Below are 54,945 nucleotides of genomic sequence, written 5' to 3'. Positions count from 1 at the left end.
GAGCGCAGGCATGCCTGCCAATCTGCGCCGCTGGGCAGGTCGTCCGGCAGTTGCGCGTAGGCGGCCTCCAGGACCAGTTCCAGCAGGACGTCTTTGTTAGGCAGGTAGCGGTACAGCGCCATGGGCGCCACGTCCAACCGGGCACCCAGGGCCCGCATCGAGAGCGCGGCCAGGCCACCTTCGTCGGCCAGTTCCAGCGCAGCAGTTCCGATCAACGTGGCAGACAGGCTGCGTTTGGGGCCGCGCCGCGCGCTCTCGGGGGCGGGGGTGGCGCCCCACAAGAGATTGAGGGTGGTTTCCGGGTCGGCCTGGCCGGGAAACGATACGGGGGATGGGCTGCCGGTTTTCTTGTTCATTTGTTGACAGTGTACGCTGTTCAGCGAATGATATGCGTACATCGTACACACAAAGGAGTCAGATTGCGGACCTTGACCATGCCTTCCATTGACACCAGCTCCATTGAGCGGCTGGGCGAAACCTCGGCCGCGTGGCTGGCTTGTGCCTGGCAGCCCACCCAAAACGCCCACGAAGCCCGGCTGCAGCACGCCTTTGCGCGGGCTGGCGAGCGAGCGTATGGCCTGTACCTGCGGCTTTTGTTCAGCCCGCTGGCGCGGGCAATGCGCGCGGCCGGGCTGGCCGTGTACCCGCCCCTGCCGGGTGGCCTGGCCGATTCGCGCGAGTGGGGCCTGGCGGACGACAGCGAGCGGCAGCGCTGGTTTTGGAGCTGCGTGGTGCGAGAGGACGACGAGGCGCCGCTGGGCACGCTGGTGACGGTGCTGCACCACGACCACACGCGCTTTCGGCTGCCGCAGCCGGTGCAGCTGTTTGCATTGCCCGTCGCGCGTACGGCGGTGGTGGAGCAAGAGCTGGGGCGCATGAACGGGGCCTTCGCCGCTGCAGCGCCCTTGCGGTTGCACGCAGCGTACGGCGCAAAGGCGCAGCCATGAACGCCGCGCTGTCCGCACAGATCGACCGTCTGGTGGCGCTGGGCATTCACCACACGCTGGGGCTGCCTGTGGAGGACTTTCGCCAAGCGCTGGCGCCGCTGCTTGACCACCTGCCGCACGCCCCCGGTGATGCGGGCGTTGGTACGCTAGGCGCTGCAGACATTGATGCCGGCACGGCCGACGCCGTGATCGTGATCAACACCCCCGCCCTGCCCGCCCGGCAACTGCTAACCCTGGTCAGCCGCAACGGCAAGGCGGCCATGGAGCGCCTGCACCCCAGGCAGCCAGAGGACTTTTGCCCCACGCGCGACATTGCGATGCCCGCGGGCGAGGCGTACCTGTTGCTGGGCGTGGACCGTGGCAACGCCACCTTGAATGCCGTGCCCAGCGATGCGCAAAAGCGTCTGGCGGCGCAGCAGCGCTCGCCGATCACTGTGGAGGAAGGCATTTGCCTGCTGCTGCAGTGGCCACAGTTTCTGCAACCCAACCACTGCTTCATGATGCTGGGCTCGCGCTGCGGGGACCGGCGCGTGCCCGCGCTGTGGTTGAGCAACCAGCACCCACGGCTGGGCTGGTGTTGGGAAGGCAACCCGCACACGTGGCTAGGCTTTGCATCCTGCCGGGGCCGCAGCCCGGGGGTAGCGCTGCAGCCTGTTTTTGCTACCTAGCAGCGCGTGGCCGGGCTGCGGAATGCCCCAGGGGGCGACTTGATCAGATCACGCGCGCGCCACCCAACCCCTGAACGCAAACCCCATGTAAAACATCTGCACATCGCTGAACCCGGCCTCGCGCAGAATTGCCTCATCCTCCTCTGGCGTCAGCACCGCCAGCTCTGCAGCAATCTTGTCTCGCGCCCTGGCCGCATGCTCCGGCGGCACACCGGACGCCACCTGAAACGCGGCATAGCGCGACAGCCACAGGTCGCGCTCCCCTGCCCCGCCCTCGCCAGCGGGGCCTGAACCATCCGCCACGCTCAGATGCGCCACGACTAGCGGCGCGCCGGGCTTTAACCGCCGCCGGATTTCCACGGCCATCGGCACCCGATCCTCGCGTGCCACAAAGTGCAAAGTCAGCAAACACGTCGCGCCATCGAACGGCCAGGCCGGTGCGCCCTGCACATAGCCGTGGTGCAGCGCCACGCGGTCGTTTGACACACCTGCGCTCTGCAGCTGCTGCGCGGCCAGGTCCAGCATGGGCTGGCTCGGGTCCACACCATCGAACCGCCAGCCGGGGTGCGCGCGCGCCATGTCCTCCAGCTCCAGTCCGCCGCCTGCGCCCACCACCAGCACGCGGCCGTCGGCGGGCACGCGCTCGGCCAGAAGGATGCGGACCATGGGCAGCAGGCTGTCGTAGCCGGGCACGTTGCGGCGCGGGCCTTCGGCGTAGCGGGCGACGGCGGCGGGGTCGGTGAAGGGGGAGGCGGTGGTGGGATGGGTCATGGTGTGGTGTGCGGTGGGTACGGCGTTTTGCGGTGGTAGTAGCGGAGGGCTTGCCGGGCTGCGCAGGGTTTCGACAGGCTCAACCCGAACGGATGGGGGTGTGCGACTGTGGCGAAGGAATCAAGCCGAATTGGCACGTTACGCTTATCCATCAAGCGCTAGCAGCTATCAATTCAGTAGTAACTCATACGTTGCGCTGCGCTGCTTCAGGTCCCATGCTAACATCACGCAACTTTGAATGTTGCATGAAACGAGATAGCCGCCTTTCCAACGTCCTACACGCGCTGCTGCACATGGCAGAGATGGATGGCCCCGCCACGTCCGAGTCGCTGGCGCAGGCCATGCAGACCAATCCCGTCGTGGTCCGCCGCCTGATGGCGGGGCTGCGGTACGCGGGTTTTGTCTCGTCGGCCAAGGGGCATGGCGGGGGGTGGGTGCTGTCGTGCCCGCTGTCCGAAGTGACCCTGCGCGACATCCACGAAGCGCTGGGCGCGCCCACGCTGCTGGCGGTGGGCAACAGGGTCGAGAGCCCGGGCTGCATCGTCGAGCAGGCGGTGAACCGCGCGCTGACTGACGCGTACCAGGCCGCCGAAGAGGTGCTGCTGGCTCGCCTGGGCGAGGTGACGCTGGCGCAGCTCTCGGCCGAGTTTCATGAACGCATGGTGGCCGGGTGCCACGGTCACAAGGAGATTTCTCATGGCGACAGCAGCAATGACAACCACCCAAGCGTATGAGGTGATCGTGATAGGCGGCAGCTTTGCCGGCCTGTCGGCCGCAATGCAGCTGGCGCGTGCACGGCGGCGGGTGTGTGTGGTGGATGCAGGCCAGCCGCGCAACCGCTTTGCGGCGGCGTCGCACGGCTTCTTCGGGCAAGACGGCGAGCCGCCGCTGGCGATGATCGAGCAGGCGCGGAGCAAGCTGCTGGCCTACCCCACGGTGGCGCTGCGCCAGGGCACTGCCGTGTCTGCGACGGCGCAGCAAAGCGCGGGGTCGCCGGAGAGCGGCTTTGCCGTGGTGCTGGACGATGGCACGCACATGGAGGCTCACAAGCTGGTGCTGGCCTTTGGCGTGCAAGATGGCCTGCCCGACATTGTGGGCCTGCGCGAGCGCTGGGGCACCAGCGTGCTGCACTGCCCCTATTGCCACGGCTACGAGTTTGCGGGCCAGCGCCTGGGCGTGCTGTACCACTCGCCGCAGTCGGGCATGCACGCGCAGCTGATCGCCGACTGGGGCCCGACCACCCTCTTCCTGAACGGCGAAACCACGCTGGAACCGGCCGAGCACGAGCGGCTGCTGGCGCTGGGCATTGCGGTGGAGCCTGCGCGCATTGCCGCGCTGGAGGGGCCTGATCGGGCATTGACCGGCGTGCGCCTGGCGGCCAATGACGGCGCCGCTGGCCGTCTGGTGCCGATTGACGCCTTGTATGTTGCTGCGACGACGAGCCCCGCCAGCCCGCTGGCCGAGCAACTGGGCTGCGAAATGGACGAGGGCCCCATGGGCCCGTACATCCGCACCGATGCGAACAAGATGACCACCGTGCCCAGCGTGTATGCCGCTGGCGACCTGACGCTGATGCGGCACAACGCCACGCTGGCGTCGGCCGAAGGGGTGCTGGCGGGCGTGGGGGCGCACCAGGCGCTGGTGTTTGGGCAATAAGAGCAGCTAACAAAACTCTTCTGGCGTTGTTGCCGCGTCTTGTCGTACTGCTCGTACTGCCTGCGACGCAGCGCCTAGCCAGAACCGCTTCGCTGATTTTTGTTAGCCGCTCCAAGTAGCGCAACGCTGCCGCGGCACCAGGCCACAAAGTAGCAAGATCGGCTAAGTACGGCGCGCAAGCTGCGGCACACTCTGCGGCCATGAGCCTGGACCAGAGCGCCGATCAGCACTACCGCAACCGCGTGGCCCGCGTGATCGCCCACATCGTGGCGCACCCGCTGGCAGCGCATCGGCTGGAGGACCTGGCCGCCATTGCCCATTTTTCCCCTTTTCACTTCCACCGCGTCTACAGCAGCATTGCGGGCGAAACCGTGGCCGCCACGGTGCGCCGCGTGCGCCTGGCCTTGGCCACGCAGCTGCTCGAACAAGGCGGGCAGAGCATCACCCAGGTGGCGATGGAGGTGGGGTACGACAGCCCGCAGGCCTTCACCCGCGCGTTCAGCCAGTTCACCGGGCAGTCGCCACGGGCGTTCCAGCGGGATATGCACCGCCTCATCCTTGATCCAGGCGCCGCAAACGCGCATGCAAAGGCCGAGCAAACGCTGGCCGTTCAGATCGTCGAGCGCCCGGCGCAGCGCCTGCATGCGCTGCGCCACCAGGGGCCACCATCCACCATTCCCCACACGCAGCGGCGGCTGTACCTGCAGTGCGGGCAGCGCGCAGCCCACCGGCTGGGCGCATCGTGCGGAGACCCGCAGGATACGGGCGGCGGCTTTCGCTACTACGCGGCGGTGGTGCTGCCAGAGCCGCTCCCGGCGGCAGATGGCGGGCTGGAACGGCTGGAAATCCCGGCAGGCCTGTATGCACGCCACACGCTGACAGGCCCCTACACGCGCATCAACGCGGCACTGGCGGCCATCCACACACGCTGGCTCCCCGCCAGCGGCTATGAGCCGGACGACCGCCCCACGCTGGAGCACTACCTCAACTCCCCCCGCAACGCCGCGCAGGCGGACCTGCGCACCGACCTGCTGATTCCCATCCGACCCACCACCTCCCCATGACCCGTTTTCGCTGGCTCTTTCGTTCCCTTTTGCCCGCAGCGCTGTGCTGCGCCGCCACCCTGGCCCACGCTGCAGGCTTTGCCTTCATCGAGGTGCCTGCAGACAAGGACGGGCCCGCGCTGCGCGGCGCCGTGTGGTCGCCCTGCAGCGCGCCGCCGGGCCGCATCGACCTGTCGCCGCTGGTGCTGCAAGGCACGCGGGACTGCCCCGTCACCAGCCAAGGCCTGCCGTTGATCGTCATGTCGCACGGCGCGGGCGGTTCGGCCCTGGGGCACCACGACACGGCGGCCACGCTGGCCGAGGCGGGCTATGTGGTGGCCGCTATCAATCACCCGGGCGACAACTTTCAGGACCTGAGCCGCCAGGGTCACCTGTCGGCCTTTGCCACGCGGCCCGTGGACATGAAGCGGCTGACGGACTACATGCTGGGCGCGTGGCCCCAGCGCGCGCAGCTGGACGCGGGCAAGGTCGGTTTCTTCGGCTTTTCACGCGGCGGCTACACGGGCCTGGTGGCCATCGGCGCCGTGCCGGACTGGACGTCACGGCAGGACCTGTGCTCGCCACTATCCACCCGGCCCTTGTGCGGCGAGATCCGGCGCAAAGAGATCCCCACCACGCCCGCGCCGGACCCGCGCATTCGGGCGGCAGTCATCGTCGACCCCTTGAGCGTGTTCGATGCCAAAGGCCTGGGGCAAGTCAAAACCCCCGTCCAGCTGTGGGCCTCGGCACTGGGCGGCGATGGCGTCACGCTGCAAAGCGTGGCGACCGTGCGCCAGGGCCTGCCCAGCGCGCCCGAGTGGCATCTGGCCGCCAACGCGGGGCACTTAGCCTTTCTGGCGCCCTGCTCGCCAGCGCTGGCCGAGGCAGTGCCGGGCATCTGCCGCGATGGCGCGGGGTTTGACCGCGTGGCCTTTCACCAGGTTTTCAATGCGCAGGTGCTGGCGTTCTTTCAGCGGCACATCGCGGCAGCCAAAGCGCCCTGACGGCAGGCTGGAATTCGTCGCACCCACACGGCCCGTGGGTTGACGCAGCCAGCGCCAGCCACCTACACTGCAAACCTCGCATCTGATCTTTGGAATCGGAGCGAACCGCAAAGCCCTCCACCACCGTCGAGGGCTTTTTTTCGTCCGCCCGATGGAAAGCTCTCCCTGCTTGCAGAGAGGGCTTTTTGCATTTCTGGAGCCTTTCTCATCATGCACACCGCTTCGACACACGCCGCTCCCGCAGCCGTTGCAGGCACCGTCCCCCGCATTCACCTGGTCATTGGGCCGGTGGGCGCGGGCAAGTCCACCTTCGTCCGCCAATTGGTGCAGCAGCACCGCGCCGTGCCGCTGAACCTGGACGACTGGATGGCCACGCTGTTTTCGCCGGACCGGCCCGATACCGCCGATGTGATGGCCTGGTACGTGCCCCGCACCCTGCGCTGCCTGGAGCAGATCTGGAAAACCGCAGAAGCCGTGCTGGCCGCGGGCAACGATGTGGTGCTGGAGGCGGGCCTGATCCAGCAGCACCAGCGCGACGCCTTTTATGCGCGCATGGGGCCGTGGGCTGACGCGATGACGGTGTACGTGCTGGACGCACCGCGCGAGGTGCGGCGCGAGCGCGTGTTGCGGCGCAATGCGGAGCAGGGAGAGACGTTCTCGATGGTGGTGCCCCCGCACATCTTTGAGCTGGCCAGCGACCTGTGGCAGCCGCCCAGTGACGCGGAGTGCGCCGAGCGGTCGGTGGTTTTTGTGCCGATGACAGAGCGGCTGCGCTGAGCTTTCGGGCCATCAGCCCGATTGGGCAACAGCAGCCCGGCCCGGCCGCCGAATCGTCCACAGCGCCGCCGCCATCAGCCCCACGCCCGCCAGTTGCACGGGACTGAGCGTGCGGCCATACACCACCCAGTCCACCAGCACCGCCGTGAGCGGGTACACGAACTGCAGCACCGCGATGCGCCCCAGCACCAGGCGCGCCATGCCGGCAAACAGCACCACGTAGGCCAGGCCGGTGTGCAGCACCCCCAGGCCCAGCAGCCAGCCCCAGGCTGCACCCTGCTGCGGCCAGCCCAGCACGAAGGGGGCCCAGGCCAGCGCCACCGCGCCCACCAGGCACTGCCACAGCGCCATGGCAAAGGGGCTGATGGTTTTTTGCGTGTTGGCAAGCAGCGTGACGCCGGCGTAGCACAGCGAGCCGCCCAGGCACATCAGTACCCCGGCCATGTAGCCGCCACTGCTGCTGGCCGCAGCAGCCGCTGTGGTGCCGTCCAGCAGGCCGGTGGTCAGCACCAGGCCCCCCAGCGCGGCCAGGGTGGCCAGCCACTGCATGGGCGAGACGGCTTCGCGCAGGAACAGCGCGCCGAACACGATGACCCAGATGGGCTGGATGTGAAAGATCACCGTGGCCACGGCGATGGAGGTGCGCGGGATGGCCGCGAAGAACAGCGCCCAGTTCATCACCATGAGCACGCCCGTGGCGCAGGCCACCCAGCGCGCGCGGCCGTTCAGCAGCAATTCGCGCCCCCGGCCCGTGGCGAGGCACCAGGCCAGCAGCGCCAGCGCGCCGAACGCGCAGCGGAACCACACGGTGACCAGCGGGTGCTGGCCCGCCTCTTCCACGAACACGCCGATGGTGCCCAGCAGCACGCCACCGGCGATGAGCAGCCACTGACCGTCCCGCTCGCGCGCGTTGCCGGGCGTGGGGGCGTTGGCAACAGTGGACGGCGCGGCGATGCTGGCTTTGTGGTTCATGCGGTCGATGCTCGAAGATTGCCGCTTTGGTGTAAAGCGCATAGTTCGAAGAGCTACCATTCGATAAACGAATTACCGCAAAGCCATGGTCTGGCTTGGCGGCATGCCCCACCCACAAGGACACGCCCCATGAACCACCCGGATTTCCAGATCGACTGGCTGCGCGCCTTCGTGGCGGTGGTCGATGCAGGCTCGCTCTCGGGCGCGGCGCCGCTGGTGCACCGGTCGCAGTCGGCGGTCAGCATGCAGATCAAGAAGCTGGAGGCCGCGCTGGGCCGCCCGGTGCTGCTGCGCGGGCCGCGCCACCTGGAGGTGACCCCCGCCGGGGCCGAGCTGCTGTCGTACGCGCGCCGCGTGCTCGACCTGCAGGCCGAGGCGCACACGGCGCTGTTCGGCCCCCAGCTGGCCGGGCGGGTGCGGCTGGGGGTGCCCGACGACTATGCATCGACCTACCTCACGCCGGTGCTGCGCAGCTTTGCGCACCGCTACCACGGGGTGGAGATCGAGCTGACGTGCGAGCAGTCCACCTCGCTGATCCCGCGCCTGGGGCGGGGCGAGCTGGACCTGGCCCTGGTCTCGCGCGACAAGCCGCAGCGCGGGCGCTTCTTGTTCCACGAGCCGCTGGTGTGGGTGGGCTCGCCGCAGCTGGAAGTGTGGCGGCGCGACCCCTTGCCGATTGCGGTGTATGAATCGGCCAGCCTGGCCCGCATGGCGACGATGAAGGCCCTGGCCGCGCGGCGGCGGGCGCACCGCATCGTGTACCACAGCTCCAGCCTGGCGGGGCAGCTGGCCGCCGTGGAAAGCGGCCTGGCCGTGGCGGTGCTCACGCGCTGCAGCGTGCCCGCGCATCTGCAGATACTGCAGGACCTGCCGGCGGAGTTCGACCTGCCGCCGCTCGATTCGATGGACGTGGCGGTGCTGCGCAGCAAGGTGTCGCTGCGCTCGCCGGCGGTGGATGCGATGTACGAGCAGATGGTGCGCACGCTGGGGGGTTGACGGCGCGTGGAGGGACGCGGCCTGCGTGCCGGACTGCACGGCGGTACCCAGAGCAACCCTGCCGCCGCAAGGCACTTGCGCGACCGTGGCTGCGGCGCAATCCAGTTCTAATGTTTGGCACCGAGGCGCGCAATTGAACCAACGGCGCGCCCTTCTTCCTACCGAAAGCCAAGCATGACTACCACCACCGACATTCCCACCACCGCACTGCAACTGCGCTCGCTCGTCCAGCCCGACGGCACCTTGCAGATCAGCCTGGAGCCCACGCCCGTGCCCACGCCGGGGCCCGACGAGGTGCTGATCCAGGTGCAGGCCACGCCCATCAACCCGTCGGACATCGGCCTGCTGCTGGGCCCGGCCGATTTGTCCACGGTGCAGGTCACCGGCACGGCCGAGCGCCCGGTGGCCACGGCCCGCATCCCCGAGCGCGCCATGCCCGGCATGGCCGCGCGCCTGGGCCAGAGCATGCCCGTGGGCAACGAGGGCGCGGGCCTGGTGGTGGCTGCGGGCGCGTCGCCCGCAGCGCAGGCACTGCTGGGCCGCACGGTGGCCGTCATTGGCGGCGCCATGTACGCGCAGTACCGCGCCATGCCGGCGGCGCAGTGCCTGCCGCTGCCCGAAGGCACCACGGCGGCCGAGGGCGCATCGTGCTTCGTCAACCCGCTGACCGCGCTGAGCATGGTGGAGGCCATGAAGCGCGAAGGCCACACCGCGCTGGTGCACACCGCCGCGGCCAGCAACCTGGGCCAGATGCTGAACAAGATCTGCCAGAAGGACGGCATCGGCCTGGTCAACATCGTGCGCAAGCCCGAGCAGGCAGCACTGCTGCGCGGCATCGGCGCGCAGTATGTGTGCGACACCAGCGCGCCCACTTTCGTGGCCGACCTGACGGAGGCGCTGGTGGCCACGGGCGCGACCATCGCGTTCGACGCCACCGGCGGCGGCACGCTGGCCGGGCAGATCCTGCAGTGCATGGAAGCGGCCATCAACCGCAAGGCGCAGGAGTACAGCCGGTATGGATCGGCGGTGCACAAGCAGGTGTATTTGTACGGCCACCTGGACACGCGGCCGACCGAGATTCACCGCACATTCGGCATGGCCTGGGGCATTGGCGGGTGGCTGCTGTTTCCGTTCCTGGCCAAGATCGGTGATGCCGCAGCACAGGCGCTGCGCGCGCGCGTGGCGGCGGAGTTGAAGACCACGTTTGCCAGCCACTACGCGCGCACGGTGTCGCTGGCCGGGGCTGTGAGCGCCGATGCGATCGCGTTTTATGGTGCGCGGAATACGGGTGCGAAGGTGTTGATCGATCCGTCGATGGAGTGAGCGGGGGTCGGTGCAGGTCACAGTCTGTCGGAGCGTTGTGCCGTGCTTCGACGAGCCTGTCCTGAGTCTGTCAAAGGGCTCAGCGTGAACGGGTAGTTGTGGCTACATCTTCACTCACCCCACACCGTTCGGGCTGAGCCCCTCAAAAACCCGTTCGGGCTGAGCCTGTCGAAGCCTTGCGCGGCGCTTCGACAAGCCTGTCCTGAGCCTGCCGAAGGGCTCAGCGTGAACGGATTTTGGGGGTTACATCTTCACTCGCCCCACACCGTTCGGGCTGAGCCCCTCAAAAACCGTTCGGGCTGAGTCTGTCGAAGCCTTTCACCGCGCTTCGGCGAGCTGCGCGTGAACGGTGATTGTTTTTTCGTTGACCGCGAGTGGCTGTCCGTCAGGCCGCCGCCCGCACCAGCGCCACCAACTGCTCGCGCGGCCCCAGCAGCGCATCGCCCCCCAACAGCCGCAGCGCGCCGCCCTGCCCTGTCACCACCAGTTGCGGCACACCCCGTGCACCCACGGCGCGCAGTGTGGACTGGGCGTAGGCCACACGTTCAGCCAGCAGCGTGCGCAGGGCTGCATCGGGCGCCAGCGTGAGCGCCGCGGCGTCGACCAGGCCCAGGGCATTGAGCACATCGGCCAGCACGGCAGGCTCTGCAGTGTCGCGCCCGTCCACATAGCGGGCATGCTGCAGCGCATGCAGGGCCTCCAACTCGCGCTCGGGCGCGGTGTGGGCCACGGCGGTCAGCGCCAGCGTGGCAGGGCCTGAGTCGAAGCGGCCAGACGGCGCACCCAGAATCTGGTCGCGGTAGGCCTGCGTGAAGGGCTGGCCCGTGAGCTGCTGGATGCGCTGGTCGTTACTCCACGCATAGGCGGCAAATTCCGCATCCATGGGCCGCGCGCCTGCGCCTGCAAACAGGCCGGTGGGCGCCAGCGAGACATGGATGCCATCCACGCCCTGCAGGTGCTTCAGCGCAGGCGCGGCGGCGTAGCACCAGCCGCACAGGGGGTCAAACAGATAGGTGACGGAGATGGAGGACATGGTGGGTCAGGGGCTTTCAGGATCAGGGGATGCTGAGGGGGATGCGGTGGGGGATGCGGCAGGGGGTGCTGATGCAGCAAGTGCGGCTTCGAAAAGTGCGAGCTCTTCTACCAGCGTGCCCCGGCTGCGGAAGTGGCGGCCGGCGCGGTCGTACCAGTTTTCGGCGTCCTCGAGGTCGCCTTCCTGCACATGCAAGATGCCGTGCAGCCAGGCCGCGAGCATGGAGCCGTCGTGCTGCACCAGGTCGTGCGCCGCGTTCCAGCGTCCGGCGTGCAGGTGCTGCAGGACTTGCTGGAGTGGGTGCGTGGACATGGTGGACTCCTTGTGAAAAACGGATGGCGGGCGTTGATGCTGCAGCGCGAAGTCTTGTCGCTATCCGCGTGTATGTCTATCTGCGCTCCAGCTCCCACCACCCGTTCACGCTGAGCCCTTCGACAAGCTCAGCCCGAACGGGTGTGGGAGCCGAACGGTCGTGAGAGCCCGTACGGTTGTGGGAGCCTGAACGGCGGTACCAGCGCCAACGGAAGCGATGGATGGAACGCAGGTTCGTCGCCGGCCTTTCCAGAATTCAGCGATTTACCACTTCATCTCGCCCTTGTTGACCTTGGCGCCGATGTCCAGCGACAGGCCCATGGGCGCTGCGGGGTAGGCCTTCTTCATCGCGTCGATGAGTTCTGCGCTGGTCTTGGTGGCGGCGGCATTCTTCTCGAACGCTTGCAGGTAGCCCTTGGTGTAGGTGATGTTGGCAGCATCGAGCGTGCCGCCGGCAGGCATGTGGCCGGGCACGACGACGGCGGGCTGCAGTGCGGCCATCTCGTCGAGCTGGGCCACCCAGGCGCTGCGCTCGGCCACGGTTTGCGTATCGGCCGTCCACACGTGGGTGTTGGTGCCCGACACCGCGATGTTGCCGACGATGGCCTTGATGGACGGGATCCACGCATACGGGCGGTGCGCCAGCACGCCGGTGGTGCCGCGGATCTCGACCACCTGGCCGTCCACGCTCAGCGTGTTGCCGCTGATGGCTTTGGGCAGCACGGGCGTGCGCGGTGCGTTGGCGCCCATCTTGGGGCCCCAGAACGAGAGCTTGGTCGCCAGCTTGGCGTTGATCTTCTCCAGCACGGCGGGGGTGGTCACCACGTCGGCCTTGGGGAAGATTTCCTTGAGCGTTTCCACGCCGAAGTAGTAGTCGGGGTCGGCCTGGCTCACGTAGATGGTTTTGAGTTCCTTGCCGGTGTCGAGCACGTTGGCGGCAATGCGCAGTGCGTCGGCACGGGTGAAGCCGGCGTCGATGACCATGGCTTCCTTCTCGCCGTAGACCACGGTGGAGTTGACGTTGAAGCTGTTGCCGTCGGCGTTGTAGACCTTGACTTGCAGGGGCTGGGCAGCCTGGGCACCGGTGAAGGCGACGGCGAGGGTGGCGGCGATGAGGGTGGTGCGGAACATGGTGGTTTCTCCAGAAAGTTGAAGGGGTTGTCAGGGTTGGCGTTGATGTCGAAGCGAAGTTTATTTGCGCCAATCGATCCAATAAACCCCATAAAATGCGCATATTTGTTGCACCAATAGAGCAAATATGGACCGCCTGACCGCCATGCGGGTGTTTGTGGAAGTGGCCACCAGCGGCAGCTTCAGCGCCACCGCCGAGCGGCTGGAGATGTCGCGCGCCATGGTCACGCGCTATGTGGGCGAGATGGAGCAGTGGCTGCAGGCGCGGCTGCTGCAGCGCACCACCCGCAGCGTGACGCTGACGGATGCCGGCGAGCACTGCCTGCGCCGCTGCCAGCAGATGCTGGCGCTGTCGCAAGACCTGGAGGAAGAAACCGCCAGCACCACCGAGGGCGAGCTGCGCGGCCAGTTGCGGCTGACCTGCAGCGTGTCGTTCGCGTTCGCGCAGATGGGCGCGGCGATTGCGGACTTTCTGGCGCAACACCCGCAGCTCAAGATCGACCTGGACGCGAGCGAGGGGTCGCTGAACCTGGTGGAGCGCCGCATCGACCTGGCCATCCGCATCAGCGCCGAGCCCGACCCGCTGCTCATCGGCCGGCCGCTGGCGCGGTGTGACTCGGTGCTGGTGGCATCACCCGCCTACCTGACCACGCACGGCACGCCCCAGGTGCCGGCCGATCTGGCGCAGCACCGCTGCCTGAGCTATGCCAACTTTGGCAAGAGCGTGTGGACGCTGACCCGGGACGCAGAGACCGAGCGCGTGGGCGTGTCGGGCCACTTCAGCGCCAACGAGGCCACCACGCTGATGCGCGCGGCGTTGGCCGGGGGCGGCATTGCGATGCAGCCGACGTACCTGGCCAACCCGTTGCTGCGCAGTGGCGAGCTGCAGGCCGTGCTGCCCGCGTGGGATTTGCCGGTGATGACGATCTACGCGCTGTACCCGTCACGCCGGCATTTGTCGCCGGCAGTGCGGGCGCTGCTGGATTTTTTGGTGCAGCGGTTTGAAGGGGTGCCTTGGTAGTTGGCGCGGGTAGGCGTGGCGGATGAGTGAAACGCTATCTTTTTGATAGCTGGTAGCGCTTTCTGATCCAGCGGTAGAGGCTGTTTTTTGCTTGATGTTGGAAAGGCGATCAACAGCACCCCGGCGCCCTGGCCCCTCGCCCCTTGCGGGAGAGGGGTTGGGGAGAGGGAGCTGTGGGCAAGGATGCATGAATGCTTGATCCACCACCCCCTCTCCCCCGCCCTCTCCCGCGAGGGGAGAGGGTGTGAATGCAGGAGCGTCGGCGAAGGGGACTGCGACCCGCCCTGCATGTGGCGCCGTCTGCTTAAGCCCCTAACGCCATGCGCCCGCGCGGACCTTAGCCCCTCGCCCCTTGCGGGAGAGGGGTTGGGGAGAGGGGGGCCACCGCCAAGAAGCACAACGGCACCAAAACCTCAGCCCCACCCCAAATACCCAGTCACCTCACGGCAACACCGCCGCCGCCTTGGCCCGCGCAATCTGCAGGTCCGCGTCGCGCTGCAGCAGCAGGCGCTGCGCCACCAGTGCGTTGGCGGCCTCGGTCACGGCCGCCACGTAGCCGTCTTGCGTGCCGTACAGCTCTTCCAGCGACGGCCGCGCATCGCCCGCCGCCAGCCGTGCGGCGCGCGTCTTGTGGAAGGGGATGAAGCTGCCGGTGAGGTTGGCCAGGTCGGTGATGCCGGGCGTGGCGACGTAGTTGAACTCGATGCTGGTGCCCAGAGGCGCGCGCGCTTCCACGCTGCGGATGCCGGCGCGGGTGAGGCCGGTGGACGCATCGACCTGCGGCACCATGATCGCGTAGTCGCGGCCCAGGTTGCGCGGGGGCAGGATGGTGGCGATGCCCGATTCGTCCTGCGGGATGTACTGCGGGCCAAAGTCGAACAGCGGGAAGTTGTTGTACAGGCCCCGGTAGCTGAACTCAGGGATGGCCGTCTGCACGCCGCCCACCGCCCAGGTCAGCCCCTTCATGACCGGAAAGGCCAGCGCCTCGGGCCGCACCAGCGTGCCGTTGTCGATGCGTGGCACCTGGCTGGCGGGCGGCAGCGTGCCGCGCACCACCCAGTCTTCCAGGTTCAGGAACAGCGCGCGGAAGGTGTCGTTGAAGTGCACCACCGTGCCCGTGGGGTAGGTAGCGCGCGTGGGCGCGTACGCGATGCTGGCCGTGCCCCCTGCCCCGCCGTGCTGGGTGCTGGCGTAGTAATAAATGCGCGCGTTGTCGGGCTGGGCCAGGTCCTTGGTGCCGCGGGCATCGGTCAGCACGGGCGAGCCCTGCAGTTGCCAGAACTCGGTGCCCGACAGGCCCAGAAAGAACTTGGGGCAGGTGCTGGTGGCGGCGCAGCGTTTCATCACGCCGCCCTGGCGGCCGCTGATGTCGTCGTTGTAGTCCTTGTCCAGCCCGCGCGGCGCCGTCTGGCCGAAGGCCGTGTGGTCGGTGCGCAGGCCCCCGCCGCCGCCGGGCACGGCAAAGCGGGTGTTGATGTGGGTCTGGCGCGCGGCCACGTGGGCGAACATGCCGTCGAACACCTTGCCGCCGTCGAGCGCCTGGTTGAAGCCCAGGTGCAGGAACGTCTTCATCGCGTTGCCCGACTGCGAGGTGCCCTGCCCCAGCGTGTACTGGATGCGGCCCGCCAGCGGGTTGGGCGTGCCCGACGAGTCGGCCGCCTTGCTGCGAAAGAAGCTCACCGTGTCGCGCAGCGCGGCCAGGCCCACGCCCATGACCTTGGGGTCCTTGGCGACGTAGACCAGCTCGTACAGGTAGGCCGGGTCGAACCCGCCTTTGAGGCACACGCTGGTGGGGCTGGCGGTGCCGGGGAAGGCATTGGTGCCCGCATCGCAGGTGGCGAACTTCCAGTCGGCTGCGGGCACCGGCACGCGTGCATCCGTTTCGTTGGCGCGGCGGGTGAGCGAGTAGCCGGGCTGGGTGTTGTCCAGGCTAGCGGGCTCGTACGGGATCATGGTGCCGTTGAAGACGCCGCCGGGCAGCGTCATTGATGCGCTGGCCACAGTGGGCACCAGCTCGGCACGGTAGGGGCCGGTGATGCTGCTGCCGTCCTTGTTCTTCGCCACGGGCACGGTCACCGTGAGGCGCGCCGGGGTGGTCTTGGGCACGTCGCCCTGCCAGGCGGAGTACAGCATCACGTAGCCGCGCTCCAGGTACACCGCGTCGCTGGGCGTGGCCGTGGGGTTGAGCATCGTGAGGATGTTGCCGCGGTTGGGTGCGTCGTAGCGCAGCACGCCGCTGGCCTTGGCCATGTTCTTCGGTTTGAGCATGACGAAGTCGGCCTGGTACTCGACCATGCCGTTGGCGTTGGTGGGTGCAAGCGCCAGGTCCTGGATGGTGGCGTTCTTGGGGTCCTTGGGGTCGACCTCGCCGCTGATGGTGCCTGTGAGGCGCTCGTACTCGCCCACGTCGCCATAGCTGCCCGGGAAGGCCTCGGTGGCGGTGATCTGGAGCTTGAGGGCCGGGCCTTTGCGGGCGTCGTCGCCATTGCTGCTGCCGCTGCCGCCACAAGCGGCCAGGGCTGCCGCGGCGGCGGCCGTGAGGGCGAGTTTTCCGAATGCACGAAGGGGTTGCATGGTGTCTCCTGGGATGGATGGTGGGTGGTGGCCGCTCTAGCGGCTCTGAGAGAAAAACGGCAGCGTCTGGTGCGCTGCGCGCGGCAAGGCTCCGCCCGCGCCTGCCGGGGACGGCGGGCGGACTGGCGGAACGGGAAACGGGTTTGGAAAAAGCCGCGGCCCGGTGCGGGGCTGCGGCTTGTGGGCTGGCTTGGGTGGCCTGCTGGCTTACTCGGCCTCGATCCCGGCGGCCTTGATCACCTTGCCCCACTTCTGGGTTTCGGCGGCCTGGAACTTGGCGAGTTCATCGGGCGTGGTCGTCCATGCCTCGGAGCCCGCGTTGTCGTAGAAGCTCTTGGCCGCAGCGCTCTTGGTGGCCGCCGTGAGCAGCTCGTTCAGGCGCGCCACCACCGGTGCGGGGGTGCCGGCCGGCACGTAGGCCGCAAACCAGTAGCCCATGTCGTAGCCCTTCACGCCGGCTTCGTCCAGCGTGGGCACGTCGGGCAGTTGGGCGCTGCGCTTTTGGGTGGAGTAGCCCAGGGCACGCAACTTGCCCGCCTTGACCTGGGGCACGCCGGTGGAGGTGTCGGTGATCATCAGGTCGATCTGCCCGCCCAGCAGGTCGGTGATGGCCAGCGGGTTGCTCTTGTAGGGCACGTGCAGGATATCCACGCTGGCCAATTGCTTGAGCATCTCGCCGGCCATGCGGCTCGACGAGCTGCCGCTGCCAAAACTGAGCTTGCCGGGGTTCTTCTTGGCAAAGGCCAGCAGCTCGCCCACGTTCTTGTACGGCGCGGTGGCGTTGACCACCAGCACCTGCCCGCCCTTGCCCAGGCCGGTCACCGGCACAAAGTCCTTCACCGGGTCGTACGAGAGCTTCTTGTACAGATGCTCGTTGGCCGCATGCGTGGTGTTGGTGGTGATGAGCACGCTGTAGCCGTCGGCCGCGGACTTGGCCACGGCCGACGCCGCGATCATGCCGCTGGCACCGGCCTTGTTGTCGATGACCACGGCCTGCTTGGTGTCGGTGGTGATGGACTGCCCCAGCGCGCGCGCCAGCTGGTCGGTGGCGCTGCCGGCCGCGAACGGCACGACGAAGGTGATGGGCTTGGCGGGGTAGGCACCGGCCGCCTGGGCCAGCGCAGCAGGGGCGTGCAATGCGCACAGCGCCATTACGGCGGCAGTGGCGAGCAGAGCGCGGCGGGGGGATGAATGGGTCATGTTGTCTCCTGGGGTTGGTATGGATGGAAAAGCGAAAGGGGAGGTCTAGGGCCTGTTCACACTATTTTTGCCATTGCGAAGGCAGCCCCAGCCACGCCAATCTAGGCGCGTGACGACGCCAAGGCCGGGGCCTTGGCTAGGAACGCAACGACGAGTGGCGTGGCTGGGGTTGCCTTCCCTTCGGGTTGCGAAGCAAACAGGCCATCCGCTGTGTTGCCAATCCTCGCTGGGGCCGCACCCCAGCTTCGTTTGGCGCCTAGCGCCTGGCCTGTTTGCTTCGCAACGCATCTGGCAAAAATAGTGTGAACAGGCCCTAGGCCGTGGGACCGCCAAAGTGCGGCGCGAGGTGCGCGGGCACGGTGACGGGCATATCGAGCAGCAGGTAGCTCAGCGCCTTGCCGTGGCTGTCGAGGTTGAGCGCGTCGTTCACGCCACCGTCGAGCACGTCGTCCAGAACGATGTTCATGGCCTGCAACTGGGGCAGCAGGTAACGCGTGACCTGGCGTGGGCGGCGCTGCGCGAATTGCTGCGCTACCGCCGCTTCGGTGACCTGATCGACCAGCACGGCCCACAGCGCGGGGTGCCAGGCGATGACGCTGATGTTGGAGCGGTTGCCCTTGTCGCCGGTGCGGCTATGAGCAACTCGATAAAGCGGAACGGTGATGGTGGTTGTCATGGTGTGGGTACTCCTCAATCCACCATCTCAAAACGCACGGCCACCGCGTCGCGCGGCACCAGGCACGACACCGTGCCCAGGCGCGGGCGCATGGCAGTGCGCACGCCACCACCGCCCGCAGGCCCGCAGGTGTAAAGCGCGGTCACCTCGCGCACCAGGCGCTGGGCGCTGGCGTGGTCGCGGTGCTGCAGGGCCACGCGCAGGCGCACATCAAGCACGTCGTCCCGGCCGTCGCCGCTGTCGCTGGCGGGCGCATCCAGCCACCGGCTGGTGTCGTCGCCGAAGATGCTGGTCACGCCGATCAGGTCGATGCGCAGCGGGCCCAGGCCGCTCAATCGCTCGCGCAGCACCTCGCCCGCCAGGCGCGCGCGGGCTTCGGCGCGCGGGCCGGCGTAGGAGATTTCCCCCTCGGCAAACCAGCCGGATTCAAAGCACACGTTGACCTTGAGCGTGGCGGGCCGGGCATGGCCCTGCACGCCTTCCAGCCGCACGGCGTCGGTGCCCACGGCCTGCACGCGGGCCTGGGTGATATCGGCCACCACGTCGGGCGTGAGATACGCCGCAGGGTCGTGCAGCTCGTACAGCAGTTGCTCCTTGACGGTGCGCTCGTCGATGCGCCCGCCGGTGCCGGGCGGCTTGGTGATGGTGCAGTGGCCGTCGGCGTCGATCTCGGCGATGGGGTAGCCCAGTTGCGCCAGGCCCGGCACGTCCTTGTAGCCAGGGTCGGCAAAGTAGCCGCCCGTGACCTGCGCGCCGCATTCGAGCAGGTGCCCGGCCATGGTGGCGCGGGCCAGGCGGTCCCAGTCGTCCGGGGCCCAGCCGTAGTGCGCCAACGCCGGGCCCAGCACGAGCGACGGGTCGGCCACGCGGCCGCAAACCACAATGTCGGCCCCGGCGCGCAGGGCATCGGCAATGGCCTGTGCGCCGATGTAGGCGTTGGCGCTGACGATGGGCTCCGTGGGCATGGCGTCACCCAAGGCGCCTTGCAGCAGCGCGCGGTGCTCGGGTCCGCTCAGGTCGTCGCCCTGCAGTACGGCAATGCGCGGGGAGGCCAGGCCCAGCTCGGCCGCCAGGGCGTGGATGCGGCGCGCGGCGCCGTGCGGGTTGGCGGCGCCAAAGTTGCTGACGATGCGCACGCCGTGCGCCAGGCACTGCGCCAGCACGGGGCGCAGCAGGTCCACCAGCAGGGGTTCATAACCCGCATCAGGGTCTGTGCGGCGCGCGAGCTGCGCCAGGGCCAGTGTGCGCTCGGCCAGGGTCTCGAAGATGAGCACCGCAGGCTGGCCGCTGGCGATGAGCGCCTGCACCACGGGCAAGGCCGCGTCGGTGCGGTCACCCGAGAAGCCGGCGGCGCAGCCCACCAGCAGTTTGGTTTTTTGGTCGTTCGGCATGAATCCGTTGTCTCCTGACCATGAATGTAGGAACATGGCTGTATTCTGTGAAATCGATTGTTCTGATGAATCCATCTGATATGCAGATGAATCATTCAGCCCCACCATGAGCGCCCCTCACCTCTCCAGCCGCCAGTTAGACGCCTTCCTTGCGCTGGCCGAGCAGCGCAGCTTCACCCGCGCCGCCACGTTGTGCCACTTGTCGCAGCCCGCGTTCAGCGCCCTCATCCGCGCACTGGAGGACGACCTGGGCCTGCGCCTGTTCGACCGCAGCACACGGCATGTGGACCTCACGCCCGAGGGGCAGAACTTCCTGGAGTCGGCCCGCCGCATCCGCGCCGAAATCACCAGCGCCCTGGCCGCCGTGCGCGACACGGCCACGCTGCAGCGCGGGCGCGTGGCCGTGGCGCTGCTGCCATCACTGGCCGCGGGTTGGCTGCCGGGCGTGCTGGCGCAGTACCGCGCGGCGCACCCGGGCATCGAGATCGACATTGCCGACGTACTGTCCGAACCCTGCATCGAGCGCGTGGCCAGCGGCCATGCCGACTTTGCACTGGCCGCCATCCGCGCCGACACCCCCGCGCTGCAGGCCGAGCCGTTCTGCAGCGATGACTTCTACCTGGTGTGCCCCGCCGACCACCCGCTGGCGCGCAGGCGCAAGGCCATCACCGCGCAGGACCTGGCCGCCTGGCCCTTCATCCACCTGGCGCGCACCAGCAGCGTGCGCCAGTACCTGGAGGCGGCCCTGCACCCGCAGGCCATGCACACGCTGATGGAGGTGGAGCAACTGGCCACCGTGATGGGCATGGTGCGCGCGGGGCTGGGCATCAGCGTGGTGCCGGCGCTCACGCTGTTCCACTTCGAGCAGCCGGGGCTGGTCACGCGGCCGTTGTCGCTGCCCGGGCTGACACGGCAGATCTACCTGGTGCGGCGGCGCGACGAGAGCCTGTCGGTGGCGGCGCAGGCGCTGTATGCGCTGGTGATGGCGCAGCGGCCTTGAATCAGAGGCGGCAATTACTATTAATTTGATAGCTATCAGCGCTTATCCCTTAATAGCTGGTGGCCAATTTGCCTTGAAAATAGATGCCTCAAGCCGCCGCAGCACGCGCATAGCTCAAGGTCAGCATCTCCCACTGGTGCCCATCAGGCTCGTTCCAGTAGACGATGCGGCCGCCGTGGGCCGTGTCCACCTGCCCGTCCACGGGGCCGTGCACGGCGCTGCGGTACGGAATGCCCCCAGCCTGAATGCGTGCGAGGATGGCATCGAACTCTGCATCACCCACGCGAAAGCAGTAGTGGATGGGCGGTATGGGCTCGGGCCATTCGTCGAAATCGATGGTGAAGCCATCGTTCACGAACACGGGCGCAAACGGCCCCACGCCGGTGTCGGACCAGGGCACGCCCAGCAGGTCGGCCAGCAGCCGGGCGGCCGCGATCCTGTCGCGCGCGGGGACCATCAGGTGATCGAGGTGGATGGGCACGGGATATACCTCCGCGGAAATGCGGCGCACAGGCCGCTGTATCCGCATTTTCTGCCTGATGGAGACTTTCTGGCAGGGCATGGGCCTATGTTCCCCCCGCGTTCGCCTCGCCACGCGCCAGCACGGCCAGCTCCTGGCGCAGCAACAGCTCCACCTCCGTGGGCTCGAACTGGTCTTTCAGCAGCGGGATGGCAAAGCGGTACGCGGCATCCTGCTTGCGCAGCACATAGGCCAGCTGCAGGCGTGCCAGCGACTGGCGCAGCGCCTGCGCGTCGGCCGTGATGCCGTGGCCTTGCAGCAGCTGGGCCAGGGCCACCAGGCTGGTCTGCCCGGCCTGGGCCGTGTGGTAGACCACCACGCGGTCCAGGCGGCAGGCGGCCTCGTCCTGGCTCAGGCGCCCCCAGCCGGCCAGCGCGTCCTGCACGGGCTGCGAGGCAAGGGCCTGCGCGAGGTGGCGCGCCTCGATGGCGCGCTCGCCGGGTTGCAGGGCCTCCAGGCATTCCTGGCACAGGATGGCCACGAGGTTGGCGCGCTGGCCGCTGGCGTCCACGAGCTTTTCCACCAGCGTGTCGCTGCCAAAACCCAGGCGCAGGCGGCGCAGCGGCTCGGTGGCCAGCTCGCGGCAGGCGGCGCGCTCCAGCCCGCCGATGGCCAGCACCTCGCCAAAGTTGCGCAGGGGGCTTTGGTAGTCGAGCACGGCGGTGGCGTACAGGTCCCAGAAGCCCGCCAGCATGAACCAGCAGCGCCCCTCCTCGCTGAGCGCGCGCAGCGTGGACAACTGGGCGTAGCCGCTGTTCGACTCGTCGCGGAAAAAGAGGTCGGCTTCGTCGATCAGCAAATACAGGCGCTTGCCCGCGTACTGCGCCTGCAGGTGGTCCACGATGGCTTCGAGCGGCGTGTCGGCCGGCAGGCCGAACTGCAGCGCCATGCGCGGCGCCAGGCGGTGGTCGCGCAGCGAGACGTAGTGGCACACGGTGTGCGGGTGGCCCTGCAGGCGGCGCTGCACGGCCTTGAGCAGGCTGCTCTTGCCCAGCTGGCGCCCGCCCACCACCAGGTAGTTGGCGGGTTCGCGGTTGACCACGCGGGCCAGCAGCTGGGCGCGGCCGAAGAAGGAGCCCTCCCGCGTCACGCCACCGCGCGTCTGGTACGGCGAGATGCGGGTGATGCGCAGCTGCGCGGCCAGCAGGCGCAGCAGCACCTGCAGGGCCTCGCCGCCCACCAGCCATTCGGTCTGGCTGGCGCTGTCCACCATCACGTGCAGGTTGGCGCGGTCATCGGCATGGGCCTGCAGCAGGGGCATCGGCGCGTCCACGCTGTGCCCGCTCAGGATCAGCAGCACGTCGCTGCCGGTCTGCGCGACGCGCAGCTGGCGCAGCACGGCGGCCTCGTCCACGCCGGGCGTGGGCACGAAGACCAGGCAGCGGTCCAGCGACACGGGCAGGTCCGGCGGGAACTGCCACTCGAACACCAGCCCCGGCAGCGCCCAGTCGGTGCTGGGCTGGCTGCGGGCGGAAACCCGCTCGGCCATCGCGCGCGCGAGGCCCCCCGCACCCTCTGCCGCGCCGGGCTGCGCGCACAGCACCGCGCGGCGCCAGTCCACCGGGCGGATGTCGGCCGCGAGCAGCGTGGACTCCCGCCGCCCCGTCCAGCCCAGCAGCCGGTCCAGACGGGGCAGCCGCGCGAGCGGGGTGCGGCGAAGGCGTGCGGGCTGCAGCTGCGAAGGCCCGAGCAGGGGGTGGCGCGCGACCCAGACCACCGCGCCCACGGCGAAGATGGCAGCGCACCAGTAGATGAGCTTGCGCAGGCCTTCGAACGGGTCGCGCTCCGACGGCGGCACGGGCGTGAAGTCGTCGGCCTGCCCCTCCAGGCAGTTGATGGGCAGATAGCCCAGGGGAATGGGCGGGCGCCCGGGGCGGCAGCTCCAGGTGGTCGTGCCGGGCTTGAGCTCCACCACCACCTGGGTGCCCGCGAGCTTGCCCAGTTCGGGGTTGTGGGCGATGTCGGCCTGCAGCACGTAGGGCCGGGGCGACGTGACGCGCAGCTGCGGGTTGCCGATGCGCGGCGCATGTGTGCGGATGTCCTCGGGCCAGGCGTCCAGCTCGTTGTGCGCCTGCATCATCGCCACGCGCCACTGCACCAGCTCGCCCCAGACGATGCCCGCGTTCTCGGCCCCCAGCACGGAGCCGCGCGTGGCCGGGTTGAGCTTGGGCGTGAGCAGCGCGCTGCCCACGAACAGCGTGATGGCCGCGATCACCACCGCGCGGACCACGGACCTGGACAGCAGCGGGCTCATGCGGCCGACGAACACGAGTCCAGCACCATGAGGCCCGCGTCGCGGATGGTGGGGCTGCGCCAGTGCAGCCGCGCGGCCTCGCCCGTGCCGCGCACATGGATGAGGTTGCCCCAGAACAGGCGGCGCAGCTCGTCGTCCTGCAGGTAGGGGCGCGCGCGGCCCAGCTCATCGGCCTGCAGCAGCTGCGCCAGCCGTTGCCGGGTGGCCGGTGCCTGCGCGAGGGGCAGCAGGGTCTGCCACAGGCGCGGGCTGCTGGCCAGGTGGGTGCGCAGCGCGGCGCGGTCTGCCTGCGCGCCCTGCAGGCCGCCGCCCGCTCCCTGGTCCACCAGCCACTGCAGGCCTTCCTCGAACAGCGCGGGGTGTCCACCGCTGATCTCCTGCAGGGCCGCCAGCACCGGCTGGGGCCAGGCCTGCTCGGGCCAGCGGTGGCGCGCCAGCTGGGTGAGGTCTTCCAGCGACGGATCGGGCCAGTGGTTGACCTGCGCGATGTTGAGCAGCGACAGGTCGCCGCTGCGGTATTTGAGGTCGGCCAGCGCCTCGCCGCCGCACAGCAGCAGGTGCAGCCGTCCGCTGTGCATCTCGCTCAGGCTGCGCAGGATGCCCGCCAGGGTTTCGCGCAGTTCGGGGGTGCCCTGCTCGAAACGGCTGACCAGGCAGAACAGGCGCTCGCCCGCCAGCAGGCGGCGCTCCAGCGCGGATTCGAATTCGTAGTCGGACGCCACATCGCCGAGCCCGCACTGGCGGCCAATGGCGGCGAAGTACTCGGCCGGCACGGTGCTCACGCTGTAGGGCGGCTGGATGTGCAGCACCGCGCCTTCGCCGTACTGCGCCTTGGCGCGCTGCAGCAGCTCTTGCCTGAACGGCGGCTGGCCCCAGTGGGCGGGCGACAGCAGCAGCGAGATGGGATACGGCACGGCCTGCGCCAGCTGGGCAAACAGCCGGTCCTGGAAGGCAGCGAAGGGCTGCGCCGCGCCCGCCGACTCGGCCTGCAGCGGAAACTCGGGCTCGAAGCCGGCGGCGCTGAGCAGGCGGTTGGCCTCGGTTTCCGTCAGGCGCAGGTAGCGGGTGCAGGCCACCAGTTTTTCTCGCGAGCGGGGGTTGGGCGCCGACAGGCCGTTGCGCCAGTTGTTCACGGCCTCGCGGCTCAGGCCGATCTCGGTGGCCACGCCGGAGGCGCTGGCGCGAATGCGCCGCATGTAGAGCGAGAGAAGCTCCGGAAAGGAATCGTGGGCCATGGCTGTGGGGGTGGGCACTCTGCGCGCCGCGCGGTGAGAGGGCTTTGGAAAGAACACAAACGAAAAGAAGTCGGTGGCTGGCTGGCACGGATTGTGATGCGTGCCGGTGCCGTCCAGCACCCGGCACCTTCCGGCGTTGCCCGCGCAGGCCGCGCTACCAGAGCGCCTGCACCAGGGGCCAGGCCTTGTAGCAACCCAGGCCACAAGCCGCGAGCACCGGGCTGTAGAGCACCAGGGCCCCCAGCACCGCCGTCAGCCAGCCGGTTTCATCCTCCTCGTTTTCGGTTTGCTTTTTCTTTTCCTCTCCCCCCTCCCCCTTGACTGTGTCGAGCGTGGCGGCCTTCTCCGCATCGTCCCCGGGTGCGTCGCCCGTGATCTCCTGCACCAGCATCACCAGCACCACCAGCAGCGAGACACCCAGCACGCCCAGGTAGCCGTACCGCAGCCACGGGCTGTCCAGCGGATAGAAATACACGGCCAGCACCACGGCGGGCAGCAGGAAGAAGGCGTGCATCTGAAGCCGGTACCAATGGATGCCATCGTCCTTCTTTTCCAGCGCGCCCATCACGAGCTTGTAGGTGATCGCGCCCAGCACGAAGATCAGCCCGCCCCACCATTCGATCTGTGTCAGCATTTTGTGTGTCTCCCTCGGATTCAGTGGCTGGACTTGCCGGCGTTGCCGCCCTGCGGCGCTTCGCTACCACGGCCCTCGCTCTCGCCGCCATCTTCGCTGTCGTCGTCGGCGTCTTTGTCCGGGTCGCCGTCCTCGTCGCCATCCCCGTGGAGGTCCTTGTACTCGCTCAGCATGTAGTACAGCGGCAGCACGATGGCCAGCACCAGGCCCAGCCCCAGCCAGAGCCACAGGCCCTTGAACAGCAGCACGGTGACCACCGTGAACGCGATGGCCTGCAGCAGCCCCTTGAAGCCGGCGCGCAGCAGCAGCACCGCGATCAGTCCCTGAACAGGAGAGGTGCCGGTCTTGTGCATTTCCTTGGCCATGTCGATGAAGGCCTGCGCGGCTTCCTCGCCCTTCTTCCTGCGCTCGGCCTCCTGCTTGCGCAGCTTGGACACTGACACCGGCTTGCCCGGGTCCTTGGAGTGGGCGTGGGCATCTTCCTCGTCGGGCCCTTCGCCAGCCTGACCGGCAGCCACGGGTTCGTCCACGGGCTCCACCACCGCGCGCCACTGCGGGTTGGCCTCGAAGAACGCCCTGCGCGAGATCCACTGGCCCTTGTCGAAGTGCATGCGCTCGGTTTCGCCCACCTGGTCGTAGAACACCTCCAGCACCGCCGACTGCAGGCCGTGGGCAAACAGTGTTTCGAGCGCCCGCAAGGGAAGGTCGTCGTGCGTGCCGGTGTCAAAGCGCAGCAGCAGGTGGGTGCGTTGGGCCAGGACCTCCTGGTTGAACCACTGTTCGTCCCACAGCGCCGCCAGATCCGCGCCCCCCAGTTTCTGGGCCCAGCGCTGCGCCTGTTCGGTATTGCCGGCGGCCAGGTACTGGTAGACCAGCTGGCCGGTCTTGAGCTTGATCGCGTCTTCGAAGAACAGGTGCAGGGTGTGTGCGTTTTGCGACATGGTGCGGCGGTAGGGAGAGTGGGTTCGCGGTGGAAGTACACGAATTGTTACCGGCTTCGCGGGCACCGTCCCTCTCGGCGTTGTCCATCGCCCGGGCCCTGGCACTTGACGCCATGTCAACCACCGTCCTTCAGCGGCACGGCCGTTGGACGGATGCGGTGGGCGCCACGCGCCTCCACGGTTCCAGCACCCGCCGCTTGCCTTGGCGCGCGGGTGCTTCATGCATACTCGACGGCCAGCCCGCCGCGAGGCCGGGCAGCGCCGCGCGGCACGCCACCGGCAGGCCCGCAACCCGTGCGTGGCCCCGCCAAGTTGGCCTGCGGGCCACCACCATCACAAAACCCTGAGGGAGATTCACCATGCGTTCTCACGCACGCTCTGGCGCGCTTTTGCTCTGCGCCACCTTCACGCTCGGCCCCGTTGCCGCCCAGACGGACACCGCCGCCACACCCCAGGCCCGCGCCGCCGCTGTCCGCGCCGCAGCCACGGCCCCATACCCCGCCTTCAGCGGGACGCGCGAGAAGCTGGTGGTGGCCATGCCCAAGACCTACGCCAAGAGCGAAACCATGCTGCTGTGGGGCGACTACTTCAATCATCTGGCGCGCTGCGGCAACATCGACCTGCAGAACCTGCAGGGCGAGTCGCTGGAACGCAGCACCAACATCGACGTGCTGGGGGAGAAGGACCTCATCGACAGCCTGGTCGCCGGCAAGGCCCAGCTGGCCCAGGTGAACCCCGGCCTGGTGCCGCAGCTAGTGGCCGCCGGCCAGCCCGCGCCGTTTGGCGTGCCGGGCAACAAGGCCAGCGGGCAGCGCAACTCGTACAAGCTGATCCTGATTGCGCGCGTGGACAGCCCGTTCACCAAGCCGCAGGACCTAGTGGGCAAGAAGATCGCGCACACCACGCCCACATCCAACTCCGGCAACCTGGCGCCGCGCGCGCTGTTCCCGGCCATTGGCCTGGTGCCGGACCAGAACTACGAGGTGGTGTTCTCCAACGGCCACGAGCGCTCGGTGACGGGTGTGATGCACGGCTTCTACCCCGCCGCCGCCGTGGCCAGCGACCTGTACCAGCGCATGGTGGTCAAGGGCGATGTGAAGGGTTCGAGCATCCGCACGCTGTGGGAAAGCCCGCCGTTCATGACCGAAACCTGGACCCTGGGCAAGGACGTGTCGCCCGAGGTGCAGGCGCGCGTGAAGAAATGCTCGTACAGCTACAGCTTCTCGCCCAAGCTGCGCCAGCTGCTGCCGGGCAACGACACCTTCTTGCCCATCAACTTCGAGCGCGACTTCGCCACGGTGATGGAGGTCTACAACAAGACCGCGAAGGCGGCGCAGGCCGGCAAGCCCGCCGCCAAGTAGGTGCCCCGCAGCGCCAAGGCGCTGGCGGTTCAGGCCTGCGCGGAGGCGGCCCCAAGCCGCTCGCGCGTGCGCCGCGCGACATCCTTCACCCAGGGTTGGGCGGCCCAGTGGCGCTGGGCGAACGCATCGATCTGATCCCCGTAGGTGAGCGACGCGCCGATCACATCCAGCCCGTCGAGGAACATGCGCCGGTGCCGCTCGGAGATGGTGAACGGCGCGCTGTGCCCTGCCGTGCGCACCTGGCGCTGTTCCACGTCGATCTCCATGGCCAAGGGACCGGTAGTGGCACGGGCCTCGCGCATGAAGGCCTGGGCATCGGCCTCGGTCACCATGGCCAGCAGCAGGCGGTTGTTCATGGCGTTGGAGTAGAAAATCTCGCCAAAGCTCGACGCCACCACGGCCTGGAAGCCGTACTGCTGCATGCCCCACACGGCATGCTCGCGGCTGGAGCCGCAGCCGTAGTTGCTGCCGGCCAGCAGCACATCGGTGCCGGCAAACGCCGGCTGGTTGAGCACGAAGTCTTCGCGCGGCTGCCCGGCGCCGTCAAAGCGCAGGTCGTACAGCAGGCCCGGCGCCAGGCCCGACTTGTCGATGCCGCGCAGGAACTGCTTGGGCATGATCTGGTCGGTGTCGAGGTTGGCGATGTCGAGCAGGGCCGCCTGGCCGCGCACGGTGCTGTGGTTGTGGTCGGCGCTCATGCGGTCACCTCCAGGGTTCTTACGTCGGTGATGCAGCCCGTGACGGCGGCGGCGGCGGCCATGGCCGGGCTCATCAGGTGGGTGATGGCGCCACGGCCCTGGCGGCCCTCGAAATTGCGGTTGGTGGTGGAGGCGCAGCGCTGGCCGGGGGCCAGCACGTCGTCGTTCATGGCCAGGCACATGGAGCAGCCGGGCTGGCGCCATTCGAAGCCGGCGGCCATCAGGCGCGCGGCGATGCCCTCGGCCTCGGCCTGGGCCTTCACGGCGCCCGAGCCGGGCACGACCATGGCGCGCACGCCACTGGCCACGTGGCGACTGCCGACGATGCGGTCCACCTCGCGCAGGTCCTCGATGCGCGCATTGGTGCACGAGCCGATGAACACATGCTGCACCGGCACGCCCGCCAGCGGCTGCCCTGCCGCCAGGGCCGTGTAGCGCAGGGCCTGCTCGGCGCTGCTGCGCTGCACGGCGTCGGTGATGTCCTCGGGCCGGGGCACGGTGGCGTGGATGGCCATGGCCTGGTCGGGGCTGGTGCCCCAGGTGACGAAGGGGGCCACGGCGCTGGCGTCGAACACATGCTCCACGTCGAACACGGCGCCCGCGTCGCTGCCCAGCGTGGCCCAGTGGGCCAGGGCTTGCGCGCGCATGTCACCGGCGATGTCGGGGGCCTTGGCCAGTACATAGGCTATGGCGGTGGCGTCCGGGGCGATCAGCGCGCCGCGCGCGCCCGCCTCCACCGCCATGTTGCACAGCGTGAAGCGCGCCTCCACCGACAGCGCGCTGATGGCGCTGCCGCAGAACTCCACCACATAGCCCCGTGCGCCCTGCGCGCCGATGCGGCTGATGACCATGAGGATCAGGTCCTTGGCCGTGGTGCCCCTGGGCAGCGAGCCGTCCACGCGGATGCGCATGTCCTTGGCGAGGCGGTAGACCAGGGTCTGGGTGGCCAGCACGTGCTCCACTTCGGACGTGCCGATGCCGAAACCCAGCGCGCCCAGCGCGCCGTACGTGGTGGTGTGGCTGTCGCCGCAGATGATGACCATGCCCGGGCGCACCATGCCGTGCTCGGGCGCGATCACGTGCTCGATGCCCTGCAGCGGGTCGTTGGTGTCGAACAGCGGGATGCCGTGGCGGTCGCAGTTGGCCTTGAGGTTGCTGGCCTGCAGGGCCGAGGGCGGGTCCTGGATGGTGCGCCAGCGCACCGGGTGCGTGGGGATGATGTGGCTCACCACCGCCACGTTCTGCCCCGGCACGGGCACGCCGCGCCCGGCCTCGTGCAGGCCGGCGAAGGCCTGGGGGCTGGTGTATTCGTTCATCAGGTGCAGGTCGCAAAAGAGCAGCACGTTCTGTTCATCGAGAACGGCCACGGTGTGCGATGCGACCAGCTTCTGGTAGAGCGTGGTGGGGGTGGTCATGGTCATCGTGGTGAGTGTGGGTGTGGGTCTGCGGATGCGCGTGCGGACTATCGTCCGGCCAGCAGGAAAGGCAGCGCCGCGTCGAGCAGCGCATCGGGGGCCTCTTCGGCGATGTAGTGGCCGCAGGGCAGCGCATGGCCGCGCACATCGGCCGCCACGCGCTGCCACTCCTTTAGCGGCTCGAAGCACTGGTGCACCACGCCCTGCGCGCCCCACAGGGCCAGCAGCGGCATGGCCAGCTGGCGGCCCGCGTCGCGATCGGCGCGGTCGTGCACCAGGTCGATGCCGGCAGCGGCGCGGTAGTCCTCGCAGATGCCATGGGCCGTGCCGGGCAGTGCCAGGCAGCGCACGTACTCGGCCAGGGCCCGCGGGTCGAACGGCGCCAGGCCGGCGCTGCGCCGGCCCATCACGTCGCGCACATAGGCGGCGGGGTCGGCCTCGATCAGGCGCTCGGGCAGCGGCGCGGGCTGGATCAAAAAGAACCAGTGCCAGTAGGCACGCGCAAAGGCGTTGCTGGTCTGTTCGTACATGGCCAGCGTGGGGGCGATGTCCAGCAGCACCATGCGCAACACGGCGGCCGGGTGGTCGGCCGCCAGGCGGTGCGCCACGCGGGCGCCCCGGTCGTGGGCCAGCACGGTGAAGCGTGGGTGGCCCAGGTGCTGCATCACGGCCAGCATGTCGGCGGCCATGGTGCGCTTGCTGTAGAGGGCATGCTCGGCATCCCCAGCAGGTTTTGCGGAATCGCCATAGCCCCGCAAATCCGCCAGCACCAGCGTGAAGTGCCGGGCCAGCACCGGCGCCACCTTGTGCCAGATGGCCGAGGTCTGCGGGTGGCCGTGCAGCAGCAGCAGGGCCGGGCCCGTGCCGCCCACCAGCGCGTGGATGTGCTGGCCGTCGGGCGTGGGCACACGGTGGGGGGTGAAGCCGGGGAAAAGCGGGGTCGTCATGGTCATGGTGTCGTTGAAATTGCGGCGGTGCCTATTCGGCGGTGATGCCCCGCTCCCTGATCAATTTGGCCCACTGCGGCATCTCTTTTTCGATCCGTGCGCGGGCCTGCTCGGGCGTCGATGGAATGGGGTCGAAACCGTCCTTGGCCATGCGCTCCTTGAGCGCCGGGGTGTTGAGCGCCTGGTTCAGGGTGGTGTTGAGTTTGTCGACGACCGGCTTGGGCGTGCCGGCCGGCGCGAACACGATGAACCAGGTTTCAAACGCGTAGCCAGGCAGGCCCGCCTCGGCAATGGTGGGCACGTCGGGCATGAGCGCCGAGCGCTTGGTACCGGTGACGCCCAGCGCCCTGAGCTTGCCCGCCTGCACGTGCGGCTGCGCGGCCGACAGCACCGGAAAGCTCAGCGCCACCTGGCCCGACATGGTGTCGATCATGGCCGGGCCGCCGCCGCGGTAGGGTATGTGCACGATGGGCGTGCCCGCCACGGCCTTGAACAACTCGGCCGACATGTGGAAGGTGCTGCCCGCGCCGGCCGAGCCATACGAGTACTTGCCCGGCTGCGCCTTGAGAAGCGCCACCAGTTCCTTGATGTTCTTGGCGGGCAAGGCGTTGTTGACCACCAGCACATGCTGCGAACTGGCCACCATGCCGATGGGCGCCAGGTCCTTCAGGGTGTCGTAGGGCATCTTGGCCGTCAGGCTGGGGTTGATGGCCAGGGACACGGTCTGCAGGCCGATGGTGTAGCCGTCCGGTGCGGACTTGGCCACCATGTCCACGCCGATGTTGCCGCCCGCGCCGCCCTTGTTCTCGATGAACAGCGAGCCGCCCAAGGCCTTGCCCCATTCATCGGTGATGAGCCGCGCGGCGATGTCGGCGCTGCCGCCCGGCGCATAGGGGACCACGAGCTTGATGGCCTTGTTGGGATAAGCCGCTGGCTGGGCCAGGGCCGCAGCGGGCGACAGCAGTGCCAGCGTGGCGGCGGCCGTTGCCGCCACAGCCAGCCGGCGGGGAAACAGGGACGGTGTCGAGGCGGTGGAATCGGTCATGGGTTGTCTCCTGCGGGTATTTGTTGTGGCTGGATCTTATGAGTGATGTTCAACGCCATAAATACCGTCAAAATCATTTCATTCATAAATTCAAAGCACGAATGAGGTACCCATGGACGGCTTTTCGGACCTGCGCTTCTTTGCCTTGCTCATGAAGGAAGGCAGCCTGGCCGCCGCCGCGCAGCAGATGGGCATCACCCCGCCCGCGGTCAGCCGGCGCCTGGCCCAGCTGGAGCACCGGCTGGGCGTGCGCCTTCTGCACCGCACCACGCGGCGCATCCACCTCACGCCCGAGGGCGAGACCTACCTGCTGGATGGTGCCCGCATCCTGGGCGACCTGGAGGCGCTGGAGCGCACGGTGGCCGGCGCGCGCAGCTCGCCGCGCGGGCTCATCAAGCTGGCGGCCACGCTGGGCTTTGGCCGCGTTCACATCGCGCCCGCCCTGTCGGCCTTCTCGCGCGCCTACCCCGAAGTGGAGGTGCAACTGCACCTGACCGACCGGCCCGTGAACCTGGTGGAACAGGGCCTGGATGCCGCCGTGCGCTTTGGCGACCTGCCCGACTCGCGCCTCACGGCCCGCCGGCTGATGGCCAACCGGCGCGTGCTGTGCGCGTCGCCGGCCTACCTGGCCCACGCGGGCGAGCCCGCCCAGCCCGCCGACCTGCTGGCCCACCTGTGCATCGTGATCCGCGAAAGCGATGAAACCTATGGCACCTGGCACCTGCACCAGGGCGGGCGGCAGGAAACGGTGAAGGTGCGCGGCATGCTCAGCACCAACGATGGCGCGGCCGCCACCACCTGGGCCCTGGAAGGCCACGGCGTGCTGATGCGCTCCGAGTGGGACGTGGCAGCCCACCTGGCCGCTGGCCGCCTGCGGCGCGTTCTGCCCGCCTGGGCCTTGCCCGCGGCGGACGTGACGCTGGTGTACCCCACCCGCAGCGACCTGTCGGCCAAGACGCGGGCGCTGGCGGATTTCCTGGCGGCCTGGTTTTCCGGCGACCGGAAGGACCTCGTGGCGCGGCCGGCCGGAGAGCCCTGACATCACCGCCCTGGCCGACAGGCGCCGAGACGCGCCCCCCGTCCTGAAAGGCCGCCCCGCTGCCATTCATCGCAGGCGGGGCGGTGCCCTCCGCCCGCGGTGTCAGGGGAAGGTGAAATCCGTGGTTTGCACGGCACCCTCCGTCAGGACAGGCAGTGCCTGCGTCTTGTCGGCAAAACCACCCAGGCGGGCCTGAACAGCGTAGCGCCCCGTCGCCGCGGAGTCCGCGGCAAACACCAGGCTGGTGCCCGGTGCGGCATAGGGGGCGACCCGCGGCGCGAGGGTAGGCACCGTGAAGCCGTAGGCCCCTGTCACCCCGTCAACGCCCCGGCCGGCCACTTCGATCGTGCCCCCCACCGACAAGGGCTGGAGCACCCGCACCATGGTGTCCACCGGGGCGGTGCCCTTCACCGTCGCAACCGGAGATGGCGGCAGGCTCAAAGGCGCGGCGCCCGCGCCCACAGAAGTCACTGTCTCGGCGGCCACCGGTACCCCCGTGACCACCGTGGTGGTGCGCCCCGCACCCACGACGACCAGCGTGTAGTTGCCCGGAGCCACCGGCTGGAGCAGGAACCTGCCCGCGCTGTCGGGGGTGGTGGCGCGCACCAGCTCACCGTTGAACTGCAGGGAGACGCTGGTGCCCGTGCCGGGTTCCACATAGCCCTGCACACCGGAAACGAAGCGCGGGATCACCGACACCACGGGTTTGAGAAGATACTGGCCCGAGGCGCCAGCGGCCACCACCGACTTGCAGGCATCGAAGTCCAGAACGAAGTCGGCCATCTGATTGGCGCCCACGTCGATATTCACATTCGTCTTGACGCCCGATTGCTGCCCGCTCGGCGTTTTCAGCGCGACTTCCGATGCGCCGGTGGGGACCACCGAATTGGCCAGCGGCTGGGCCCCTGTGTTGCTGGCTAGCACGAGCCGCAACTGCGTGTACTTTCCCGCGGGCAGCGGCACCTGCCCCAGCTCCATGAGCACACCGTTCGTCAGCGTCAGCAGGTCCACCCGGCGTGCCGGGTTCAGCACGATCTCGGACCAGCCCGCGTCGTTGTCCGAGGCATTGCTGCTCTGGTGGACGCGCACTTTCTCGACCGTGACATTCACGGCGGAATAGCCGCAGCTGGGGGCATCCGTCATCGCCAGGCGCAAAGTGCCATTTCCGCTGGTTTCGCCACCTCCACCACCGCCCCCGCAGGCGGCAAGGCTGGCGATGGACAGTGCACACAGGACGGTGCGCAGACAAGGATGTGTTTTCATGGGGTGGCCTCTTTGGTGAGATGTTGGCGGCTGCGGGACCAGGGGAGCATCCCGAAGAATGTGAAAAATTCACACAAACAACCTTAGAGGCATCCCGGCGCGTGTCTGTAGGACAACACCCAGACTTGGCGACGAGCGGCGCACGCTCTCCGCGCCGCTTTCCACCACATGCCCGCACCGTCCAGCGTTGGGCCACCCATCGGCCCCCGGCCCCTCAGGCACCGTCCATCAGCGTGAGCGACCCGAACGGCATGTGGTGCATCAGCTCGCGCAGCACCAGCAGGGTGGCCGCGAATGCAGCGTGGGCGGGCAACCCCTCCTGCGAAGCCGGACGCCCCTGGGATACGGAGACAAGCCGGTTGAACACATGCTCCAGGGCATCGAGAGTGAGCATGCGCCGCGGCCCTGGCGCAATGCCCGCCAGGGTGGCGATCTCGTGCAGCGCCGGGTCTGCGGAACAAGGCGTGACCACCGCACCCTGCGGCACCCAGGGGCGATGGCGGACATGGGCGGCGTAGACCTCGTCCTCCACCCGCGCAATGGCGGTCTCCAGCTCGAAGGGGGTGGGAAGTACCCCGCGGAAAAAATCGCGCGCCGTCTTCTGGCTGCCCAGCGCCAGGGTCAGCACGACGGAGGGCAGCTGAGGATCCAGCCCCGTCGCCACCACGGTGTGCTCCGCCCCCATGTGCAGGGCGGTGGCCAGCTGCCCTGGCACGGCAAGGCCATGGACCCGGCGGTACAGCGACGCGATATCGACGTCCGCATCACCCCCCTGGGGCGACGGCGATGAAGCCACCGGCGGGGCCGGAGGGGGCGAAGGAGATGGCGGGGATGGTGGGGGCATGGACATTCCGCGGTGTGATGGGCAAGGAGCAGGAGGGCATGGCCCGGGCCCGCGTGGATGGCGGGAAGTCGGTCGTGGATCCATCCCGTCACGGCCGCGCGGCCTGCGTGACAAATCGCTGGTGGATCTCCACAGTCAGTGCTTCGACGCGCAGCGTGAGCTGGCGCGTCTGTTCGGTCAACAGGGTGTTTTGCTGCAGCAGCTCCAGCACCTGCGCGGCATTCTGCGCGGCAATGGCTTGGCGTTGTTCGCTGGCGATGGCCAGCGCCTCGCGGTGCTGCGCATCCGCGTCGGCGTGGTGCTTGTCGCGCGCGGCCTGCCGCGTCTGGGCGAGCAGGATGAGCGGCGCGGCGTAGGCCGCCTGCAGGCTGAACGCAAGGTTGAGCAGGATGAACGGATAGGGATCGAACCTGGCGGCACCCAGCACGTTGATCAAGATCCACGCCGCCACGATCAGCGTCTGCGCACCGAGAAACAGCGGCGTGCCAAAGAACCGCGCAAAGGCCTCGGCCTGCAACGCAAACCGGTCCGTGCCGAAGGTAGGGGCCAGGTGCTCATGGCGCCGGTGAAAGCGCAAGGGGTCCACCCGGGGCGGGCCGTCTTCCAGGGGTGGGGCGTTGTGCGCAGGGTGGGGGTGGGCGGTCATGGGTGTTCCTCTCCGATCGGGGCGCATTCGCCAACAGGCAGCAAACAGGCAGAAGGCGCCTGGCCCCACTCTACGCCTGGACGACTGCCGCCGGTCCGTCAACGCCGCGCTGCCGGGCGTTGAGCCCCGCACACAACCCCTGCGCCGCGCCGACAGGCGCTGCCAGCCTGCGCCTACACGCCGGGGCAGCCACCGTGCCTACAGTCGAACGCACAGACAACCGCCGCGCAGCGCATGCCCACAAAGCCCTGCAACGCACCCTCGAAAGCCGCCACCGCAGGAGCAATCCCATGCGCATCCACGCCATGCCTCGCCGCCACTCCCCCTGGTCCCTGGTGATCGGAGCCACCGCACTGATGGCGCTGCTGGCGCTCACGGCCTGCTCCACGCCACGCACGCCCGAAGGCATCCAGGCCGTGACCGGCTTCGATGTGGACCGCTACACCGGCCACTGGCACGAGGTGGCGCGCATCGACCACTCGTTCGAGCGCGGCCTCACCCAGACCAGCGCCACCTACAGCCGCAACCCCGACGACACCGTGAAGGTGGTGAACCGGGGGTACGACCCGGTGCGCAAGGAGTGGAAGGAGGCCGAGGGCACGGCAAGCTTCGTCGATGCGCCCACCCGCGCGGCGTTGAAGGTGTCGTTCTTCGGGCCGTTCTACGGCGGCTACAACGTGGTGGCGCTGGATGAAAACTACCAGTGGGCCATGGTGGTGGGCTCCAGCAAGGACTACCTGTGGATCCTGTCGCGCACCCCCACCCTGCCCTGGCACGTGCGCGAACACCTGATCGAGCGTGCGCAGTCCATGGGCATCGACGTGGGCCGCATCCTGTGGGCGCCGCCCGCCAGTGAACAGCATGCCAGGCGCGCAGTGATGACCTGAGGCAAGGCCAGGCGCTGCAGGCGTGGAGCCCGTGCGCCGGATGCCAGCACCTGGCCGCGGCGAAGCACCGCGATGCGATGTGGTGCGCCGCACCCAACCGGCATCAAGCCTCTTTTTGCTACCAATTAAATAGCGCCACGCGCTTTCACCACAAGCGCCAGCGGCCATTTCGGACAGAAACTACTCCGCCCCGGGCACGGTGGCGGCGGCCACCAGGCGCTGGGTGTACGGGTGCCGGGGTGCGTCCAGCACCTCGTCCACGCTGCCGCTTTCCAGCACGGAGCCATCCTTCATCACCAGCACCTGGTGCGCCATGGCCCGGATCACGTCCACGTCGTGGGTGATGAGCAGGTAGCTCAGGCCCTTTTCTTTCTGCAGGCGCTGCAGCAGGCCCAGCACCTGCTGCTGGATGGTGACGTCGAGCGCGCTGGTGGGCTCGTCGAGCACGAGCACCTGCGGTTGCACGATGAGGGCGCGCGCGATGGCCAGGCGCTGGCGCTGCCCACCGGAGAATTCATGCGGGTAGCGCTCGAGCAGCCGCGGGTACTGGGCCTCGGCCAGGCCCACCTCGGCCAGCGCGGCCTCGACCCGGGCGCGCCGCTGGGCTACGCCCAGCGCGGGCTCATGCACCTTGAGGCCCTCGCCCACGATCTCTTCGACCGTCAGGCGCGGAGAGAGCGACGAGAACGGGTCCTGGAACACCACCTGCACGCGGCGGCGCAGCTGCTGGTTGGCGGGCGTGTTGCGCGTGGCGGGCTGCTGCCACGCCTGCCCGCCGACCTGCAGCTGGCCGGTGCAGGGCAGCAGGCCCAGGATGGCCTGCGCCAGCGTGGATTTGCCCGACCCGGATTCGCCCACCACGCCCAGCGTCTCTCCGGGCGGCAGCGCGAGCGTGGCGGCCTGCACGGCCACGAACTCGCCTTTCTGGAACCATCCCCGCAGGCCGGGGAGCGGCGTGGGGTACACCACGCGCAGGTCCCGCGTCTGGACCACCGGCGGCGTGCCCGCGGGGGAATCGGCGGGTGCCACGTCACGGCGCGGCTGGCTGGCGATCAGGCGGCGGGTGTAGGCATGCTGCGGCGCGCCGAACACCTCGGCCACGGGCCCCTGCTCCACCAGCACGCCCTGCTCCATCACGGCCACGCGGTCCGCGAAGCGGCGCACCAGGTTGAGGTCGTGCGTGATCAGCAGCACCGCCATGCCGTTCTGCCGCTGCAGATCGGACAGCAGGTCCAGGATCTGGCCGCGCAGCGTGACGTCGAGCGCGGTGGTGGGTTCGTCGGCCAGCAGCAGCTGCGGCTCGCTGGCCAGGGCCATGGCGATCATGGCGCGCTGGCGCTGGCCGCCCGAGAGCTGGTGGGGAAAGCTGTTGGCGCGGCGCGCGGGCTCGGGAATGCCGGTCTTGGCCAGCAGCGCAACGGCGGCCTGCGCGCATTGCTCGCCCGTCAGGCCTTTCTTGAGCTGCAGGATCTCGGCGATCTGCGTGCCAATGGTCATCAGCGGGTTGAGCGCGGTCATCGGCTCCTGGAAGACCATGGCGATCTCGCCGCCGCGCACGCCCCGCATCTCGCGCTCCGTGAGCGCCAGCAGATCGCGCTGCCCCCGCAGCATGGCCTGGCCGGTGATGGCGGCATTGCCCGCCAGCCGCAGCAGGCTGAGCGCGGTGATGGTCTTGCCGGAGCCGGACTCGCCCACCAGCGCGAGTTTTTCGCCGGCTGCGATGGTGAAGCTGGCCCCGCGCACCACCTCCTTGGCGCCGAAGCGCACGTGCAGATCCCGCACGTCGAGCAGCGGAGCGGCGGGAGCGCCCCCGGGGGGCAGCGAGGACATGCCGGTGCCAGGCGTGGGGGCGATCATTGATCGGCCTTTCGGGGGTCGAGGGCGTCCCGCAGCGCATCGCCCATGAAGGTCAGCAGAAGCAAGGTGGTGACCAGCACGGCGAAGGTGGACAAGGAAATCCACCACGCGTCGATGCTGTTCTTGCCCTGGCTCAGCAGCTCGCCCAGCGACGGCGTGCCGGGCGGCACGCCCAGGCCCAGGAAGTCGAGCGAAGTGAGCGCGAGGATGGCCGCGCTCATGCGAAACGGCAGGAAGGTCACCACCGGGGTGAGGCTGTTGGGCAGGATGTGGCGCCAGATGATCTGCGCATTGCCCACGCCCAGGGCCCGCGCCGCCTTCACGTAGTCGAGCTGGCGGTTGCGCAGGAACTCGGCGCGCACGTAGTCCGACAGGCCCATCCAGCCAAACAGGGAGAGAAGGATGAGCAGCAGCGAGATGCTCGGGGCGAACACGGCGCTGAAGATGATGAGCAGGTACAGCTCGGGCATGGAGCCCCAGATTTCCATGAAGCGCTGGAACGCCAGATCGGTCTTGCCCCCAAAGAACCCCTGGATCGCCCCCGTGACCACGCCCAGCAGCACGCCCGTCACCGTGAGGGCCAGGCCGAACAGCACGCTCACGCGAAAGCCGTAGAGCAGCTGGGCCAGCAGGTCACGCCCCCGGTCGTCGGTGCCCAGCCAGTTGTCGCCGGTGGGCGCCGACGGGTTGGGCGACTTGGCGAAGTAGTTGAGCGTGTTGGGCCCGTACGGATTGAGGGTGTACAGCGCCCAGTTGCTGCCCTGGCTCAGCCGGTTCTTGATGAAGGGGTCCAGGTAGTCGGTGGGGGTCTCGAAGTCTCCGCCGAACGTGGTCTCGGGGTAGTCCTTGAGCATCGGAAAGTAGGTGTGCCCCTCGTAGCGCACGATGAGCGGCCTGTCGTTGCTGACCAGTTCGGCGCACAGGCTCAGCAGCACCAGGGCACTGAAGATCAACAGGCTCCAGTAGCCCAGGCGGTTGCGCCGAAAGCGCAGCCACGCGCGGCGCGCGGGAGAGAGCGAAGGCGATGGAGAGGCAGGGCTCATCAGGGCTGGCTGTTCGTTTGGTTCAAGCTGGCTGGGCGGGCTGGCGGGCTAGTCAAACTTCACGCGGGGGTCCACCCACACGTAGCACAGGTCGCTGACCAGCTTGGTCACCAGGCCGATCAGCGTGAACAGGTACAGCGTGCCCAGCACCACGGGGTAGTCGCGGCGGATGACGCTGTCGTAGCTGAGCAGGCCCAGCCCGTCGAGGGAGAACAGTGTCTCGATCAGGAGCGAGCCCGTGAAGAACGCACCGACGAACGCGGCCGGAAACCCGGTGATGATGGGGATGAGCGCGTTGCGAAACACGTGCTTCCACAGCACCTGCCGCTCCGACAGGCCCTTGGCGCGGGCCGTGAGGACGTACTGCTTGCGGATCTCTTCCAGGAACGCGTTCTTGGTGAGCATGGCCGTCACCGCGAAGCTGCCCAGCACCATGGCCGTGACGGGCAGCGTGATGTGCCACAGGTAGTCCACGATGCGCGCGCCCCAGGAAAGCTCGTCCCAGTTGGCCGAGGTCAGGCCCCTGAGCGGGAACCACTGCAGCTGCCCGCCAAAGATCACCAGCAGCGCCACGCCCAGCACGAAGCCCGGAATGGCATAGCCCACGAGGATGATCAGCGTGGTCACGAGGTCGAACCGCGAGCCCGCCCGCACCGCCTTGGCCACACCCAGCGGCACGGCCACCAGGTAGCTGATGAAGAAGGTCCACAGGCCCAGGCTGATGGAGACGGGGAGCTTTTCCTTCACCAGATCCCAGACGGCCTTGTTCTGGAAAAAGCTCTGGCCCAGGTCGAAGCGCGCAAACTGCCCCAGCATCTGCAGGAAACGCTCGTGCGCGGGCTTGTCGAAGCCGTACAGCGCCTTGATCTGCGCAAGCCGCTTGGGGTCCACGCCCTGGTCGCCCCGGTAGGCCATGCCGCCCGATTCCACGCCGCTCTTGCCCGCGGCCGTGCGCGCTTCGGCCAGGTACTGCTCCACCGGCCCCCCCGGCACGAACTGGATCACCGCGAAAGTCACGAGCAGCACCCCCAGCAGGGTGGGCAGCATCAGCAGCAGGCGTTTGGCGATGTAGGCGAGCATGGGATGGAAAGGGTGGCTCTCAGGGCTGCGGCGGCTTCGGGGTCATGGCTTGAGGCTCCACCATGAGTACATGAGCCATTCCTCCGCCTTGGCATAGGGCGGCATCGGCTCCTTGTAGGCCAGGCGCTGCTGGTTGTACACCACGCGGTGCGAGGCCAGCGTCCACTGCGGTATGAGGTAGTGGCTGTGCATGATCACGCGGTCCAGCGCGCGGCAGGCGGGCAGCATCTCCGACTGGCTGCGCGCACGGGTCAGCGCCGTCACCAGGGCATCCACCGCAGGGCTCTTCACGCCCGCGTGGTTGCTGGAGCCTTCCACATCGGCCCCCTTGCTGCCGAACAGCTCCTTCATGGCCTGCCCCGGGTTGTAGGTGCCGGGGTAGTTCAGGCTGACCATGTCGTAGTCGAACTTGTCCATGCGCTGCAGGTACAGCGCAAAGTCCACCGACGAGAACCGCAGCGTGATGCCGAGCTTTTCCAGATTGCGCATCCAGGGGGTGACGGTCCGGGCCCCCGCTTCCTTGCTGTCCAGGTATTCGATCTCCATGGGATCGCCCTTGGCGTTGCGCAGGGCGCCGTCGCGGTACGTCCACCCCGCATCGGCCAGCAGCTGGCGGGCGCGGCGCAGGTTATCGCGCAGCGAATGGCCGTCTCCCTCCGTCACGGGCGGCGTGTACATGGGGCCGAACACGGCGTCGGGCACCTTGCCGCGCCAGGGCTCCAGCAGGGCCAGCTCCTCAGGCCCCGGCGTACCCGTGGCTTCGCAGCTGGTGTTTCCGAACAGGTCCTTCACGCGCGGGTAGCCGCCATAGAACATCTGGCGGTTCATCCACTCGTAGTCGATGGCCAGGCCCAGCGCCTCGCGCACGCGGACGTCCTGGAGGATGGGTCGGCGCGTGTTGAGCACGTAGCTCTGGAACCCCGCGGGCAGCCTGTGCGCCATGTCCTTCTTGACCAGCACGCCCTGCTTGAAGAGCTTGCCATCGATGCGGCGGGCCCAGTCGCCCGCCGAATAGATGGTCATGAAGTCGAACTCGCCGGCCTTCATGGCCTCCAGCCGCGCGGTGTTGTCCTTGTAGATCTTGACCGTGATGCGGTCGAAATTGAAGGCGCCGCGGTTGACGTTGAGGTTGCGGCCCCAGTACTGGGGATCGCGCTCGTAGGTGATGTCGCGGCCGAACTTCATCGGCCCGATGCGGTAGGGGCCGCTGCCAATGGGAATGTCGGTCACGATCTCGTCAAAGCGCTTGGCCTTGCCATCGGGCTGGCGCCCCCAGGCGCGGCTGAAGACCGGGATGCCCCCGGCGGTCAACGGCAGTTCGCGGTTGGGCTGCTTGAATCGAAAACGCACGGTGCGCGTGTCCAGCACGTCGACGCCCGCCACCTCCTGCAGCAGCGTGGCGTAGCTGGGCGACGCGTAGGGGCCGATCAGCGTGTCGTAGCTGTACTTGACGTCCGCGGCCTCGACGGGATCGCCGTTGTGAAAGCGCGCCTCGGGGCGCAGGCGGAACGTGGCGCTCAACCGGTCGTCGGCCACCTGCACATCCTCGGCCAGCAGGCCATAGGCAGAGGCCGTCTCGTCCATGGAGCCGGTCAGCAAGGTCTCGAACAACAGGTCGCTCAGGTACGCGGGCACCGAGCCCTTCATGGTGAACGGGTTGTACTTGTCGAACGTGGAATAGCGCAGGTTGCTCACCATGCGCAGCTCGCCGCCCTTGGGGGCCGCGGGGTTCACATAGTCGAAATGCGCAAAACCCGCCGGGTACTTGAGGTCGCCCCACAGCGCGTACCCATGCGCGGCCCACGCCGGGACGGCACACCCCATCAGCAGAAAAGTCAGCCAGAACCGCATGCGACAATTCTGCACTACGCCGAAGGTGCCGCCGCGCAGGCTGTGGAGATTCCCCCGCAGGCCGCCAGGGCGCCACGGCCCACGCCAATTTCCGCATTCCACAGGAGAACAACAATGGGTTTTCTGACCGGCAAGAAGCTGCTCATCACGGGTGTGCTGTCCAACCGTTCCATCGCCTACGGCATCGCCAAGGCCTGCCACGCGCAGGGCGCCGAGCTGGCCTTCAGCTACGTGGGCGACCGCTTCAAGGACCGCATCACCGACTTTGCCGCCGAGTTCGACTCCAAGCTGATCTTTGACTGCGACGTGGGCAGCGACGAGCAGATCGAGCGCATGTTCGCGGACCTGGCCCAGGTGTGGCCCAAGTTCGACGGTTTCGTGCACAGCATCGGCTTCGCCCCCCGCGAGGCGATCGCCGGCAACTTCCTCGAGGGCCTCTCGCGCGAGGGCTTCCGCATCGCCCACGACATCAGCGCCTACAGCTTCCCGGCCATGGCCAAGGCCGCCCTGCCCTACCTGAACGACAAGTCGTCGCTGCTCACCTTGAGCTACCTGGGCGCGCTGCGCACCATTCCCAACTACAACACCATGGGCCTGGCCAAGGCAAGCCTGGAAGCCTCCGTGCGCTACCTGGCCGAAGCCGTGGGCCGCACCGAGGACGGCCGCGCCATCCGCGCCAACGGCATCAGCGCCGGCCCCATCAAGACGCTGGCCGCCAGCGGCATCAAGGACTTCGGCAAGCTGCTCAGCCGCGTGGCCGACGCCTCGCCGCTGCGCCGCAATGTGACGATCGAAGACGTGGGCAATGTGGCGGCGTTCCTGCTGTCCGACCTGGCTTCGGGCATGACCGCCGAAATCACCTACGTGGACGGAGGCTTCAGCCAGACGGCCGGGCTGAGCGCCGACCAGGTCTGACCCGCCACGAAATACGAACCAGAATCCACGCTAGCGCTTGATGGCAAAGCGCAAGCCGCTACACATTCAATAGCACATGCGCCGCAGAAGCTGCCTGGCATGGCTGGCGTGGACCACGGCCCTGCCCGGCGCCCGTGCGGCGGATGCGCCCGCGCTGCTGCTGGCCAATGTGTACCGGCCTGGCATGCCGTTGGCGGACTACTGGGTCAGCGAAAAATACGACGGTGTGCGCGGCTACTGGGACGGCCAGGTCTTGCGCACACGCGGCGGCGAGACGATTGCCGCCCCTGCCTGGTTCACCGCCGGGTGGCCCGATACCCCCATGGACGGCGAACTGTGGGCCGGGCGTGGCCGATTCAGCCAGGCGCAGTCCACCGCGCGGCAGCAGCAGCCCGATGACGCCGCCTGGCGCCAGATGCGGCTCATGGTGTTCGACCTGCCCCGGCACGGCGGCACATTCGATGAACGGCTCGCCGCGCTCAACGCCCTGGTCGCGGGCATCGGCCAGCCCTGGGTGCAGGCCGTGCCGCAACAGCGCGTGGCCAGCGACGCCGCCCTGCAGTCGCTGCTGCAGCGCACGGTGCGTGCGGGGGGCGAAGGCCTGATGCTGCACCGGGGCGCCTCGCTGTACCGGTCAGGACGCAGCGACGATCTGGTCAAGGTCAAGACCCACGAAGACACCGAGGCCCGCGTGGTCGCCCACCTGCCCGGCAAGGGCCGTCATGCCGGGCGCATGGGCGCGCTGCTGGTGGAGATGCCTTCGGGCCAGCGCTTCCGGCTGGGCGCAGGATTCACCGAAGCCGACCGCAGCCATCCACCGCCGGTGGGCAGCTGGGTGACCTACCGCTATCGCGGCACGCACGGGGGCGGGCTGCCCCGGTTTGCCAGCTTCGTGCGGGTACGCGAGGACATGCCCGCGCGCTGAGCAGGCATGTCTTGCGCGCATTTGCTATTAAAAATATAGCAATAAGCGCTTGTCATTCAAGCGCTCCCGCCATCTTTATGCCCTAACCAAGAGTCAGCGCGGGCCTTCAGACAATGCGCCCGTAAGGGCCGTCGTCCCCCACCTGCACCAGGTTCTTGGCGGTGGCCAGCGGCTTGGGGTTCTTGCCGGGGGCCTTGTTCGCATCGGCCACGCAATCGGCGTAGTACCGCACCTGGCCGTTCTCGTCCTCCACCTCCACCAGGCCGTGGATGTCGGTCTCGAAGCCCGGGCACAGCTTGGCGAATTCGCGGGCGAACTTGAGGTAGTCCACGATCTTCTTGTTGAACACCTCGCCGGGGATCAAGAGCGGAATGCCCGGCGGGTACGGCGTGACCAGGCCCACGGTGATGCGGCCTTCCAGGTGGTCGATCTCCACCCGCTCGGTCTGGCGGTGCGCGATGTGCGCGTACGCGTCCGAGGGCTTCATGGCGGGCGTGAGGTCCGACAGGTACATCTCGGTCGTCAGGCGCGCGATGTCGTACTTGGCATACATCTCGTGCACGTGCTGGCACAGGTCCTTGAGGCCCATGCGCTCGTAGCGCTTGTGCTGCTGGCAGAACTCGGGAAGGATGCGCCACATGGGCTGGTTCTTCTCGTAGTCGTCCTTGAACTGCTGCAGCGCCGTGAGCAGCGTGTTCCAGCGGCCCTTGGTGATGCCGATGGTGAACATGATGAAGAAGCTGTACAGGCCGGTCTTCTCCACCACCACGCCGTGCTCGGCAAGGTACTTGGTCACGATGGACGCGGGAATCCCGGTCTTGTCGAACTTGCCGTCCAGGTTCAGGCCCGGCGTGACGATGGTGGACTTGATCGGGTCCAGCATGTTGAAGCCGTCGGCCAGCTGGCCGAAACCGTGCCACTTGCTGCCGTTCTTCTTGCCCTTGCCATCGCTGCGGATGATCCAGTCCTCGGCCCGGCCCAGCCCTTCGTCCACGAGCTTGTCCGGTCCCCAGACCTTGAACCACCAGTCGTTCTTGCCGAAGTCATCTTCCACCTGGCGCATGGCGCGGCGGAAGTCCAGCGCTTCGAGCAGGCTTTCTTCCACCAGGGCCGTGCCGCCGGGCGGCTCCATCATGGCGGCGGCCACGTCGCAGCTGGCGATGATGCTGTACTGCGGGCTGGTGCTGGTGTGCATCAGGTAGGCCTCATTGAAGAGGTGCCTGTCGAGTTTCGTGGTCTGCGAATCCTGCACCAGCACATGGCTGGCCTGGCTGATGCCCGCCAGCAGCTTGTGGATGGACTGCGTGGCGTAGGTCACCGAATACTTGGGGCGCGTGCGCTTCTTGCCCATGGCATGGTAGCTGCCATAGAACGGGTGGAAGGCCGCGTGCGGCAGCCAGGCCTCGTCGAAGTGCAGGTTGTCCACATAGCCGTCGAGCATGCCCTTGATGGTCTCGGTGTTGTACAGCACGCCGTCGTAGGTGGACTGGGTGAGCGTGAGCACGCGCGGCTTGACCTTCTTGGCATCCACGCCCTTGAGCAGCGGATTGGACTTGATCTTGGCCTCGATGGCCTTGGGCTCGAACTCGCTTTGCGGGATGGGCCCGATGATGCCGAAGTGGTTGCGCGTGGGCTTCATGAACACGGGGATGGCCCCGGTCATGATGATGCTGTGCAGGATGGACTTGTGGCAATTGCGGTCCACCACCACCACGTCGCCCGGGGCCACCGTGTGGTGCCACACCATCTTGTTGGACGTGCTGGTGCCGTTGGTCACGAAGAAGCAGTGGTCGGCATTGAAGATGCGCGCGGCATTGCGCTCGCTCTCGCCGATGGCGCCGTTGTGGTCCAGCAGCTGGCCGAGTTCTTCCACCGCGTTGCAGACATCGGCGCGCAGCATGTTCTCGCCGTAGAACTGGTGGTACATCTGGCCCACGGGGCTTTTCAGGAACGCCACGCCGCCCGAATGGCCGGGGCAGTGCCAGCTGTACGAGCCGTCTTCGGCGTAGTCCAGCAGCGCCTTGAAGAACGGCGGCTGCACGCTCTCCAGGTAGCTCTTGGCTTCGCGGATGATATGGCGCGCCACGAACTCGGGCGTGTCCTCGAACATGTGGATGAAGCCGTGCAGCTCGCGCAGGATGTCGTTGGGCAGGTGGCGGCTGGTCTTGGTCTCGCCGTGCACGTAGATCGGCACCTCGGTGTTCTTGCGCCGCACCTCGCCGATGAAGTTGCGCAGGCTCAGCACGATGGGGTCCAGCCCCTCGCCCACGGTGAATTCTTCATCGTCGATGGACAGGATGAAGGCGCTGGCACGGCTTTGCTGCTGCGCGAACTGCGACAGATCGCCGTAGCTGGTGACCCCCACAACCTCGAAACCCTCGGACTCGATGGCCTGCGCCAGCGCGCGGATACCGAGGCCCGAAGTGTTCTCGGAACGATAGTCTTCATCGATGATGATGATGGGAAAGCGAAACTTCATGCGCAGCCTCCGTGCAACCGTGCCCTGCCCGGCCAAAAAACGAAATAGGCGCGAAGTGTAAGGAATAACGTTGACGCGCCTTTGAACTGCCATGCTTTTGACCCAGAATGTGGTGCACTAAACACAAACAACGAGGAGTCGGCTATGGAGGAATCCACCATCTGGTGGCTGGCCGCGGGCGCTGTGGTCGTCGCGGAATTGCTCACGGGCACTTTCTACCTGCTCATGGTGGCGGTGGGCCTGGTGGCAGCCGCCCTGGCCGCGCACCTGGGCCTGCCGGTCACGGTGCAGATCGTGGCCGCCGCCATCGTGGGCGGTGGGGCGGTGGTGGGCTGGTACTACCTCAAGAAAAAACGTCCCGGAGACCCGTCCGCCCGCGCCGACCGCAGCGTGAACATGGACGTTGGCGAGACCATCCTCATCGAAGGCTGGAACCCGGACGGAACCACCACGGTGAAATACCGCGGCGCCACCTGGACAGCCATTCACCGCCCGGGCGTCACGCCCTCCACGGGCATGCACCGCGTGGCCGAACTGGTGGGCAACCGCCTGCTGGTCGATCCGCTGTAGGTAGCGGCCGCCAACGCTTCACTCCCAGAAAAGAAAAGAGAGGTCCTTCATGGAAATTGCCATCGTCATTCTCGTCATTGCCGTGATCTTCATCGCGCGCTCGGTCAAGGTCGTCCCCCAGCAGAACGCCTGGGTCAAGGAACGCCTGGGCAAATATGCCGGCACCCTCACACCGGGACTGAACTTCCTGGTGCCCTTTGTCGACAAGGTCGCCTACAAGCACAGCCTGAAGGAAATCCCGCTCGACGTTCCCAGCCAGATCTGCATCACGCGCGACAACACCCAGCTGCAGGTGGACGGCATCCTCTACTTCCAGGTCACCGACCCCATGCGGGCAAGCTATGGCTCCAGCAACTACATCATGGCGGTGACGCAGCTGGCGCAGACCTCGCTGCGATCGGTCATCGGCAAGCTGGAACTGGACAAGACCTTTGAAGAGCGCGACATCATCAACGCCCAGGTCGTGCAAGCCATCGACGAAGCCGCGTTGAACTGGGGCGTGAAGGTGCTGCGCTACGAAATCAAGGACCTGACCCCCCCGAAGGAAATCCTGCATGCCATGCAGGCCCAGATCACGGCCGAGCGTGAAAAGCGCGCCCTCATCGCCGCCTCCGAAGGCCGCCGCCAGGAGCAGATCAACATCGCCACCGGCGAGCGCGAGGCCTTCATCGCGCGATCCGAGGGCGAAAAGCAGGCCGTCATCAACAAGGCCCAGGGCGAGGCCGAATCCATCAAGGCCGTGGCCGAAGCCAATGCCCAGGCCATCGAACGCGTGGCATCGGCCATCCGCCAGCCGGGTGGCGAGCAAGCCGTCCAGCTCAAGGTCGCGGAAAAGGCGGTGGAGGCATACAGCCAGGTGGCTGCGGACTCGAACACCACGCTCATCGTGCCCAGCAACATGACCGAGGTGTCGGCACTGATTGGCTCAGCAATGAAGATGGTGCAAACCACGGGCACGCCACGCAACTGAGACCTCGCGACAGGCCGATGCCGTCGGCCTTGACCGCATCCAATGGGTGAACGGCACACGCTGCAGGGCACAGGCCACCAGCGTCCGGCGCCAGTCTTTACTTGCGATTCCGTGCATGGAGGTTCGTCCAGACCGCCAGCCGTTGCCCTGACCCTTGCACCGAGCCGGCAGCGTCGAAAATGCATCACGGTGCAGCCCACATGGTGTCGGCTAGGATGAGCGGCCATTTCGCCTTCCCACCGAGACACCTTCACGTACAAGAACCCATGGGCGCCACCCTCATCGTCGGCATGCTATGCGTGCATCTGCTGTGCTTTGGCGCCATGTTCCTGCTGATCAGCACGCGCCTGCACGGCAAGAAGATGGGCATGGAAGTGTTCGCCATCGGAAACTTCCTGCTGGGTTCAGCCTACGTGCTGCAACTGGCGGGCGGCCCCCCGGGATGGAACGCGATGAGCGTGGTCAACCACACGCTCACCCTGTGTGCACCAGCCGTCTACGGAGTCGGTGCCATGCGGTTCTTTGGCCGCCCGGCTCCGCTCTGGCGCCCTCTCATCACACTGGCACTGGCCTACACCGCGGCGCAGGTGGTGGCGCAGTGGACGCTGGGAACAGCGGCCCGTTATGCCATGCTGGCGGGCGCGTCTGCCCTGCTCTTTGCGGCCATGACGGCCACCGTGATCCATGGCGCACGCACGTTTGCCAGGGATCTGCGCGTGGAGATGGTGCTGTTCGCCGCCCTGATCGGCGGCATATTCGCCCTGAATGCGGTGAAGTTCGTGACCGTTCTCCAGAACGGACTGGAGGCACTGGACATGGACAGCCGTTTCCAGACCGTGTTCTATCTGTACATGTCCTTTCTGGCGACCGTGCTGGCACCGTCCATTGTCTGGCTGGTGTTGCGCCGGCTCACCGATGAACTGCGCGCCATGGCGGCCCACGACCCACTGACACGGCTGCTGAACCGGCGCGGCCTGCTCGAAGGGTTGCAGGCGCATTTCCGCTCACGCACTGCAGGTCCTGCGCACCTGCTGATCGTGGACATCGATCATTTCAAACACATCAACGACAGCTACGGCCATCAGGTCGGCGATACCGTTCTGTGCCATGTGGCCGATGTGCTGAGAGAGACTGCCCGCCAGGGAGACCTCGCTTGCCGCCTGGGTGGAGAAGAGTTCGTTGTCATCTGCCTGAACACCGATGCAGAGGGCGCCATGCGCCTGGCGGAACGCACGCGCGCCGCCATCGAAAACACCGAAGTGATGACCGCCGCTGCACCAGGCGGCCCCATCCGCTGCACAGTGACCATCGGCATCTCGCCAGGTTTCGCCGACCCACAGGAACTTGAACGAGCCATGCAGCAAGCCGATGCAGCGCTGTACCGTGGCAAGAATGCTGGACGCAACCGCATCGAGAGGAACGATGATGCCGTACAAGCAAGCCCCTCCATGAAAACAGAACCACTCGCAGCGTCGCCAGCCCACTAAGAGCCACCAGTAAAATCAAGTCGACCACAGAAAACACCCAAAATCACTGCTACAATAGAGGGCTCTCGGAGAGGTGGATGAGCGGTTTAAGTCGCACGCCTGGAAAGCGTGTGTGGGCTAATCCCCACCGCGGGTTCGAATCCCGCCCTCTCCGCCAGTAAGCTAAAAAATCAAGGACCTGGACAGATTGATCAATCCGTCCCATGAAGTCCCGCACATCCAAAGCCCCTTCTTCACAGATGGGGCTTTTTTTTGCCCTGACGGGTTCAACGCCACCCCGTTGAGGCATAGTGCCCCTCGCTCCTGGAGGCCGAACAGGCTCCACGGGGCTGTCCGTTGCCCTGCATCAACGATGATCCCGCTGATCTCGCCAGTGTTGGAGGCGCCATTGTGCAGGCCCGGCATGCCAGATGCGAGAAGAGCGCAAGGGGTTATGGTGTTGGCATTGAAACGCCTCATGACAGTCTTTTCCGGCCTCGTCCTCACGGGAGCGCATGCCATGGCTCAATCCTTCCAGCCCGTCACGCACCTGGCTTGTCCCGGCGGCGATTTCATCGTCGACGCCCGGCCCTGGGGCGAGAACGAGGCCGGCGGCTCGCGCGCAGAGCTGCGCTACCGCTACCGGGGTGTCGTGCTGGCCGCCATCCACTACGAGGCCTACTACAAGAACCTCGATCCCTGGCTGCGCCAGGCAAGCCCGCGCATCTACAACCTGGGCCTGAACCTGGATACGAGCGGCACCAGCAAGCGCAGCGGCCACGACCGCGGCGACACCCTGTACCTGCCGCCCTCGGCGTTTACGCAGCAGGAGGTGGAGTCCCTGTCAGATTGCCTAGCCCAGCGCCATGCTGCCGCCTTGCGGCGCGACTTCGAGCGCGCGCAGATCACCAGCAGCGCATTCCTGAACCTGATGAAGACGCGCACCGGCACCGGCCGCAACGGCGTGGCGCGCCTGGTGCATGCCGATGCACCGCTTACCGCCATCTACGGCAGCGGCTGGCTGCTGATCCTGGTGGAGCGCGACGGCCGGGTGCTGCTGCACACCAACATGACGGCCAACAACGCGGCCGAATCGGCGGTGTGGGGCCAGGCCGCCTCTGGCGCGGACGGCCGGCAGGTGCTGCGCGCGCAGCGCCAGGTGCGCTTCCAGGGCCAGGAGCGAGATGCTGGCAGCTATCTGCCCGAACCCGAAATGAACACCGGGCGGCGGCTGAAAGACGACTATGTGGTGGAGTGGCAGTAAGGCCGGGCCTGGCGGATCCTGATTGCCAGCGAGGAAATTCCACGTGCAAATCCATGAACGAGCCAGCGAGGGGAGAACGAACGCATGAACGCAGGTAAACCGCTTTTTGCCGGTTTCGACCTTGTCGGGTTCTGGGTAGACAGTGACTACGCGCGCAGGGAGTACATCGAGCCCGCGCCCTCGCCGGAAACCATTGTGGCGGTCGAGGCTGAACTGGGCTACAAACTCCCGGCCAGCTACATCGCACTGATGCAGACGCAGAACGGCGGCATTCCCGCTCACGGCCGTTTCCCCACCGACCAGCCCACCTCCTGGGCCGAGGACCATGTGGCTATCAGCGCCTTCAAGGGCATCGGATTCGGCAAGCAGTGGAGCCTGTGCGGCAGCCTCGGCAGCCGTTTCAAGATCGAGGAATGGGACTACCCGGACATCGGCGTGTACTTCGGCGACTGCCCCTCGGCCGGCCACGACATGATCGCGCTGGACTATCGCGCCTGTGGCCCTTCTGGCGAACCCTGCGTGGTGCACATCAACCAGGAGGCGGACTACCGCATCACCCCGCTCGCGGCGGATTTCGAAACCTTCGTGCGGGGTCTCGTGCATGCATCCGAGTACGAAGACGATCCTGAGGACGTGAAGCACGATGCCCTTGCACATGTGCGCAGCGCGCCTTTCAACACGCGGCTGCAGAAACTCTGCGATCAGTGGCCCGATCCGGAGATGCCCGCAAATATTCGCCGCCTGGCCGAGACCATCGTGGAAGACGGGGGCTATTTCACGCTGCATGCGGACGCGAATTCGCACCTGATGTACGCCACCCAGTTCCTGCTGCTGAGCCACAGCCGGCCGGTGCGGTCGAAGGAAGGCTTTATGCAGTCCTACCCAGGAGTCATCGCGATGGTGGGCAGCGCACACTTCGGCACCGGCGCCTGGGCACCCGGGTTCGTGGAAGACTGGTTCCAGGCGCGCGCCATGGCAGGTGATTTGCTGCAAGCCGACAACCAATGGCGTTTGAGCCCGGATTTCAGCGCCAGGGTGCTGCAGAGCCTGCGCAACGGGAACGAGGGAGGAGCATGACCCCTACACACACTGTCGATCGCGTGGCGCAAGCCCTGGAATGCGGGTATGACGAGATGTGCACCCTCGTCACCCACTTCACCACCAGCGACCAGCTCGACCGCTTCAGTCGCAGCTACAACGCGAACGACGGTTTCGAGCCTCTGTGTTGCGTGGTGGGTCATCCTGAATGCAGCGCAGGCACGGCCCTCTTCATCTACTGGCAGTTCCATGAATTGCTGGGCGACCCGCAGGCCCGCGCCCCCCTGGACGGTGAGCCCGCGCGCTGGAACGCGAACGCACTGCTCTGTGCTATTGAACGACGCTATCCCGACGGCTTTCGACTGCAAGGCATCGCATGCGACCCAATAGCAGACTGCGCCCGGGCGTTTGGCCCGGCCTACGTGGAAAGCATCCGCGCACAGCATGAGGGGTCGCCGCTCATGCAGCCGCCGCCAGCGCCCTCCGATGCAAAAGAGAGTCCCCGATGAAGCCTTCCTTGCGAACAGTACCTGCCTTTGCGTTGCTTGCCACCCTGGGCATGCTCCCTTGCGCCCAAGCCGGCCAACCCACCACGATCCCCGTCGCCGCCTGTGGTCTCGAGTTTGATCTACCCGTGGGCTACAAGACTACCCGCCCCAAGCGGATGGAACTCGCTCCCCACGGGCGCTTGTGCGCAATCAATATCGTCAAGGCCCGGCCCGATCCTGTGCAGCAGGGCGAATGCAAGGACAAGGAAGACGGCGGCCAGCCGCCCTACAACGTGTGCGATTGGGTGATCAACATCGGTACCCCGGGACCGAGTGTGCAGGTGGTGCGCATATGGCCTGGTGGCAGTCCGCTCCTGGATGCATTCATGCGCGAGGAAGACGGCCGATGGATGGTGTCGAATGCCCAGGCCGGCGCACAGCCTGCTGAAGCCACCACCTTCTGCGGCAAACCCGCATGGAAGGGCGAAACCACCGTGCGCATGGGCTGGTCGCGTCAGCGGGTCAAAAATTACACGGGCATCTATGCGGGCTCGGGCGGCGCCGATGTCACGCTGGTGCAGTTCGCACCCGACCTCTTCGTCCAATTGCAAAACCCACCCATTGATGAGAAAGGCGAGTTCTCGGTGTTCTGCGCCAGCCTCAAGTTGGGCACCCGCGCACAGGACCTTCCGTAGCCTCTTCTTTCTGCTCCACCTCGCCAGCATCCAGCGCTTCGGACGCAGACGCACTGCCCTTCCGCGACACCCCACGCACCATGGCAAACGACAATCCCATCGTATGGTTCCGTCCCGGCTCGCGCATCGGGCATGTGGAGTGCATGACACCGGCCTTCACCGGCCTCCAAAAACCTTCTCTGGCCCCTCCTCATGGGAGAGGGCAAAACGCCATGTTCGGACATTCCAGCCAGTTGGGCGCGCAAGACCGGGCCATCGATTTGGGCCTTCACGCCCTGCTGGCGCTGGCTTGCGCGCTTGCATCAGCTCTCGCTGCGGCGGCGGACAAGGTACCGGAGGTACCCCAGCGCGAGTGCGCCCGCATTCTCGCCGTGGCGGCATCCCTCTACCCTGGCCAGGCCGGCAAACTGCGCTGTACGCTCCATGAGCGATCGGCGCACTACACCGTGGTCGGTGTGCACAGCCTCTCACCCGCACCGCAGGGGTACGCCGGCACCTGGACGGGCAGCAGCCTGATAGGGTATTTCGGGCTGCACCGCCCTAGCGGCCACGTACAGGAATGGGACATGGGCGAAAACCGGCCGCGTGCCCGCAACAAGCAGCAACTCAGAGCCCAACCGGGCCCTCTTCACGGGGCGCCAGAACGCCGTTGAGGCCGGGCGCGGTGACATCGGGGTTTCACACCCGCCTGGCCGCGGGCGAATCTGCGCTGCCGTAGCGCACCCCGCCACCCCCAAAGCCGGTGCGCGGGTCGTACCCCACCCAAACCTCGCCCCAGGCATGGTGCCCTGGAGCCCAGCCCCGCGCGCCCAGCCAGTCGCGCAACGCCTTGGCGCGCCGGTGCTCCTTGCGTTCGGACCAATCGCTCCAATCCCTGCCATAGCGGCTGTCGTCATCGTGGAAGAGCCAGCATTCGGACAAGGAACCTTGGAAGAACGCCAGCTCGATGCCCACCATGAAACCGCCGTCACTCCAGGCCTTGAGACGATGCCAGGTCCAGTCCGAACCCTGCACCGCCCGGGGTACGCGCGGCACCACGATCAGTGCCGCATGACGGTCCACCAGGACTGCCTCTTGCAGCCCGCACGCGATGTGCAGGCCCTCCGGGTGATGCAATGCAAAGGCAACCGTCATGGCGTTCGCAGAGCGCAAGAAGTAGATCGGTACATTATTCTGCATGACGACATGCAGCCTGGCTGCACGCTGACCATGACCTGCTACCACCTCAAGTCCATCGCCAGGAGTCCGGCACCCGCAATCACCGGACCCATGCAAGGGCAGCATGAGCATTCCGGTCTGCTCGCGCTGTCACAGACACAGGCCGCGCTGGCGGCAGCACAAAGGCCCCGCACGCCGTCCAGGAGGCAGCCATGACATCCATCTTGCCGGACGCGGCACGCCAGTTCATCGAAGCCGCCATCGTCGCGGGCGACATGGCCTTGCCTTTCCACTACCCCCAGCCCGGGCAATGGGAGGGTTGGCAAAGCGGCTTTCGCCACCACGGCATCACCGGCGAAAGCCTGGTCGGCACCGCACCGGGCGAATGGCAGCCGGGCTGGTACGTGGTCGCTCTCAATGGGTTCGGCGATCCGTTCTTCATCGATCTCAACCAGGAGGCGAAAGGCTTTCCCGTCTACTATGCGCCGCATGGAGCGGGGCGGTGGGAGGCGGAGCAGGCCGCACCCAGTCTGCAGCAATTGGGTGACATGCTGGCGGTGCTGCGCGGGCTGGAAGACGACGCCACGGCTGCACAGCACGTGGTCGAAGCCGAGGCCAGCCTGGGAACCCGGCTCTGGCGGGAGGTGCTCGAGAACCGCCAGAACCGCGCGGACACGGCAAAGGAACCTGCGTTCCCGCCCGATACCACGGCCTGGCAGCACGGCACCCTGGTCATCTGCGGCATCGGTCCGCAGAAAATGAAGGTCGTGCAATTCCTCAAGCAGACGTTTGGCTTGTCGCCACAAGAAGCGCTGGCCCTGGCGATGCAACCCGAAATTGCCGTTGCGGAGGGCTATCTTGTGCACCTGCGCCGCTCCCAAGACCACTTGCAGGCGCTGGGAGCCACGGTGGAATTTCGACC

53 protein-coding genes and 1 tRNA gene (2 of these 54 running past the window's edge) are annotated in these 54,945 nt (G+C 67.5%); 26 read left to right on the top strand and 28 right to left on the bottom strand.

Annotation, left to right across the window (positions count from 1 at the left end; translation table 11 throughout):
• Positions 1–356: the beginning of a TetR/AcrR family transcriptional regulator gene (locus AC07OD_RS02900; RefSeq protein ID WP_494595020.1), read on the bottom strand. 469 nt of this gene lie to the left of the window's left edge; 356 of the gene's 825 nt are visible here — the first part of the coding sequence; its start codon is at positions 354–356; its stop codon lies beyond the left edge, outside the window.
• Positions 357–434: 78 nt separating this feature from the next.
• On the opposite strand from AC07OD_RS02900, the gene AC07OD_RS02895 reads away from it, so the two are divergent.
• Both AC07OD_RS02895 and AC07OD_RS02890 read left to right on the top strand, forming a co-directional pair.
• Entirely contained in the window at positions 435–947 is a 513-nt protein-coding gene (locus AC07OD_RS02895; RefSeq protein ID WP_494595018.1) for a DUF6022 family protein, read from the top strand.
• Complete coding sequence (locus tag AC07OD_RS02890; protein WP_494595017.1) at positions 944–1,615, top strand: DUF5701 family protein; 672 nt, start codon at positions 944–946, stop codon at positions 1,613–1,615. Before AC07OD_RS02895 ends, AC07OD_RS02890 begins: the two co-directional genes overlap by 4 nt.
• Before the next feature lie 48 nt (positions 1,616–1,663).
• Here AC07OD_RS02890 and AC07OD_RS02885 read toward each other — a convergent pair whose 3' ends face one another.
• Positions 1,664–2,386 (bottom strand): class I SAM-dependent methyltransferase, encoded by a 723-nt coding sequence (locus AC07OD_RS02885; RefSeq protein WP_494595015.1) that lies wholly within the window; start codon positions 2,384–2,386, stop codon positions 1,664–1,666.
• A 245-nt stretch (positions 2,387–2,631) separates the two neighbouring features.
• Between AC07OD_RS02885 and AC07OD_RS02880 the strand changes: the two genes are divergently transcribed.
• The 5 genes from AC07OD_RS02880 (at position 2,632) to AC07OD_RS02860 (ending at position 6,866) form a co-directional block, all read left to right on the top strand.
• Positions 2,632–3,120, top strand: coding sequence for an Rrf2 family transcriptional regulator (locus tag AC07OD_RS02880; RefSeq protein ID WP_494595013.1), 489 nt, complete (start codon positions 2,632–2,634; stop codon positions 3,118–3,120).
• The gene (locus tag AC07OD_RS02875; RefSeq protein WP_494595011.1) at positions 3,098–4,042 is read left to right on the top strand and encodes an NAD(P)/FAD-dependent oxidoreductase; all 945 of its coding nucleotides are present in this window, start codon (positions 3,098–3,100) and stop codon (positions 4,040–4,042) included. Before AC07OD_RS02880 ends, AC07OD_RS02875 begins: the two co-directional genes overlap by 23 nt.
• A 200-nt stretch (positions 4,043–4,242) precedes the next feature.
• The gene (locus AC07OD_RS02870; RefSeq protein WP_494595010.1) at positions 4,243–5,106 is read left to right on the top strand and encodes an AraC family transcriptional regulator; all 864 of its coding nucleotides are present in this window, start codon (positions 4,243–4,245) and stop codon (positions 5,104–5,106) included.
• Positions 5,103–6,089, top strand: coding sequence for an alpha/beta hydrolase family protein (locus AC07OD_RS02865; RefSeq protein WP_494595008.1), 987 nt, complete (start codon positions 5,103–5,105; stop codon positions 6,087–6,089). Before AC07OD_RS02870 ends, AC07OD_RS02865 begins: the two co-directional genes overlap by 4 nt.
• Positions 6,090–6,299: 210 nt before the next feature.
• On the top strand, positions 6,300–6,866 hold the full coding sequence (locus AC07OD_RS02860; protein ID WP_492246258.1) for a P-loop nucleotide/nucleoside kinase family protein: 567 nt from the start codon (positions 6,300–6,302) through the stop codon (positions 6,864–6,866).
• A gap of 12 nt (positions 6,867–6,878) precedes the next feature.
• On the opposite strand, the gene AC07OD_RS02855 is transcribed toward AC07OD_RS02860, so the two are convergent.
• The gene (locus AC07OD_RS02855) at positions 6,879–7,838 is read right to left on the bottom strand and encodes a DMT family transporter (RefSeq protein ID WP_494595006.1); all 960 of its coding nucleotides are present in this window, start codon (positions 7,836–7,838) and stop codon (positions 6,879–6,881) included.
• 129 nt (positions 7,839–7,967) lie between these two features.
• Here AC07OD_RS02855 and AC07OD_RS02850 point away from each other — a divergent pair, with 129 nt between their 5' ends.
• On the top strand, positions 7,968–8,834 hold the full coding sequence (locus tag AC07OD_RS02850; RefSeq protein ID WP_492255165.1) for a LysR family transcriptional regulator: 867 nt from the start codon (positions 7,968–7,970) through the stop codon (positions 8,832–8,834).
• Positions 8,835–9,008: 174 nt separating this feature from the next.
• Positions 9,009–10,157, top strand: a complete 1,149-nt coding sequence (locus AC07OD_RS02845) for a zinc-binding dehydrogenase (protein ID WP_494595004.1) — start codon at positions 9,009–9,011, stop codon at positions 10,155–10,157.
• Positions 10,158–10,542: 385 nt separating this feature from the next.
• On the opposite strand, the gene AC07OD_RS02840 is transcribed toward AC07OD_RS02845, so the two are convergent.
• From AC07OD_RS02840 to AC07OD_RS02830, 3 genes are all read right to left on the bottom strand, one after another.
• Positions 10,543–11,190: a DsbA family protein gene (locus AC07OD_RS02840; RefSeq protein WP_494595002.1), complete on the bottom strand. Its 648-nt coding sequence runs from the start codon at positions 11,188–11,190 to the stop codon at positions 10,543–10,545.
• A 6-nt stretch (positions 11,191–11,196) separates the two neighbouring features.
• The gene (locus AC07OD_RS02835; protein ID WP_494595000.1) at positions 11,197–11,502 is read right to left on the bottom strand and encodes a hypothetical protein; all 306 of its coding nucleotides are present in this window, start codon (positions 11,500–11,502) and stop codon (positions 11,197–11,199) included.
• 264 nt (positions 11,503–11,766) lie between these two features.
• Positions 11,767–12,633 (bottom strand): MBL fold metallo-hydrolase, encoded by an 867-nt coding sequence (locus tag AC07OD_RS02830; RefSeq protein ID WP_494594998.1) that lies wholly within the window; start codon positions 12,631–12,633, stop codon positions 11,767–11,769.
• A 127-nt stretch (positions 12,634–12,760) separates the two neighbouring features.
• On the opposite strand from AC07OD_RS02830, the gene AC07OD_RS02825 reads away from it, so the two are divergent.
• Positions 12,761–13,654 (top strand): LysR family transcriptional regulator, encoded by an 894-nt coding sequence (locus tag AC07OD_RS02825; RefSeq protein WP_494594997.1) that lies wholly within the window; start codon positions 12,761–12,763, stop codon positions 13,652–13,654.
• Positions 13,655–14,095: 441 nt separating this feature from the next.
• On the opposite strand, the gene AC07OD_RS02820 is transcribed toward AC07OD_RS02825, so the two are convergent.
• From AC07OD_RS02820 to AC07OD_RS02805, 4 genes are all read right to left on the bottom strand, one after another.
• Positions 14,096–16,228, bottom strand: a complete 2,133-nt coding sequence (locus AC07OD_RS02820; protein WP_494594995.1) for an alpha/beta hydrolase domain-containing protein — start codon at positions 16,226–16,228, stop codon at positions 14,096–14,098.
• 207 nt (positions 16,229–16,435) lie between these two features.
• Positions 16,436–17,428, bottom strand: coding sequence for a Bug family tripartite tricarboxylate transporter substrate binding protein (locus AC07OD_RS02815; protein ID WP_494594993.1), 993 nt, complete (start codon positions 17,426–17,428; stop codon positions 16,436–16,438).
• 313 nt (positions 17,429–17,741) lie between these two features.
• Positions 17,742–18,104, bottom strand: a complete 363-nt coding sequence (locus tag AC07OD_RS02810; protein WP_218294320.1) for an AtuA-related protein — start codon at positions 18,102–18,104, stop codon at positions 17,742–17,744.
• Between the two features lie 14 nt (positions 18,105–18,118).
• Positions 18,119–19,495: an acyclic terpene utilization AtuA family protein gene (locus AC07OD_RS02805; RefSeq protein ID WP_494594990.1), complete on the bottom strand. Its 1,377-nt coding sequence runs from the start codon at positions 19,493–19,495 to the stop codon at positions 18,119–18,121.
• 106 nt (positions 19,496–19,601) lie between these two features.
• Between AC07OD_RS02805 and AC07OD_RS02800 the strand changes: the two genes are divergently transcribed.
• The gene (locus AC07OD_RS02800; RefSeq protein WP_494594988.1) at positions 19,602–20,495 is read left to right on the top strand and encodes a LysR family transcriptional regulator; all 894 of its coding nucleotides are present in this window, start codon (positions 19,602–19,604) and stop codon (positions 20,493–20,495) included.
• An 88-nt stretch (positions 20,496–20,583) separates the two neighbouring features.
• Here AC07OD_RS02800 and AC07OD_RS02795 read toward each other — a convergent pair whose 3' ends face one another.
• The 5 genes from AC07OD_RS02795 to AC07OD_RS02775 all read right to left on the bottom strand — a co-directional run bounded on the left by AC07OD_RS02795 (position 20,584) and on the right by AC07OD_RS02775 (position 26,079).
• Positions 20,584–20,976 carry a VOC family protein gene (locus AC07OD_RS02795; RefSeq protein WP_218294317.1) on the bottom strand — a complete coding sequence of 131 codons (393 nt, stop codon included), beginning with the start codon at positions 20,974–20,976 and terminating at the stop codon, positions 20,584–20,586.
• 85 nt (positions 20,977–21,061) lie between these two features.
• A complete protein-coding gene (locus AC07OD_RS02790; RefSeq protein WP_494594986.1) occupies positions 21,062–23,284 on the bottom strand; it encodes an AAA family ATPase in 2,223 nt (740 codons plus the stop codon).
• On the bottom strand, positions 23,266–24,504 hold the full coding sequence (locus AC07OD_RS02785; protein ID WP_218294315.1) for a hypothetical protein: 1,239 nt from the start codon (positions 24,502–24,504) through the stop codon (positions 23,266–23,268). Before AC07OD_RS02785 ends, AC07OD_RS02790 begins: the two co-directional genes overlap by 19 nt.
• 154 nt (positions 24,505–24,658) lie before the next feature.
• The gene (locus AC07OD_RS02780) at positions 24,659–25,138 is read right to left on the bottom strand and encodes a hypothetical protein (protein ID WP_494594983.1); all 480 of its coding nucleotides are present in this window, start codon (positions 25,136–25,138) and stop codon (positions 24,659–24,661) included.
• Between the two features lie 20 nt (positions 25,139–25,158).
• Positions 25,159–26,079, bottom strand: a complete 921-nt coding sequence (locus AC07OD_RS02775) for a hypothetical protein (RefSeq protein ID WP_494594981.1) — start codon at positions 26,077–26,079, stop codon at positions 25,159–25,161.
• Positions 26,080–26,438: 359 nt separating this feature from the next.
• Between AC07OD_RS02775 and AC07OD_RS02770 the strand changes: the two genes are divergently transcribed.
• Positions 26,439–27,440, top strand: coding sequence for a PhnD/SsuA/transferrin family substrate-binding protein (locus tag AC07OD_RS02770; RefSeq protein WP_494594980.1), 1,002 nt, complete (start codon positions 26,439–26,441; stop codon positions 27,438–27,440).
• A gap of 29 nt (positions 27,441–27,469) precedes the next feature.
• Here the strand turns inward: AC07OD_RS02770 and leuD are convergent, their stop codons facing one another.
• The 4 genes from leuD to AC07OD_RS02750 are packed head-to-tail and all read right to left on the bottom strand — an operon-like array spanning position 27,470 to position 31,545.
• On the bottom strand, positions 27,470–28,138 hold the full coding sequence (leuD, locus tag AC07OD_RS02765) for a 3-isopropylmalate dehydratase small subunit (RefSeq protein WP_492255159.1): 669 nt from the start codon (positions 28,136–28,138) through the stop codon (positions 27,470–27,472).
• On the bottom strand, positions 28,135–29,553 hold the full coding sequence (leuC, locus tag AC07OD_RS02760) for a 3-isopropylmalate dehydratase large subunit (protein ID WP_494595130.1): 1,419 nt from the start codon (positions 29,551–29,553) through the stop codon (positions 28,135–28,137). Before leuC ends, leuD begins: the two co-directional genes overlap by 4 nt.
• Before the next feature lie 47 nt (positions 29,554–29,600).
• Entirely contained in the window at positions 29,601–30,500 is a 900-nt protein-coding gene (locus AC07OD_RS02755) for an alpha/beta fold hydrolase (RefSeq protein WP_494594977.1), read from the bottom strand.
• 31 nt (positions 30,501–30,531) lie between these two features.
• A complete protein-coding gene (locus AC07OD_RS02750; RefSeq protein WP_494594975.1) occupies positions 30,532–31,545 on the bottom strand; it encodes a tripartite tricarboxylate transporter substrate binding protein in 1,014 nt (337 codons plus the stop codon).
• Positions 31,546–31,657: 112 nt separating this feature from the next.
• On the opposite strand from AC07OD_RS02750, the gene AC07OD_RS02745 reads away from it, so the two are divergent.
• Positions 31,658–32,584, top strand: coding sequence for a LysR family transcriptional regulator (locus AC07OD_RS02745; protein ID WP_369643891.1), 927 nt, complete (start codon positions 31,658–31,660; stop codon positions 32,582–32,584).
• Between the two features lie 102 nt (positions 32,585–32,686).
• On the opposite strand, the gene AC07OD_RS02740 is transcribed toward AC07OD_RS02745, so the two are convergent.
• The 3 genes from AC07OD_RS02740 to AC07OD_RS02730 all read right to left on the bottom strand — a co-directional run bounded on the left by AC07OD_RS02740 (position 32,687) and on the right by AC07OD_RS02730 (position 35,337).
• Positions 32,687–33,847, bottom strand: coding sequence for a DUF4382 domain-containing protein (locus AC07OD_RS02740; protein WP_494594972.1), 1,161 nt, complete (start codon positions 33,845–33,847; stop codon positions 32,687–32,689).
• A 214-nt stretch (positions 33,848–34,061) separates the two neighbouring features.
• Entirely contained in the window at positions 34,062–34,691 is a 630-nt protein-coding gene (locus tag AC07OD_RS02735; protein ID WP_492806459.1) for a hypothetical protein, read from the bottom strand.
• A gap of 88 nt (positions 34,692–34,779) precedes the next feature.
• Positions 34,780–35,337: a DUF1003 domain-containing protein gene (locus AC07OD_RS02730; protein WP_218294305.1), complete on the bottom strand. Its 558-nt coding sequence runs from the start codon at positions 35,335–35,337 to the stop codon at positions 34,780–34,782.
• Positions 35,338–35,627: 290 nt separating this feature from the next.
• Between AC07OD_RS02730 and AC07OD_RS02725 the strand changes: the two genes are divergently transcribed.
• Positions 35,628–36,224, top strand: a complete 597-nt coding sequence (locus AC07OD_RS02725; protein WP_218294304.1) for a lipocalin family protein — start codon at positions 35,628–35,630, stop codon at positions 36,222–36,224.
• Between the two features lie 180 nt (positions 36,225–36,404).
• Here AC07OD_RS02725 and AC07OD_RS02720 read toward each other — a convergent pair whose 3' ends face one another.
• The 4 genes from AC07OD_RS02720 to AC07OD_RS02705 are packed head-to-tail and all read right to left on the bottom strand — an operon-like array spanning position 36,405 to position 42,055.
• Positions 36,405–38,081, bottom strand: coding sequence for an ABC transporter ATP-binding protein (locus AC07OD_RS02720; RefSeq protein WP_494594969.1), 1,677 nt, complete (start codon positions 38,079–38,081; stop codon positions 36,405–36,407).
• Positions 38,078–39,124 (bottom strand): ABC transporter permease, encoded by a 1,047-nt coding sequence (locus tag AC07OD_RS02715; protein ID WP_218294303.1) that lies wholly within the window; start codon positions 39,122–39,124, stop codon positions 38,078–38,080. Before AC07OD_RS02715 ends, AC07OD_RS02720 begins: the two co-directional genes overlap by 4 nt.
• A gap of 48 nt (positions 39,125–39,172) precedes the next feature.
• Positions 39,173–40,204, bottom strand: a complete 1,032-nt coding sequence (locus AC07OD_RS02710; RefSeq protein WP_218294302.1) for a microcin C ABC transporter permease YejB — start codon at positions 40,202–40,204, stop codon at positions 39,173–39,175.
• Positions 40,205–40,246: 42 nt separating this feature from the next.
• Positions 40,247–42,055, bottom strand: coding sequence for an extracellular solute-binding protein (locus tag AC07OD_RS02705; RefSeq protein WP_218294301.1), 1,809 nt, complete (start codon positions 42,053–42,055; stop codon positions 40,247–40,249).
• A gap of 114 nt (positions 42,056–42,169) precedes the next feature.
• Here AC07OD_RS02705 and fabI point away from each other — a divergent pair, with 114 nt between their 5' ends.
• Positions 42,170–42,970: an enoyl-ACP reductase FabI gene (gene fabI, locus AC07OD_RS02700; protein WP_218294300.1), complete on the top strand. Its 801-nt coding sequence runs from the start codon at positions 42,170–42,172 to the stop codon at positions 42,968–42,970.
• A 76-nt stretch (positions 42,971–43,046) separates the two neighbouring features.
• On the top strand, positions 43,047–43,895 hold the full coding sequence (locus AC07OD_RS02695; protein ID WP_494594965.1) for a DNA ligase: 849 nt from the start codon (positions 43,047–43,049) through the stop codon (positions 43,893–43,895).
• Positions 43,896–44,001: 106 nt separating this feature from the next.
• Here the strand turns inward: AC07OD_RS02695 and AC07OD_RS02690 are convergent, their stop codons facing one another.
• Complete coding sequence (locus AC07OD_RS02690) at positions 44,002–46,374, bottom strand: arginine/lysine/ornithine decarboxylase (RefSeq protein ID WP_218294298.1); 2,373 nt, start codon at positions 46,372–46,374, stop codon at positions 44,002–44,004.
• 144 nt (positions 46,375–46,518) lie between these two features.
• On the opposite strand from AC07OD_RS02690, the gene AC07OD_RS02685 reads away from it, so the two are divergent.
• The 9 genes from AC07OD_RS02685 to AC07OD_RS02645 all read left to right on the top strand — a co-directional run bounded on the left by AC07OD_RS02685 (position 46,519) and on the right by AC07OD_RS02645 (position 53,518).
• A complete protein-coding gene (locus AC07OD_RS02685; protein ID WP_218294297.1) occupies positions 46,519–46,944 on the top strand; it encodes an NfeD family protein in 426 nt (141 codons plus the stop codon).
• A 49-nt stretch (positions 46,945–46,993) separates the two neighbouring features.
• The gene (locus tag AC07OD_RS02680; protein ID WP_218294296.1) at positions 46,994–47,914 is read left to right on the top strand and encodes an SPFH domain-containing protein; all 921 of its coding nucleotides are present in this window, start codon (positions 46,994–46,996) and stop codon (positions 47,912–47,914) included.
• A 266-nt stretch (positions 47,915–48,180) separates the two neighbouring features.
• The gene (locus tag AC07OD_RS02675; RefSeq protein ID WP_494594963.1) at positions 48,181–49,401 is read left to right on the top strand and encodes a GGDEF domain-containing protein; all 1,221 of its coding nucleotides are present in this window, start codon (positions 48,181–48,183) and stop codon (positions 49,399–49,401) included.
• Positions 49,402–49,468: 67 nt separating this feature from the next.
• A tRNA-Ser gene (locus tag AC07OD_RS02670) sits at positions 49,469–49,558 on the top strand.
• Between the two features lie 300 nt (positions 49,559–49,858).
• The gene (locus tag AC07OD_RS02665; protein WP_494594961.1) at positions 49,859–50,644 is read left to right on the top strand and encodes a hypothetical protein; all 786 of its coding nucleotides are present in this window, start codon (positions 49,859–49,861) and stop codon (positions 50,642–50,644) included.
• Between the two features lie 84 nt (positions 50,645–50,728).
• The gene (locus AC07OD_RS02660; RefSeq protein WP_494594960.1) at positions 50,729–51,721 is read left to right on the top strand and encodes an SMI1/KNR4 family protein; all 993 of its coding nucleotides are present in this window, start codon (positions 50,729–50,731) and stop codon (positions 51,719–51,721) included.
• Positions 51,718–52,191: a hypothetical protein gene (locus AC07OD_RS02655; protein WP_494594958.1), complete on the top strand. Its 474-nt coding sequence runs from the start codon at positions 51,718–51,720 to the stop codon at positions 52,189–52,191. Before AC07OD_RS02660 ends, AC07OD_RS02655 begins: the two co-directional genes overlap by 4 nt.
• Positions 52,188–52,865 carry a hypothetical protein gene (locus tag AC07OD_RS02650; protein ID WP_492806444.1) on the top strand — a complete coding sequence of 226 codons (678 nt, stop codon included), beginning with the start codon at positions 52,188–52,190 and terminating at the stop codon, positions 52,863–52,865. The genes AC07OD_RS02655 and AC07OD_RS02650 overlap by 4 nt, the downstream gene beginning before the upstream one ends.
• Positions 52,866–52,945: 80 nt before the next feature.
• The gene (locus tag AC07OD_RS02645) at positions 52,946–53,518 is read left to right on the top strand and encodes a hypothetical protein (protein WP_494594956.1); all 573 of its coding nucleotides are present in this window, start codon (positions 52,946–52,948) and stop codon (positions 53,516–53,518) included.
• 25 nt (positions 53,519–53,543) lie between these two features.
• Here the strand turns inward: AC07OD_RS02645 and AC07OD_RS02640 are convergent, their stop codons facing one another.
• Positions 53,544–53,999 (bottom strand): hypothetical protein, encoded by a 456-nt coding sequence (locus AC07OD_RS02640; RefSeq protein WP_494594954.1) that lies wholly within the window; start codon positions 53,997–53,999, stop codon positions 53,544–53,546.
• Positions 54,000–54,235: 236 nt separating this feature from the next.
• On the opposite strand from AC07OD_RS02640, the gene AC07OD_RS02635 reads away from it, so the two are divergent.
• On the top strand, positions 54,236–54,945 hold the 5' portion of the coding sequence (locus AC07OD_RS02635) for an SMI1/KNR4 family protein (RefSeq protein ID WP_218294288.1). 19 nt of this gene lie beyond the right edge of the window; only the first 710 of its 729 coding nucleotides appear in the window; it begins with the start codon at positions 54,236–54,238; its stop codon lies off the right edge, out of view.

It is taken from the genome of Acidovorax sp. GW821-FHT10E03 (genome assembly GCF_059415205.1).
This window is presented reverse-complemented; position numbering and strand designations above follow the sequence as displayed.

Bases quoted from the DNA above. Each gene is read 5' to 3' on its own strand.
- AC07OD_RS02870 (WP_494595010.1), top strand. From the start codon at position 4,243: ATGAGCCTGGACCAGAGCGCCGATCAGCACTACCGCAACCGCGTGGCC.
- AC07OD_RS02860 (WP_492246258.1), top strand. From the start codon at position 6,300: ATGCACACCGCTTCGACACACGCCGCTCCCGCAGCCGTTGCAGGCACC.
- fabI (WP_218294300.1), top strand. From the start codon at position 42,170: ATGGGTTTTCTGACCGGCAAGAAGCTGCTCATCACGGGTGTGCTGTCC.
- AC07OD_RS02660 (WP_494594960.1), top strand. From the start codon at position 50,729: ATGAACGCAGGTAAACCGCTTTTTGCCGGTTTCGACCTTGTCGGGTTC.
- AC07OD_RS02895 (WP_494595018.1), top strand. From the start codon at position 435: ATGCCTTCCATTGACACCAGCTCCATTGAGCGGCTGGGCGAAACCTCG.
- AC07OD_RS02680 (WP_218294296.1), top strand. From the start codon at position 46,994: ATGGAAATTGCCATCGTCATTCTCGTCATTGCCGTGATCTTCATCGCG.
- AC07OD_RS02750 (WP_494594975.1), bottom strand. From the start codon at position 31,545: ATGACCGATTCCACCGCCTCGACACCGTCCCTGTTTCCCCGCCGGCTG.
- AC07OD_RS02775 (WP_494594981.1), bottom strand. From the start codon at position 26,079: ATGTCGCAAAACGCACACACCCTGCACCTGTTCTTCGAAGACGCGATC.
- AC07OD_RS02885 (WP_494595015.1), bottom strand. From the start codon at position 2,386: ATGACCCATCCCACCACCGCCTCCCCCTTCACCGACCCCGCCGCCGTC.
- AC07OD_RS02715 (WP_218294303.1), bottom strand. From the start codon at position 39,124: ATGAGCCCTGCCTCTCCATCGCCTTCGCTCTCTCCCGCGCGCCGCGCG.
- AC07OD_RS02725 (WP_218294304.1), top strand. From the start codon at position 35,628: ATGCGCATCCACGCCATGCCTCGCCGCCACTCCCCCTGGTCCCTGGTG.
- AC07OD_RS02835 (WP_494595000.1), bottom strand. From the start codon at position 11,502: ATGTCCACGCACCCACTCCAGCAAGTCCTGCAGCACCTGCACGCCGGA.
- AC07OD_RS02650 (WP_492806444.1), top strand. From the start codon at position 52,188: ATGAAGCCTTCCTTGCGAACAGTACCTGCCTTTGCGTTGCTTGCCACC.
- AC07OD_RS02805 (WP_494594990.1), bottom strand. From the start codon at position 19,495: ATGCCGAACGACCAAAAAACCAAACTGCTGGTGGGCTGCGCCGCCGGC.
- AC07OD_RS02780 (WP_494594983.1), bottom strand. From the start codon at position 25,138: ATGCTGACACAGATCGAATGGTGGGGCGGGCTGATCTTCGTGCTGGGC.
- AC07OD_RS02735 (WP_492806459.1), bottom strand. From the start codon at position 34,691: ATGCCCCCACCATCCCCGCCATCTCCTTCGCCCCCTCCGGCCCCGCCG.
- AC07OD_RS02890 (WP_494595017.1), top strand. From the start codon at position 944: ATGAACGCCGCGCTGTCCGCACAGATCGACCGTCTGGTGGCGCTGGGC.
- AC07OD_RS02840 (WP_494595002.1), bottom strand. From the start codon at position 11,190: ATGTCCTCCATCTCCGTCACCTATCTGTTTGACCCCCTGTGCGGCTGG.
- AC07OD_RS02645 (WP_494594956.1), top strand. From the start codon at position 52,946: ATGGCAAACGACAATCCCATCGTATGGTTCCGTCCCGGCTCGCGCATC.
- AC07OD_RS02845 (WP_494595004.1), top strand. From the start codon at position 9,009: ATGACTACCACCACCGACATTCCCACCACCGCACTGCAACTGCGCTCG.
- AC07OD_RS02730 (WP_218294305.1), bottom strand. From the start codon at position 35,337: ATGACCGCCCACCCCCACCCTGCGCACAACGCCCCACCCCTGGAAGAC.
- AC07OD_RS02640 (WP_494594954.1), bottom strand. From the start codon at position 53,999: ATGACGGTTGCCTTTGCATTGCATCACCCGGAGGGCCTGCACATCGCG.
- AC07OD_RS02665 (WP_494594961.1), top strand. From the start codon at position 49,859: ATGACAGTCTTTTCCGGCCTCGTCCTCACGGGAGCGCATGCCATGGCT.
- AC07OD_RS02785 (WP_218294315.1), bottom strand. From the start codon at position 24,504: ATGGCCCACGATTCCTTTCCGGAGCTTCTCTCGCTCTACATGCGGCGC.
- leuD (WP_492255159.1), bottom strand. From the start codon at position 28,138: ATGAGCGCCGACCACAACCACAGCACCGTGCGCGGCCAGGCGGCCCTG.
- AC07OD_RS02825 (WP_494594997.1), top strand. From the start codon at position 12,761: ATGGACCGCCTGACCGCCATGCGGGTGTTTGTGGAAGTGGCCACCAGC.
- AC07OD_RS02820 (WP_494594995.1), bottom strand. From the start codon at position 16,228: ATGCAACCCCTTCGTGCATTCGGAAAACTCGCCCTCACGGCCGCCGCC.
- AC07OD_RS02710 (WP_218294302.1), bottom strand. From the start codon at position 40,204: ATGCTCGCCTACATCGCCAAACGCCTGCTGCTGATGCTGCCCACCCTG.
- AC07OD_RS02880 (WP_494595013.1), top strand. From the start codon at position 2,632: ATGAAACGAGATAGCCGCCTTTCCAACGTCCTACACGCGCTGCTGCAC.
- leuC (WP_494595130.1), bottom strand. From the start codon at position 29,553: ATGACCACCCCCACCACGCTCTACCAGAAGCTGGTCGCATCGCACACC.
- AC07OD_RS02740 (WP_494594972.1), bottom strand. From the start codon at position 33,847: ATGAAAACACATCCTTGTCTGCGCACCGTCCTGTGTGCACTGTCCATC.
- AC07OD_RS02745 (WP_369643891.1), top strand. From the start codon at position 31,658: ATGGACGGCTTTTCGGACCTGCGCTTCTTTGCCTTGCTCATGAAGGAA.
- AC07OD_RS02695 (WP_494594965.1), top strand. From the start codon at position 43,047: ATGCGCCGCAGAAGCTGCCTGGCATGGCTGGCGTGGACCACGGCCCTG.
- AC07OD_RS02705 (WP_218294301.1), bottom strand. From the start codon at position 42,055: ATGCGGTTCTGGCTGACTTTTCTGCTGATGGGGTGTGCCGTCCCGGCG.
- AC07OD_RS02810 (WP_218294320.1), bottom strand. From the start codon at position 18,104: ATGACAACCACCATCACCGTTCCGCTTTATCGAGTTGCTCATAGCCGC.
- AC07OD_RS02770 (WP_494594980.1), top strand. From the start codon at position 26,439: ATGCGTTCTCACGCACGCTCTGGCGCGCTTTTGCTCTGCGCCACCTTC.
- AC07OD_RS02720 (WP_494594969.1), bottom strand. From the start codon at position 38,081: ATGATCGCCCCCACGCCTGGCACCGGCATGTCCTCGCTGCCCCCCGGG.
- AC07OD_RS02830 (WP_494594998.1), bottom strand. From the start codon at position 12,633: ATGTTCCGCACCACCCTCATCGCCGCCACCCTCGCCGTCGCCTTCACC.
- AC07OD_RS02755 (WP_494594977.1), bottom strand. From the start codon at position 30,500: ATGACGACCCCGCTTTTCCCCGGCTTCACCCCCCACCGTGTGCCCACG.
- AC07OD_RS02855 (WP_494595006.1), bottom strand. From the start codon at position 7,838: ATGAACCACAAAGCCAGCATCGCCGCGCCGTCCACTGTTGCCAACGCC.
- AC07OD_RS02865 (WP_494595008.1), top strand. From the start codon at position 5,103: ATGACCCGTTTTCGCTGGCTCTTTCGTTCCCTTTTGCCCGCAGCGCTG.
- AC07OD_RS02800 (WP_494594988.1), top strand. From the start codon at position 19,602: ATGAGCGCCCCTCACCTCTCCAGCCGCCAGTTAGACGCCTTCCTTGCG.
- AC07OD_RS02815 (WP_494594993.1), bottom strand. From the start codon at position 17,428: ATGACCCATTCATCCCCCCGCCGCGCTCTGCTCGCCACTGCCGCCGTA.
- AC07OD_RS02875 (WP_494595011.1), top strand. From the start codon at position 3,098: ATGACAACCACCCAAGCGTATGAGGTGATCGTGATAGGCGGCAGCTTT.
- AC07OD_RS02850 (WP_492255165.1), top strand. From the start codon at position 7,968: ATGAACCACCCGGATTTCCAGATCGACTGGCTGCGCGCCTTCGTGGCG.
- AC07OD_RS02690 (WP_218294298.1), bottom strand. From the start codon at position 46,374: ATGAAGTTTCGCTTTCCCATCATCATCATCGATGAAGACTATCGTTCC.
- AC07OD_RS02675 (WP_494594963.1), top strand. From the start codon at position 48,181: ATGGGCGCCACCCTCATCGTCGGCATGCTATGCGTGCATCTGCTGTGC.
- AC07OD_RS02685 (WP_218294297.1), top strand. From the start codon at position 46,519: ATGGAGGAATCCACCATCTGGTGGCTGGCCGCGGGCGCTGTGGTCGTC.
- AC07OD_RS02655 (WP_494594958.1), top strand. From the start codon at position 51,718: ATGACCCCTACACACACTGTCGATCGCGTGGCGCAAGCCCTGGAATGC.